The sequence below is a fragment of the Halorussus vallis genome (assembly GCF_024138165.1).
Taxonomy (GTDB): Archaea; Halobacteriota; Halobacteria; order Halobacteriales; family Haladaptataceae; genus Halorussus; species Halorussus vallis.
Window position 1 is genome coordinate 3,552,689 of sequence record NZ_CP100000.1, and the last position, 54,375, is coordinate 3,607,063.

General features: G+C 69.2%; 55 protein-coding genes (2 of these 55 only partly in view). 26 read left to right on the top strand and 29 right to left on the bottom strand.

Annotated elements, in window-relative coordinates:
• On the top strand, positions 1 to 576 hold the final stretch of the coding sequence (locus NGM07_RS18005) for a PAS domain-containing protein (RefSeq protein WP_253514095.1). Its footprint begins 1,788 nt before the window's first position; 576 of the gene's 2,364 nt are visible here — the last part of the coding sequence; its start codon lies beyond the left edge, outside the window; its stop codon occupies positions 574 to 576.
• Between the two features lie 103 nt (positions 577 to 679).
• Here NGM07_RS18005 and NGM07_RS18010 read toward each other — a convergent pair whose 3' ends face one another.
• Entirely contained in the window at positions 680 to 1,234 is a 555-nt protein-coding gene (locus tag NGM07_RS18010; protein ID WP_253514097.1) for a GNAT family N-acetyltransferase, read from the bottom strand.
• Positions 1,235 to 1,460: 226 nt separating this feature from the next.
• On the opposite strand from NGM07_RS18010, the gene gltB reads away from it, so the two are divergent.
• On the top strand, positions 1,461 to 6,044 hold the full coding sequence (gene gltB / locus NGM07_RS18015) for a glutamate synthase large subunit (RefSeq protein WP_253514100.1): 4,584 nt from the start codon (positions 1,461 to 1,463) through the stop codon (positions 6,042 to 6,044).
• A gap of 33 nt (positions 6,045 to 6,077) precedes the next feature.
• Entirely contained in the window at positions 6,078 to 6,659 is a 582-nt protein-coding gene (locus tag NGM07_RS18020; RefSeq protein WP_253514102.1) for a hypothetical protein, read from the top strand.
• 3 nt (positions 6,660 to 6,662) lie between these two features.
• Here NGM07_RS18020 and NGM07_RS18025 read toward each other — a convergent pair whose 3' ends face one another.
• On the bottom strand, positions 6,663 to 7,427 hold the full coding sequence (locus tag NGM07_RS18025; RefSeq protein WP_253514104.1) for a GNAT family N-acetyltransferase: 765 nt from the start codon (positions 7,425 to 7,427) through the stop codon (positions 6,663 to 6,665).
• Positions 7,428 to 7,813: 386 nt separating this feature from the next.
• Between NGM07_RS18025 and NGM07_RS18030 the strand changes: the two genes are divergently transcribed.
• The 3 genes from NGM07_RS18030 (at position 7,814) to NGM07_RS18040 (ending at position 11,469) form a co-directional block, all read left to right on the top strand.
• Complete coding sequence (locus NGM07_RS18030) at positions 7,814 to 8,803, top strand: NAD-dependent epimerase/dehydratase family protein (protein WP_253514107.1); 990 nt, start codon at positions 7,814 to 7,816, stop codon at positions 8,801 to 8,803.
• Positions 8,804 to 9,111: 308 nt separating this feature from the next.
• Positions 9,112 to 9,792, top strand: coding sequence for a hypothetical protein (locus NGM07_RS18035; RefSeq protein WP_253514109.1), 681 nt, complete (start codon positions 9,112 to 9,114; stop codon positions 9,790 to 9,792).
• A 627-nt stretch (positions 9,793 to 10,419) separates the two neighbouring features.
• Entirely contained in the window at positions 10,420 to 11,469 is a 1,050-nt protein-coding gene (locus NGM07_RS18040) for an NAD(P)-dependent glycerol-1-phosphate dehydrogenase (RefSeq protein ID WP_253514112.1), read from the top strand.
• Positions 11,470 to 11,563: 94 nt separating this feature from the next.
• Here the strand turns inward: NGM07_RS18040 and NGM07_RS18045 are convergent, their stop codons facing one another.
• The gene (locus NGM07_RS18045; protein WP_368410219.1) at positions 11,564 to 12,082 is read right to left on the bottom strand and encodes a DoxX family protein; all 519 of its coding nucleotides are present in this window, start codon (positions 12,080 to 12,082) and stop codon (positions 11,564 to 11,566) included.
• Positions 12,083 to 12,220: 138 nt separating this feature from the next.
• Between NGM07_RS18045 and NGM07_RS18050 the strand changes: the two genes are divergently transcribed.
• On the top strand, positions 12,221 to 12,586 hold the full coding sequence (locus NGM07_RS18050) for a DUF5658 family protein (RefSeq protein WP_253514114.1): 366 nt from the start codon (positions 12,221 to 12,223) through the stop codon (positions 12,584 to 12,586).
• 124 nt (positions 12,587 to 12,710) lie between these two features.
• Here NGM07_RS18050 and NGM07_RS18055 read toward each other — a convergent pair whose 3' ends face one another.
• The 3 genes from NGM07_RS18055 to NGM07_RS18065 all read right to left on the bottom strand — a co-directional run bounded on the left by NGM07_RS18055 (position 12,711) and on the right by NGM07_RS18065 (position 15,148).
• On the bottom strand, positions 12,711 to 13,250 hold the full coding sequence (locus NGM07_RS18055; protein ID WP_253514116.1) for a hypothetical protein: 540 nt from the start codon (positions 13,248 to 13,250) through the stop codon (positions 12,711 to 12,713).
• A gap of 42 nt (positions 13,251 to 13,292) precedes the next feature.
• On the bottom strand, positions 13,293 to 14,033 hold the full coding sequence (locus tag NGM07_RS18060; protein ID WP_253514118.1) for a hypothetical protein: 741 nt from the start codon (positions 14,031 to 14,033) through the stop codon (positions 13,293 to 13,295).
• A gap of 71 nt (positions 14,034 to 14,104) precedes the next feature.
• The gene (locus tag NGM07_RS18065; protein ID WP_253514120.1) at positions 14,105 to 15,148 is read right to left on the bottom strand and encodes a hypothetical protein; all 1,044 of its coding nucleotides are present in this window, start codon (positions 15,146 to 15,148) and stop codon (positions 14,105 to 14,107) included.
• 332 nt (positions 15,149 to 15,480) lie between these two features.
• On the opposite strand from NGM07_RS18065, the gene NGM07_RS18070 reads away from it, so the two are divergent.
• The gene (locus NGM07_RS18070; protein WP_253514122.1) at positions 15,481 to 16,176 is read left to right on the top strand and encodes a DUF7344 domain-containing protein; all 696 of its coding nucleotides are present in this window, start codon (positions 15,481 to 15,483) and stop codon (positions 16,174 to 16,176) included.
• A 195-nt stretch (positions 16,177 to 16,371) separates the two neighbouring features.
• On the opposite strand, the gene NGM07_RS18075 is transcribed toward NGM07_RS18070, so the two are convergent.
• Positions 16,372 to 18,177, bottom strand: coding sequence for a S9 family peptidase (locus NGM07_RS18075; protein WP_253514124.1), 1,806 nt, complete (start codon positions 18,175 to 18,177; stop codon positions 16,372 to 16,374).
• A gap of 244 nt (positions 18,178 to 18,421) precedes the next feature.
• Between NGM07_RS18075 and NGM07_RS18080 the strand changes: the two genes are divergently transcribed.
• From NGM07_RS18080 to NGM07_RS18090, 3 genes are all read left to right on the top strand, one after another.
• Positions 18,422 to 20,110 (top strand): beta strand repeat-containing protein, encoded by a 1,689-nt coding sequence (locus NGM07_RS18080; protein WP_253514125.1) that lies wholly within the window; start codon positions 18,422 to 18,424, stop codon positions 20,108 to 20,110.
• Positions 20,111 to 20,586: 476 nt separating this feature from the next.
• On the top strand, positions 20,587 to 21,171 hold the full coding sequence (locus NGM07_RS18085) for a DUF7344 domain-containing protein (protein ID WP_253514127.1): 585 nt from the start codon (positions 20,587 to 20,589) through the stop codon (positions 21,169 to 21,171).
• A gap of 256 nt (positions 21,172 to 21,427) precedes the next feature.
• The gene (locus tag NGM07_RS18090; protein ID WP_253514129.1) at positions 21,428 to 22,564 is read left to right on the top strand and encodes a glycosyltransferase family 4 protein; all 1,137 of its coding nucleotides are present in this window, start codon (positions 21,428 to 21,430) and stop codon (positions 22,562 to 22,564) included.
• Positions 22,565 to 22,577: 13 nt separating this feature from the next.
• Here the strand turns inward: NGM07_RS18090 and NGM07_RS18095 are convergent, their stop codons facing one another.
• Both NGM07_RS18095 and folP read right to left on the bottom strand, forming a co-directional pair.
• Positions 22,578 to 23,300, bottom strand: a complete 723-nt coding sequence (locus NGM07_RS18095; protein WP_253514131.1) for a DUF8127 domain-containing protein — start codon at positions 23,298 to 23,300, stop codon at positions 22,578 to 22,580.
• Between the two features lie 48 nt (positions 23,301 to 23,348).
• Entirely contained in the window at positions 23,349 to 25,850 is a 2,502-nt protein-coding gene (folP, locus tag NGM07_RS18100) for a dihydropteroate synthase (protein ID WP_253514133.1), read from the bottom strand.
• Positions 25,851 to 25,983: 133 nt separating this feature from the next.
• Between folP and NGM07_RS18105 the strand changes: the two genes are divergently transcribed.
• Together NGM07_RS18105 and NGM07_RS18110 are read left to right on the top strand one after the other, a co-directional pair.
• Positions 25,984 to 26,826, top strand: a complete 843-nt coding sequence (locus tag NGM07_RS18105) for a hypothetical protein (protein ID WP_253514135.1) — start codon at positions 25,984 to 25,986, stop codon at positions 26,824 to 26,826.
• Positions 26,827 to 26,929: 103 nt separating this feature from the next.
• The gene (locus NGM07_RS18110) at positions 26,930 to 27,358 is read left to right on the top strand and encodes a DUF7979 domain-containing protein (RefSeq protein WP_253514137.1); all 429 of its coding nucleotides are present in this window, start codon (positions 26,930 to 26,932) and stop codon (positions 27,356 to 27,358) included.
• Between the two features lie 12 nt (positions 27,359 to 27,370).
• Here NGM07_RS18110 and NGM07_RS18115 read toward each other — a convergent pair whose 3' ends face one another.
• The gene (locus NGM07_RS18115) at positions 27,371 to 27,895 is read right to left on the bottom strand and encodes an SHOCT domain-containing protein (protein ID WP_253514139.1); all 525 of its coding nucleotides are present in this window, start codon (positions 27,893 to 27,895) and stop codon (positions 27,371 to 27,373) included.
• A gap of 74 nt (positions 27,896 to 27,969) precedes the next feature.
• Positions 27,970 to 29,562, bottom strand: coding sequence for a bifunctional phosphoribosylaminoimidazolecarboxamide formyltransferase/IMP cyclohydrolase (purH, locus tag NGM07_RS18120; protein ID WP_253514141.1), 1,593 nt, complete (start codon positions 29,560 to 29,562; stop codon positions 27,970 to 27,972).
• A 167-nt stretch (positions 29,563 to 29,729) separates the two neighbouring features.
• On the opposite strand from purH, the gene purB reads away from it, so the two are divergent.
• Positions 29,730 to 31,106: an adenylosuccinate lyase gene (purB, locus tag NGM07_RS18125; protein ID WP_253514143.1), complete on the top strand. Its 1,377-nt coding sequence runs from the start codon at positions 29,730 to 29,732 to the stop codon at positions 31,104 to 31,106.
• A 113-nt stretch (positions 31,107 to 31,219) separates the two neighbouring features.
• On the opposite strand, the gene NGM07_RS18130 is transcribed toward purB, so the two are convergent.
• Positions 31,220 to 31,432 (bottom strand): hypothetical protein, encoded by a 213-nt coding sequence (locus tag NGM07_RS18130; protein WP_253514145.1) that lies wholly within the window; start codon positions 31,430 to 31,432, stop codon positions 31,220 to 31,222.
• A gap of 117 nt (positions 31,433 to 31,549) precedes the next feature.
• Positions 31,550 to 32,647 carry a M48 family metallopeptidase gene (locus tag NGM07_RS18135; protein WP_253514147.1) on the bottom strand — a complete coding sequence of 366 codons (1,098 nt, stop codon included), beginning with the start codon at positions 32,645 to 32,647 and terminating at the stop codon, positions 31,550 to 31,552.
• 120 nt (positions 32,648 to 32,767) lie between these two features.
• On the opposite strand from NGM07_RS18135, the gene NGM07_RS18140 reads away from it, so the two are divergent.
• Together NGM07_RS18140 and NGM07_RS18145 are read left to right on the top strand one after the other, a co-directional pair.
• Positions 32,768 to 33,178 carry a DUF7979 domain-containing protein gene (locus NGM07_RS18140; protein ID WP_253514149.1) on the top strand — a complete coding sequence of 137 codons (411 nt, stop codon included), beginning with the start codon at positions 32,768 to 32,770 and terminating at the stop codon, positions 33,176 to 33,178.
• Between the two features lie 96 nt (positions 33,179 to 33,274).
• Entirely contained in the window at positions 33,275 to 33,730 is a 456-nt protein-coding gene (locus tag NGM07_RS18145; protein ID WP_253514151.1) for a DUF7979 domain-containing protein, read from the top strand.
• A gap of 26 nt (positions 33,731 to 33,756) precedes the next feature.
• Here NGM07_RS18145 and NGM07_RS18150 read toward each other — a convergent pair whose 3' ends face one another.
• From NGM07_RS18150 to dapA, 8 genes are all read right to left on the bottom strand, one after another.
• Positions 33,757 to 34,806 (bottom strand): hypothetical protein, encoded by a 1,050-nt coding sequence (locus tag NGM07_RS18150; RefSeq protein WP_253514153.1) that lies wholly within the window; start codon positions 34,804 to 34,806, stop codon positions 33,757 to 33,759.
• A gap of 158 nt (positions 34,807 to 34,964) precedes the next feature.
• Positions 34,965 to 35,156: a hypothetical protein gene (locus NGM07_RS18155; RefSeq protein ID WP_253514155.1), complete on the bottom strand. Its 192-nt coding sequence runs from the start codon at positions 35,154 to 35,156 to the stop codon at positions 34,965 to 34,967.
• A gap of 68 nt (positions 35,157 to 35,224) precedes the next feature.
• Positions 35,225 to 36,361: a M20 family metallopeptidase gene (locus NGM07_RS18160; RefSeq protein WP_253514157.1), complete on the bottom strand. Its 1,137-nt coding sequence runs from the start codon at positions 36,359 to 36,361 to the stop codon at positions 35,225 to 35,227.
• A complete protein-coding gene (gene dapF / locus NGM07_RS18165) occupies positions 36,358 to 37,215 on the bottom strand; it encodes a diaminopimelate epimerase (protein ID WP_253514159.1) in 858 nt (285 codons plus the stop codon). Before dapF ends, NGM07_RS18160 begins: the two co-directional genes overlap by 4 nt.
• Positions 37,212 to 38,462 (bottom strand): diaminopimelate decarboxylase, encoded by a 1,251-nt coding sequence (gene lysA / locus NGM07_RS18170; protein WP_253514161.1) that lies wholly within the window; start codon positions 38,460 to 38,462, stop codon positions 37,212 to 37,214. Before lysA ends, dapF begins: the two co-directional genes overlap by 4 nt.
• A complete protein-coding gene (locus NGM07_RS18175; protein ID WP_253514163.1) occupies positions 38,459 to 39,301 on the bottom strand; it encodes a 2,3,4,5-tetrahydropyridine-2,6-dicarboxylate N-succinyltransferase in 843 nt (280 codons plus the stop codon). Before NGM07_RS18175 ends, lysA begins: the two co-directional genes overlap by 4 nt.
• Positions 39,298 to 40,125 (bottom strand): 4-hydroxy-tetrahydrodipicolinate reductase, encoded by an 828-nt coding sequence (gene dapB, locus NGM07_RS18180; protein ID WP_253514165.1) that lies wholly within the window; start codon positions 40,123 to 40,125, stop codon positions 39,298 to 39,300. The genes NGM07_RS18175 and dapB overlap by 4 nt, the downstream gene beginning before the upstream one ends.
• Positions 40,126 to 40,189: 64 nt before the next feature.
• Positions 40,190 to 41,101, bottom strand: coding sequence for a 4-hydroxy-tetrahydrodipicolinate synthase (gene dapA, locus NGM07_RS18185; RefSeq protein WP_253514167.1), 912 nt, complete (start codon positions 41,099 to 41,101; stop codon positions 40,190 to 40,192).
• A gap of 400 nt (positions 41,102 to 41,501) precedes the next feature.
• Between dapA and NGM07_RS18190 the strand changes: the two genes are divergently transcribed.
• From NGM07_RS18190 to NGM07_RS18200, 3 genes are all read left to right on the top strand, one after another.
• Positions 41,502 to 42,143, top strand: a complete 642-nt coding sequence (locus NGM07_RS18190; RefSeq protein WP_253514169.1) for a metallophosphoesterase family protein — start codon at positions 41,502 to 41,504, stop codon at positions 42,141 to 42,143.
• A gap of 144 nt (positions 42,144 to 42,287) precedes the next feature.
• Complete coding sequence (locus tag NGM07_RS18195) at positions 42,288 to 42,920, top strand: metallophosphoesterase family protein (RefSeq protein ID WP_253514171.1); 633 nt, start codon at positions 42,288 to 42,290, stop codon at positions 42,918 to 42,920.
• Between the two features lie 359 nt (positions 42,921 to 43,279).
• Positions 43,280 to 43,777: a LabA-like NYN domain-containing protein gene (locus NGM07_RS18200; RefSeq protein ID WP_253514173.1), complete on the top strand. Its 498-nt coding sequence runs from the start codon at positions 43,280 to 43,282 to the stop codon at positions 43,775 to 43,777.
• A 38-nt stretch (positions 43,778 to 43,815) separates the two neighbouring features.
• Here the strand turns inward: NGM07_RS18200 and NGM07_RS18205 are convergent, their stop codons facing one another.
• Positions 43,816 to 43,986 (bottom strand): hypothetical protein, encoded by a 171-nt coding sequence (locus NGM07_RS18205; RefSeq protein ID WP_253514175.1) that lies wholly within the window; start codon positions 43,984 to 43,986, stop codon positions 43,816 to 43,818.
• 169 nt (positions 43,987 to 44,155) lie between these two features.
• Between NGM07_RS18205 and NGM07_RS18210 the strand changes: the two genes are divergently transcribed.
• Positions 44,156 to 44,641 (top strand): PUA domain-containing protein, encoded by a 486-nt coding sequence (locus NGM07_RS18210; RefSeq protein WP_253514177.1) that lies wholly within the window; start codon positions 44,156 to 44,158, stop codon positions 44,639 to 44,641.
• Between the two features lie 65 nt (positions 44,642 to 44,706).
• Here NGM07_RS18210 and NGM07_RS18215 read toward each other — a convergent pair whose 3' ends face one another.
• On the bottom strand, positions 44,707 to 45,309 hold the full coding sequence (locus NGM07_RS18215) for a COG1361 family protein (protein ID WP_253514179.1): 603 nt from the start codon (positions 45,307 to 45,309) through the stop codon (positions 44,707 to 44,709).
• A 137-nt stretch (positions 45,310 to 45,446) separates the two neighbouring features.
• Here NGM07_RS18215 and NGM07_RS18220 point away from each other — a divergent pair, with 137 nt between their 5' ends.
• From NGM07_RS18220 to NGM07_RS18230, 3 genes are all read left to right on the top strand, one after another.
• Positions 45,447 to 45,863 carry a nascent polypeptide-associated complex protein gene (locus NGM07_RS18220; RefSeq protein WP_253514181.1) on the top strand — a complete coding sequence of 139 codons (417 nt, stop codon included), beginning with the start codon at positions 45,447 to 45,449 and terminating at the stop codon, positions 45,861 to 45,863.
• The gene (locus NGM07_RS18225; RefSeq protein WP_253514183.1) at positions 45,860 to 46,600 is read left to right on the top strand and encodes a methyltransferase domain-containing protein; all 741 of its coding nucleotides are present in this window, start codon (positions 45,860 to 45,862) and stop codon (positions 46,598 to 46,600) included. The genes NGM07_RS18220 and NGM07_RS18225 overlap by 4 nt, the downstream gene beginning before the upstream one ends.
• A 156-nt stretch (positions 46,601 to 46,756) precedes the next feature.
• Positions 46,757 to 47,590 carry a formyltransferase family protein gene (locus NGM07_RS18230; RefSeq protein ID WP_253514185.1) on the top strand — a complete coding sequence of 278 codons (834 nt, stop codon included), beginning with the start codon at positions 46,757 to 46,759 and terminating at the stop codon, positions 47,588 to 47,590.
• A gap of 345 nt (positions 47,591 to 47,935) precedes the next feature.
• Here the strand turns inward: NGM07_RS18230 and NGM07_RS18235 are convergent, their stop codons facing one another.
• Both NGM07_RS18235 and NGM07_RS18240 read right to left on the bottom strand, forming a co-directional pair.
• Positions 47,936 to 48,250 (bottom strand): transcription factor S, encoded by a 315-nt coding sequence (locus tag NGM07_RS18235; RefSeq protein ID WP_253514187.1) that lies wholly within the window; start codon positions 48,248 to 48,250, stop codon positions 47,936 to 47,938.
• A gap of 64 nt (positions 48,251 to 48,314) precedes the next feature.
• Positions 48,315 to 48,572 carry a DUF5789 family protein gene (locus NGM07_RS18240; protein ID WP_253514189.1) on the bottom strand — a complete coding sequence of 86 codons (258 nt, stop codon included), beginning with the start codon at positions 48,570 to 48,572 and terminating at the stop codon, positions 48,315 to 48,317.
• Positions 48,573 to 48,706: 134 nt separating this feature from the next.
• Here NGM07_RS18240 and NGM07_RS18245 point away from each other — a divergent pair, with 134 nt between their 5' ends.
• Entirely contained in the window at positions 48,707 to 49,999 is a 1,293-nt protein-coding gene (locus NGM07_RS18245; protein WP_253514191.1) for an NAD(P)/FAD-dependent oxidoreductase, read from the top strand.
• A gap of 13 nt (positions 50,000 to 50,012) precedes the next feature.
• Here the strand turns inward: NGM07_RS18245 and NGM07_RS18250 are convergent, their stop codons facing one another.
• The 3 genes from NGM07_RS18250 to NGM07_RS18260 all read right to left on the bottom strand — a co-directional run bounded on the left by NGM07_RS18250 (position 50,013) and on the right by NGM07_RS18260 (position 52,019).
• Positions 50,013 to 50,708 carry a metallophosphoesterase gene (locus NGM07_RS18250; RefSeq protein ID WP_253514193.1) on the bottom strand — a complete coding sequence of 232 codons (696 nt, stop codon included), beginning with the start codon at positions 50,706 to 50,708 and terminating at the stop codon, positions 50,013 to 50,015.
• Entirely contained in the window at positions 50,705 to 51,232 is a 528-nt protein-coding gene (locus NGM07_RS18255; protein WP_253514195.1) for a putative toxin-antitoxin system toxin component, PIN family, read from the bottom strand. Before NGM07_RS18255 ends, NGM07_RS18250 begins: the two co-directional genes overlap by 4 nt.
• 82 nt (positions 51,233 to 51,314) lie before the next feature.
• Positions 51,315 to 52,019 carry a universal stress protein gene (locus NGM07_RS18260; protein ID WP_253514197.1) on the bottom strand — a complete coding sequence of 235 codons (705 nt, stop codon included), beginning with the start codon at positions 52,017 to 52,019 and terminating at the stop codon, positions 51,315 to 51,317.
• 140 nt (positions 52,020 to 52,159) lie between these two features.
• On the opposite strand from NGM07_RS18260, the gene NGM07_RS18265 reads away from it, so the two are divergent.
• Positions 52,160 to 52,942 (top strand): DUF7839 domain-containing protein, encoded by a 783-nt coding sequence (locus NGM07_RS18265; RefSeq protein ID WP_253520246.1) that lies wholly within the window; start codon positions 52,160 to 52,162, stop codon positions 52,940 to 52,942.
• A gap of 108 nt (positions 52,943 to 53,050) precedes the next feature.
• On the opposite strand, the gene NGM07_RS18270 is transcribed toward NGM07_RS18265, so the two are convergent.
• Positions 53,051 to 53,638, bottom strand: coding sequence for a J domain-containing protein (locus tag NGM07_RS18270; protein WP_253514199.1), 588 nt, complete (start codon positions 53,636 to 53,638; stop codon positions 53,051 to 53,053).
• A 217-nt stretch (positions 53,639 to 53,855) separates the two neighbouring features.
• Here NGM07_RS18270 and NGM07_RS18275 point away from each other — a divergent pair, with 217 nt between their 5' ends.
• A protein-coding gene (locus NGM07_RS18275; RefSeq protein ID WP_253514201.1) for a DUF7344 domain-containing protein crosses the window boundary here: on the top strand, positions 53,856 to 54,375 show its 5' portion. Its footprint extends 20 nt past the window's final position; 520 of the gene's 540 nt are visible here — the first part of the coding sequence; it begins with the start codon at positions 53,856 to 53,858; the stop codon falls past the right edge of the window.

Below are 54,375 nucleotides of genomic sequence, written 5' to 3' on the forward strand. Positions count from 1 at the left end.
ATCGAGGACATGATCGACGTCCTGCTGGTGTTGGCCAGGGGTCGCAAGGCCCTCGGCGAGCGGACTCCCGTGGACCTCGCGGCGGCGGCGCGCGAGGCGTGGGAGGACCTGGACACCGACGACGCGACGCTCGACGTCACCGTCGACGGCAAGATACAGGCCGACGAGACGTACATCCGCCACCTGTTCAAGAACCTGTTCGAGAACGCAGTGAAACACGGCGGCCCCGGGGTCGGCGTCACGGTCGGCGACCTGCCGGACGACTCCGCGGGCGAAGACTCGACGGACGAGTCCGTCGGCGTCTCGGCCGAGTCGAGCGAGGACGAGGCTCGGCAGGGAGCGAGGCGGACTGCCGGCGGCTTCTACGTCGAAGACGACGGCGACGGCATCTCGGCCGACTATCTGGAGTCGGTCTTCGAGGTGGGCTACACGACCGCCGCCGGCGAAGGAGGCACGGGCCTCGGCCTGGCGTTCGTCCGGGAGTTGGCCGAGACCTACGAGTGGGACTGTCGAGTGACCGAGGGCGAGGCGGGCGGCGCGCGCTTCGAGTTCACGGGAATTCGGAACGCGGAGTGACGCAACCGGAAATCGCGGTCGGGTTTCGACGCGTGGCGTCGAAACCCGACCGCGACTCCTCTCCGACCGCACTCCTTCTCCGCCGACGCCCCGCCGTTTTCTGCTACGACTCCGCCGCCCACTCGTCACGTAGCAGGCCGTACATGTACGCGTCGTGGTAGTCGCCGCGGAACCACGTCGCCTCCCGCATGGTCCCTTCGCGCTCGAAGCCCAGCGACTCCAGCAGACCGACCGAGGCGTCGTTGAAACTCCCGACGTGGGCGGTGAGTCGCCGGAGGTTCCGGTCCTCGAAGGCGTAGCGCACCAACCGGCCGGCGGCGTCCGAGCCGTACCCCCGTCCGTGGTGGTCGGGGGCGAACCAGTAGGCGAGTTCGGCGTCGCGCGACCGGTCCGTCTCGCTGGGACCGTACTTCGACATCGTCAGCGAAACCACGCCCAGCGGTTGGTCGCCGTCGCAGGCGAGACAGTGGACGCTCCCCTCGTCGCAGACGACGCTCTCGAAGAACTCCTCGGCCTGCGTGCGGTTCGTCGGATTCACGTCGAGCGCGGGCCGCCACACGCGGGGGTCGTTCATGCACCGCCGGACGAACTCGACGTCCGATTCCTCAACCGGGTGGAGGGTGACTTCCTCGCCTTCCAAAAAGACCGGACCTGGCATACGCCTCGTTCAGAACCGAGCGGCAAAACGCTGTGGTGGGTGTGACGGTCAGTAGCACGCGACCGGGATTCGTCGCGAAAACGGACACCGTTTTCCACCGAAATCCGTATCGCGCCGGCGGGAGAATCCGTATCTCTGTATGTTATATAAGGGCCCTAGTTTGGCATTAACACCTCCTTATTGATTCAGGGGTAGGCTCTTAAGACGGCATGCGCACGTTGCGCACATGACCGAGCACCCACGCCCGTCCGATTCGGGAGACCGACCTCTTCTCGCCGACCCCGCCGACGACCGCTCGAACTGCGGCGTCGGCGTCGTCATGGACCTCGAAGGCGACGGAAGCCACGACGTACTGGCCGACGGCCTCGAACTGCTGGCCAACCTCGAACACCGCGGGACGACCGGCGCCGAGGAGAACACCGGCGACGGCGGCGGCGTCCTGCTCCAGACTCCCCACGAGTTCTTCGCCGCGGAGGTTCCGGACCTGCCCGCACCCGACGAGTACGCCGTCGGCGTCTTCTTTCTCCCGCAGGACCCCGGTGTGGCCGAGGAACTCCGGGGGCTCACCGAGGACGCGCTGGCCGACGACGGCCTCGACGTCTTCCACTGGCGGGCGGTCCCGACCGACAACTCGGACCTCGGCGAAACCGCCCTCGACTCCGAACCCGCGATGTGGCAGGCGTTCGTCCGGCCCGAGGCCGACCTCGATACCGAAACCTTCGACAGCAGGCTCTACGTCTCCCGGCGCTCGCTGGAGAAGGCGGTCGACGCCGCGGCGGCCGACGGGAGCCTCGACCCGGCCGCGGCCGACCGGTTCTACGTCTGCTCGCTCGACCGCCAGACGGTCGTCTACAAGGGACTGCTGAAGGGCGACCAACTCGGCGGCTACTTCCCGGACCTGCGCGACGAGCGCGTGACGACCCGGTTCGCGATGGTCCACGCCCGCTTCTCGACCAACACGCTCGGCGCGTGGCACCTCGCCCACCCCTACCGGCGCATCGTCCACAACGGCGAGTTCAACACCTTCCGGGGGAACGTCAACTGGATGCGCGCCCGCGAGACGACCATCGAAACCGACCGCTTCGACGCCGACCGGGTCACTCCGGTCGTCGCCGACCCCGAGGGTAGCGACACCGCCGCGGTGGACAACGCCGTGGAACTCCTCCTGCAGGGCGGCCGGGAACTGCCCCACGCGCTCCGGATGCTCGTCCCCGAGGCGTGGCGCGACGACGACCGGATGAGCGAGGCGCGCAGGGAGTTCTACGACTTCCACGCCTCGCTGGTCGAACCGTGGGACGGCCCCGCGCTGGTCGCCGCGACCGACGGCGAGCGCGTCGGCGCGGTGCTCGACCGCAACGGCCTGCGGCCCTGCCGGTACGACGTGACCACCGACGGCCGCCTGATTCTCGCCAGCGAAATCGGCGCGCTCGACACGCCCGAGTCCGAAATCGAGGAACGCGGCCGCCTCGAACCCGGTCAGTTGTTCCTCGCCGACCCCGAACAAGGCCGGGTGGTGCCCGACGCCGAGGTGTTCGACGACCTCACCGACGAGAAGTACGGCGAGTGGGTCGAGCGCGAACAGGTCGAACTCGACTCGTCCGGGACCGGCGCTGAGTCGCCCGAGACCGACGCGGAATCGACGGAAACTGGCGACGCCGACGCACCCGAGGTCGGCCTCCGCAACCTCCAGGCCGCCTTCGGCTACACCCACGACGAACTCGACGGCCTGCTCGAACCGATGGCGACCGCGGGCAAGGACCCCGTCGGGTCGATGGGCGACGACACGCCCCTCTCCGTGCTGTCGGAGTTCAACCGCCCGCTGTTCTCGTACTTCAAGCAACTGTTCGCGCAGGTGTCGAACCCGCCCATCGACTACATCCGCGAGGAGTGTGTCACCAGCCTGGAGAGTCGACTCGGCCGCCAGCGCAACCTGCTCGACGAGTCACCCGAACACGCCCGCCAACTGGTGCTCGATTCGCCGGTGCTGACCGACGCTGAAACCGCGGCGGTGAAGGACAGCGACCTGCCGACCGGGACGGTCGACGTCACGTACCCCGAAGACGGCGACCTCGAAGCCGCCGTCGAGCGCGTCCGCCGCGACGCCCGCGAAGCGGTCGAGTCGGGCGCCGAAATCGTCGTCCTCTCGGACCGCGCGGTCGGCGAGGACCGACTGGCGATTCCGAGCCTGCTTGCTACCGGCGCGGTCCACCACCACCTCGTCCGCGAGGGCCTGCGGACCCGCGCCGGCCTCGTCGTCGAGTCGGGCGACCCCCGGACGGTCCATCACCTCGCGACGCTGGTCGGCTACGGCGCGGGCGCTGTCAACCCCTACCTCGCCCTCCGGTCGGTCGAGGACCTCGTGGCCGGTCCCGACGGGGCCGACGAGGCCGAGGCGGTCGACGCCTACGTGGGCGCGCTCGAAGACGGCCTGCTCAAGATCATGGCCAAGATGGGCATCTCGACGGTCGAGAGCTACCGCGGCGCCCAGATATTCGAGGCCGTGGGGCTGGACTCGGACTTCGTCGCCGAGTACTTCGAGGGCACCGAGAACCGCACCGAGGGCATCGGCGTCGACGAGATCGAGGCCGACCTCCGCGAGCGCCACGCGACCGCCTTCTCGGAGGACCCCGAAATCGAGCGCCAAGGCGAGTTCGAGAACCGCTCGGACGGCATCCACCACCAGTGGAACCCCCAGACGGTCGGGACGCTCCAGCAGGCGGTCAGGCAGGGCGACTACGAGAAGTACGGCGAGTTCGCCGAGGCCATCAACGACCAGAACGAACAGCTACAGACCCTGCGGGGCCTACTCGAATTCGCCGACGAGGACCGCGAGTCGATTCTGATAGACGAGGTCGAACCGGTCGAGGACATCGTGAAGCGGTTCTCGACCGCCGCGATGAGCCTCGGGTCGCTGAGTCCTGAGGCCCACGAGAACAACTCGGTCGCGATGAACCGCCTCGGCGCGAAGTCCAACACCGGCGAGGGCGGCGAACCGCCCGAGCGGTTCGGCACCGAGCGCGAGTGCAACATCAAGCAGGTCGCCTCGGGTCGGTTCGGCGTCACCAGCGAGTACCTCTCGTCGGCCGATGAACTCCAGATAAAGATGGCCCAGGGTTCCAAGCCCGGCGAGGGCGGCCACCTCCCGGGGAGCAAGGTCAACGAGATGATCGCCCACGTCCGCCACGCCACGCCGGGCGTCGGCCTCATCTCGCCGCCGCCCCAGCACGACATCTACTCCATCGAGGATCTCAAGCAACTGGTCCACGACCTCAAATCCGCCAACCCCGACGCCGACGTCAACGTCAAACTGGTTTCGGAGGCCGGCATCGGCACCATCGCGGCGGGCGTCGCGAAGGCCAACGCCGACGTGGTCCACGTCTCGGGCCACTCCGGCGGCACCGGCGCGAGCCCGCGGACCTCCATCAAGCACGCGGGCCTGCCCTGGGAACTCGGCCTCGCGGAGGCCAACCAGATGCTCCGGGCGACCGGCCTGCGCTCGCGCATCAAGGTCACCGCCGACGGCGGGATGAAAACCGGCCGCGACGTCGCCGTCGCAGCCCTGCTGGGCGCCGAGGAGTACAGCTTCGGCACCGCCAGCCTGGTCACCAGCGGCTGCGTGATGGCCCGCCAGTGCCACGAGAACACCTGCCCGGTCGGCGTGGCGACCCAGCGCGAGGACCTGCGCAAGCGGTTCCCCGGCCAGCCCGACCACGTCGTCAACTACATGACGTTCATCGCGCAGGAACTCCGTGAAATCATGGCCGAACTCGGCTTCCGGACGGTCGAGGAGATGGTCGGGCGAGTCGAGTGTCTCCGACAGCGCGACACCGACCATCCTCAGGCCCGGAACCTCGACCTCTCGTCGCTGCTGGCCGAACCGGTCGACCACGACCCCGAGGCGCCCCAGCGCACCAAGACCCGCGAGCAGACCCACGAGATAGACGACCACCTCGACCGCTGGCTGCTCGAATCGGCCGGCGAGGCCATCGAGGACGGCTCGCCGGTGACCCTCGAAACCGGCGTGAGCAACGCGGACCGTGCGGTCGGCGCGATGCTCTCGAACCGCGTCTCGACCGAACGCGGCGGCGAGGGCCTGCCCGACGGCACCGTCAGTTGCCGGTTCACCGGCACCGCGGGCCAGAGTTTCGGCGCGTTCCTCGCGCCCGGCATCGACTTCCACCTCGCGGGCGCGGCAAACGACTACCTCGGCAAGGGGCTGTCGGGCGGCCGCATCGCGGTGGCGACGCCCCCCGAGGCGGCCTACGACCCCGCCGAGAACGTTGTCGTCGGCAACGTCGCGCTCTACGGCGCGACCGGGGGCGAACTCTACGTCAACGGCCGGGCGGGCGAGCGCTTCGGCGTGCGCAACTCCGGCGCGAAGGCGGTCGTCGAGGGCGTCGGCGACCACGGCTGCGAGTACATGACCGGCGGCGTCGTCGCGGTGCTGGGCGACACAGGCAAGAACTTCGCGGCCGGGATGAGCGGCGGCGTGGCGTACGTCCTCGACGAGTCCGGCGACTTCGGCGAGAAGGCCAACGCCGAGATGGTCACCCTCGACTCCTCGCTCTCGGAGCGCGACGAGCGCGTCCTGCGCCGCCTCGTCGAGAACCACGCGGCCTACACCGGCAGCGAGACGGCCGAGGCTCTGCTGGCCGACTGGGAGGCCGCGCTCTCGCGGTTCGTGAAAGTGATGCCGGAGGCCTACGAGCGGGCCGTCACCGAGGAGGGCCGCGAGGACGTGCGCAACTCGCCGCCGCCGCGGGCGCGCGTCGAGGAACCCGTCGGCGTCGTCCAGAGCGGCGCGGACTAAGGTTCAAGTAGGAAGCCGGGACCAAGCCCCGGCATGAATCGCCGCACGCTACTCTCGCTCGCCGGAAGCGTCGCCGTCGGCGGCTGTCTCTCGGACGTTCCGGGGGCCGGCCCGCCCGTCGACGTCGGCTGTCCGTCGTTCGCCGACGGCGTCGACTCGCTGTGTTCTCACACCGCCGACCCGAAGTTGGAACTGCGGCCCGAATCGTGGCGACTGCCGCGCGGGAAGAACGTCAGCCTCACCTTCGAACTGACGAACCGGGCCGACCGGTCGGCCCGGTTCGCGGTCGTCCCGGCGCTGAAGCGTCGCGACGGCGAGGAGTGGACTCACGTCTGGCCGGTTTTCGACTACAAGCCCGAGCGCGAACTCGAACCGGGCGAGTCGTACTCGTGGGAGTTCCTGTTCGGCGGGGACGCGACGACCACCGAAGCCGACGAACAGGTAGTCGTGTACGGGAAGGCGCCGGGGACGTACGCCGTGGTGTTGAACGCCGCGCTCGGCGGCCGAACGGTCCAGTGCGTCGCGCCGTTCGTCGTCGAGGGTTCGGGGTCGGGGTCGAGGACGGAGGCGATGTCGACGGTGCAGTCTGCGGAAAAAACGCCGCGGTCGGGGTGAGTCCTACAGGTACGACGCGTCCCAGCGCACCGGCTTCTTCTGGTTGCCGCAGTCGTTGCACTTCAGGCGCTCCATCGAGTCCATCGCGGTGTCAAAGCTCTCGCAGTTCGCGCAGAACCAGCCGTAGAGGTCGTCGCCCGCGTCGTCGGTGTAGGACGCGAAGAACGGCGCCTTCGACCCGCGCTCGCTCTCGGCCCAGTTGACGTAGAGAGTCTCGCCCTCGTACTCGCGGGACTCGAACTGGCGTTCGCCCGCCAGCGCGTAGACGTTCTCGGTGTATCTCTCGCCGCCGATCTCGGCCTCGCGGTCGGAGACCTTCTCAAAGCCGTTGTCCTGGTAGAACCGGTTGCCGTGCTTGTTGCCGGCGAGGACGTTGGCCGAGATGCGCTCGACGCCGGCCTCGGAGAGCGCCGACTGGGTCCGTTTCAGCAGCGTCGACCCGAGGCCCTGGTCGCGGTTGTTCGGGTCGACGTGGAGCCAGAGAATCGTCCCGGCGGGGTCGTCGGGGAGCACGAGGCTCTGGGAGAAGCCCACGACCTCGTCGCCAGCCTCGGCGACGAGGTAGAGCACGTCCTCCTCCGCGAGTTCGTCGTCCATCTGGTCGTCGGCGTACCAGTTCTCGACCGCCTGCTCGATGACGTCGTCGTTCAGGACGTCGTCGTAGGAGGCGTGGAGCGACCGCCGCGCGACCTCGCGGAGACCGTCCACGTCATCCGGTTCGGCTTCTCGGATCTGAACGCCGTCTAACTCGGCCTCTCTCGTTCCCATGGCCTTACGTTCGACGTTGTCAGTGATAAACGTTGTACCCGGTTACGGGAAGGGGTCGAAAAACTGGCCGAACGGTGACTTCTGAGCCCTATAGGGGGTATTTGATTCGAATTAAGTGAATCGGATCGGCGTATGCACAGTTCCGGTGCTTGGCGGTGCCTCTCGGGGGCCTCCGTCGGCCGCACCGAATCCGCCGACCCGCGGCCCTGCGACCCTGCCCCTCTCGTCGACTGACTGCGTGCAGTCGGTCGACGACCGCCTCGGACTTCTGCTACTCCCCGGGACTTCTGCCATCGTCCCGGACCTCCGCTATCGCCCCGGACCTCCGCCACCGTCTGGACTTCCGCCTCCGGTAGCGTTTTCCGGCGAGGCGGCCATCGCCGAGTATGGATACGGCACTCGTCGTCGGCGGGACGCGGTTCATCGGCCGCCACCTCGTCTCCGAACTGCTCGACCACGGCTACGACGTGACCTGCTTCAACCGCGGGAACCACGACGACCCCTTCGCGGACGTCGAGGAGGTTTCGCACTTCGAGGGCGACCGGACGAACGACTCGGCGCTGGAGGCCGCGAAGGCCGAGGTCGACCCGGACGCCGTCTTCGACTGCGTGGCCTACGCGCCCCGGGAGGTCCGGGCCGCGACCGAGATATTCTCGGACGTCGACGCATACGTCTACGTCTCCAGCGGCGCGGCCTACGGCGTCGAGGAGATTCCCAAGCGCGAGGGCGAAACCGAACTCGAACCCTGCACGCCCGAGCAGGCCCAAGACGACTCCGGGGCGTCCTACGGCGCGCGGAAGGCCGAGGGCGACCGGGCTATCTTCGAGGCGGCCGAACGGGGCGTGAACGCCTTCAGCGTCCGGCCGTGCATCGTCTACGGCCCCCACGACTACACCGAGCGGATGGACTACTGGATCGACCGCGTGGTGAACTACGACCGGGTGGTCGTGCCCGGCGACGGCGACAACCTCTGGCACCGCGCGTACGTCGAGGACGTCGCCAGCGCCCTCAGAGTCGTCGCCGAGGAGGGGACGCCCGGCGAGGCGTACAACGTCGGCGACCGCCGACTGGTCGTGCTGGAGGAGATGGTCGAACTCGTCGCCGACGCCGCGGAGACGGACGTCGAAGTAGTCTGCGCCGGCGAGCGCGAACTTGCGGCCGCCGACCTAGAACCCGACGACTACGTCTTCTACCGGGACTACCCCCACGTCCTCGCCACCGACAAACTCGCCGCGCTCGGCTGGGAGTCGACGCCGCTCGACGACGCGATGGCGGCCACCGTCGAGGAACACCTGGAGAGCGACCGCGACGGGAGCGAGTACGACCCCGGCCGCGACGCCGAGGAGCGCGTCATCGGCGTGCTGGACACGCTCTGAGTCGACCGCTTCCGGGCAGTGTCGCGACTTCTCCGCCGCTCCGCCGACCGGGTCGCGGAACGGTAAGCGAGGACGCACTTAACGATTCTCGGTCGGCGGGAGCGCTCGATTCGGCCGTTAGACGCCTCTTTCGACCGTTCGAAGGGACTCGCTAGCCGCTTCAGGCGGATGATAACAAACACCCCCTGAAACGAACGGTGTGCCATGGGCTCTCACCGTCTCCGCCGAACGCGCGCCGCGTCCCCCGGCGCTCTCCTCTCGCGACCGTCCCGAACCGTCCACTCCCGCGCCATCGACCGTCCGGAACCATGATTCGAAACGCCGTCAGTACCCTGGTGCGGAGTCTCGGCGTCGTCGGGGTCACGGCCGTCGAAGTCGCGGCGCTGTCGGTCTGGCTCGGCCTCGTGAGCGACGTCTCGCTCCTCTCGGCCGCCAGCGCGGTCGCGGCGACCGCGCTGGCGGCCGGCCTGTTCGTGGAGGGGCTGTTGACCCACCTCACCGTCAACGGGCGACTGCGGCCGATTCCGCCCGCGACGCTCGCTGGCCTCGCGCTCGCGGAGACCCTGCTGTGGGTCGGGTGGCTCGCGGTCGTCCGCTGGGTCGGCGTGGGGGACCTGCTGGGCGTCGCGGTCGCGGGGCTGGCGCTCGCCGCGGCGCTCGTCCCGCAACACACCGTCCTCGACAACGTGTTGCGGGGCCGGGACCCGCGCTCGTCGCTGGTCGAACGGGCGACCATCGGCTACAGCGTCCTGGAGGCCGCCGGCGCGACCGGGTGGCTGCTGGTTGTCGCCGGGACGGTGGCGGTCCCGTCGTGGCTGTTCTCGGTCCCGGTCGCGGGCTTCTCGCCACGGGCGGTCGTCGGCGCGGCGCTGCTCGCCGGCGCGCTGCTCGTCGAGCACCTCCTCGAGATTCGGCTGGCGATGCGGGCGGTCCGGCGGTCCTCGCGCGTGACCTGGCGGTCGGCGTCCTCCATCGACGTCGAACGGTAAAACAGGGTCTTTTCTCGAACGGAGTGTCCTGCTCGCAATCCGCGGTTGGTGATGTTCTTGAGGTGAAGCGTTCTGCTCGCACGAATCAAATGAAACCGCACCGCCACCGCCACACGCCTTCCCAGCCGATTCCTTCGCACCCCTTCGGGGTGCTCAGTCATCCACCGTCAGAGCTTCGCTTGCGCAGACCTCGCGCGAAGATGGCGCGGCATGAAGCCGCGCCAGCGCGCGCCGTACCTCCGGTTAGTAGCGCGCATCTTGACCGCCGCGCTGCCCACGCTCGGTGGACTGACGAACCGGAAGCGCTCGGCGAACCAACCGTAGGGCGGGACTGAAAGGGGCCGCCCGCTCGCGTCCGCAGGACGTGGTCGCCTCCGACGGGCCACTATTCGGCGAGCGTCAGCGAGCCGAATATCCCGCGGAGCGACCGCGAGCGGGCGGGGGCTTTCGAGGCGGTCACCTTTGCTGTCGTTGTAGTTCCTCTCAGCGAGATTCTGGGGCTTTCGAGCCGTTCTCGGTTGCCCGGCCGCTGTCGTCGTTCGCAGCGGGCGACCTAACGAACTGAAGTCAGCCCGAACCACATTCCAGAGAGAAAACTGTTTCACCCGCGAAGAGCGAATGGGTCGTATGTTCGAGAAATCCACGTGGATTCGCCTGCCCCGGAGCGTGGTGGTGGGCCACGGCGTCCTCGACCGGACCGTCGAGGCAGTCTCGGAACTCCACCTCCACGGCCGGCCGCTGGTTGTCACCAGTCCGACGCCCCGGAAGGTGGCGGCGTCGCGGGTGGTCGCCGACTTCGAGGACGCGGGCGAGGACCCCGCGGTGGTCGAGATCGACGAGGCGACGTTCGGCGCGGTCGAGCGCGTGCTCGAAGTCGCCGAGGATGTGGAACCGGGCTTCCTCGTCGGCGTCGGCGGCGGCAAGGCCATCGACATCGCCAAGATGGCCAGCGACGAACTCGGCCGGGGGTTCGTCTCGGTGCCGACCGCCGCGAGCCACGACGGCATCGTCTCGGGCCGGGGGTCGGTCCCGGAGGGCGACACCCGCCACAGCGTCGCGGCCGAACCGCCGCTGGCGGTCGTCGCCGACACCGAGATACTGGCCGACGCGCCCTGGCGGCTCACCACCGCGGGCTGTGCCGACATCATCTCCAACTACACCGCGGTCAAGGACTGGCGGCTGGCCAACCGGCTCCAGAACGTCGAGTACTCCCACTACTCGGCGGCGCTCGCGGAGATGACCGCCGAACTGCTGGTCGAGAACTCCGACTCCATCAAGCAGGGCCTGGAGGAGTCGGCCTGGGTGGTCGTGAAGGCGCTGGTCTCCTCGGGGGTGGCGATGTCCATCGCCGACTCCTCGCGGCCCGCCAGCGGCGCAGAACACCTCTTCTCCCACCAACTCGACCGGATGGTGCCCGGCGCGGCGCTCCACGGCCACCAGGTCGGCGTCGGTACCGTCCTCGCGGAGTACCTCCACGGCGGCGACTGGGAGGGCGTGCGCGACGCGCTGGCGACCATCGGCGCGCCCACGACCGCCGCGGAACTCGGCATCGACGACGAGACGGTGGTCGAGGCGCTCACCTCGGCCCACGAGATTCGCGACCGCTACACCATCCTGGGCAACGGGATGAATCTCGCCGCGGCCGTTGAGGCGGCAGAGACGACCGGCGTCATCTGAGACGGCTCTCGTTTCCGGGAGCCGACGCATCGCGTTCGAAAATCGAAAGGTGAAACCGCGAAGTCGCGAACCCGCGAATCCGCGGAGAAGAACCTCAGCGCCGCGACTTCTGTCGGCGGTCGTCCTGGGCGATCCGGAGGAACGCGAGCGCCGCGCCGAGCATCGAGGCGTTCTTCAGGAAGTGGTACGTCTCGTTCTGCTTCTCCATCTCCTCGTCGGCCTCCCAGAAGTCGTGCATCCGGGGGGTCACGCCGAGGAAGAACGTCGCCACCGCGCCCGCGGCGAGCCGCGGCAGTTTCCACGTCGCGATGCCCAGTCCGCCGAACAGGAGCGCGCCGCTGGCTAGCGGAACCGAGAGTTCGGCGTTCGACACGCCCTTGCTCTCGGCGTAGCCGATCTGGGCGTCGAGGTTCCGGAAGTTGTCTATCGCCATGAACGCCAGCAGTCCGCCGAACAGCAGTCGGGCGAGTTTGAACGACTTCGACTGGGTCCTCGGGGGCCGCTCCCGCGGGTCCGCGGTCACGGGCGAGACGCCCTGCTCCGTCTCGACGTTCGAATGCTCCGAGTTCTGCCCCGAATCCCGATCGTTCGCATCGCTACCTAGTAGCGCCATGTCAGTCGATACAGCGAGGAGCGACTTACCTTTGTCCGCTGCGTTCGGATTTGCCGCTTTCGGGTGCGGACGCGCGACCGTCCCCGACGAATCAGCCAACCGATACTATTTACCCCGCCGCTCCGTATCGCCGCCCGAATGGTCGACCGGGACCGACTCCGACTCGACGGGACGGCGTTCGAGGGCCGGCGCGAGGAGTTCTACTGGCTGTGGATTCTGGCGACGACGACCTACGGCGTCGGCGACGTGGTGACGACCGTCGCGCTCCTGCGCTTCGACGCCCGGGTTGGCGAGGCGAACGCACTCCTGCGGGCCGCGGTCGAGGCGTTCGGACTCGCGGGGCTGGTGGGGCTGAAACTCGGTGTCTTCCTCGCGTGTCTCGGCGTGCAGGTGTACGCCGTCGCCGATTCGGAGGACCCGGTCGTCGTCTACGCCCCGCCCGCGCTACTCGCCGTCGTCGGCGGGTTCACGACCGCGTTCAACCTCCGTCTCCTCGTCGGATGAACTTCCGTCTCCTCGCAGGGTGACCCTCCACCTCCTCGCCGGGTAGCTCCGACTCCTCACGGTTACACTCGCGAATCTCGGCCGCCAGTCGTCGCAGACGAGGAGCAACCGCGCCTCGCCCGGCCTACCCGGAGAACGCCGCGTCCCACCGGACGACCGCCGAAACCGCCGGCCCGACGGCCGGCCGCGAAGCGACGGTCGCGTTGGATTCGGCGGTGACGACCACCGAGGCGTCGTCCGACGACGCCTCGGTGGTCGATTCGTCGCCGCCGTCGCCGTCACTTCCGTCGTTTGCGCCGTCACCTTCGTTTCCGTCGTTTCTTCCTTGGTCGTCCCGACCGCCCCGGTCGGACGACGGCAGCACGCCGTCGTCCGACGTCTCCGGCCGGAGCGTCTGGGTATCGTCGGCCGTTCCGGCGTCGTCGTTTCCGTCGGATCGGTCTGCTCCGTCGGCGGTCGGCGGTCCCGCGTCGGTCGTCGCCGTCGTCGCGGTCGAGGTGACGTCCTGCGTCGTCTCCTCCGCGAGGTCGGTCGCGGCGTTCGGTCCGTCGAGGGCGGGAAGGACGAACCCGAACCCGGCCCCGACGACGGCCGCCGCGGTCACCAGTCCGACGACGACCGCTCGCTTCGTCAGCGCGACTCCGAGGAAGGCGAACTTGCTCACGGCGTTTCCCCCCGACCGACCGGCAGCGCCCGTTCGAGGGGGTCACGCGCCGTCATCGGTCGTCTCCTCGGTCGTCGTTCCGCTCGTGGTCGCGGTCGTCCGTTCGGCAGTGGTCGTCGAGGTCGTGGAGGCGGTCGAGTCGGTGGCCGTGGACGTCTCCGTCTCGGTGGCCGTCTCCGTCGCGGTCGACGCGGCGGTTTCGGTGGCGGTCGTCTCAGTCGTCTGCGTCTCGACCGCCACCGCGGCGTCGCCGTCGACGTCGCCGCTTCCGGCGAGATTCTCGACCGTCACGTCGAAGACGGCGTCGGCGTAGCCCCTCGCGAGAGCGGTTTCGCCGGCGGCGGCGTAGACCTCGAAGGCCAGTCTGAGGCGCAGCCGGCGCGTCCTGGTTTCGCCGTCGGCCGCCGAGAAGTCGGCGGCCGCGAACCCCTCGCGGTCGAGGAGGTCCAGCGCGCCGAAGTCGTACGCCGTCTCGCCGTGGAGGCCCCTCGCGGACAGCGAGTCGGTCGCGAGCTTTCGGTACCGGTAGTCGGCGTCGAGTTTGGCGTACAGCGAGAGCGCGACACGTCCGGCGGGTTCGTCGAGTCCCCGCCACGCGACCGTGCCGGCGGGCGCGACGGTGACGCCGCGAACGTTCCCGTCGTCGCTGGCGACGGTCACGTCCTCGGCGGCGAAGTCGGCGTCGGCGCTGGCGTGCGCGGCGGGCAGGAGCGACGCCAGCCCCGCACCGCCCGCGGCCACGCCCGCGAGCGCGCCGAGCAGTCGTCGTCGGTCGGTGTTCATGGAGGACCCACCGGGGGAGTCGAACCCCCGCGCGTCCGGAGTGGGTCGGAGAGCCTAGCGGTTCGCGGCCGCTACGGGCTCACGGTGAGGTAGTACTCGTCGCTCGCGTCGAAGCCACCGTCGGCGTTGAAGCCCTTGCCTTCGGTGTTGGAGACGTGCGTCGCGGGGTACTCGCCGCCGGCGGTCGCCTGACCCATGACGCTGTAGGTGTCGCCGAACTCGCTCGCGGCGATCTCGACGGTGAGGGTGCCGTCGTCGGTCGCGCTCGCGTCGATGCTGGACGGGGCGCTCCCCGTGTTCCAGCCGTTATCGGTCGCGGGCGTCACTTGGACCGACCCGTCGGGCTTCCGGGACACCTGAAAGTCGGCGTAGTCGTTCCCGTCGTCGTCCAGATTGATGGCGAGGTTCCAGTTGTCCACGTCGTCGTTGAACCCGCTCGCCGACGGGTCCTTCCAGTCGCTCACGTCGAGGAAGAACGTGTACGCGTTCGCGCCGTGGGTGATGAGGAGTTCGTTCTCCCCGTCGTGGGAGAGGAACTTCTGGTCGTAACTGGAGACGTTCGCGTCGGACTCCGCCTCGACGGCCGCGCTGCTGGGCTGGTTCTTCACGCGGACCGACATGTCGTTGGCGGCGGTGTCGCCGACGCTCTTACCGTTTCCGTACGCGATGGTGACCTCGACCCACAACTGGACCGTCGTCACCTTCTTCTCGTCGTCGTCGGTGCCGTCCTCGAACACCTCGTCGCTGAACGTCTCGGTCAGGTCGAGGTCCTCGAAGGAGAAACTCCCCTTTCCGTGGGTCCCGTTCGCGTTCCGCTGTTCGCTGGTGACCTCCTTCTGGTAGGTGTCGCCCGGCACCTTCGCCTTGACCGCGACGGTCGCAGACGTCGCGGGACTGTCGAGGCCGTCCCACGCGTAGTCACCGCTCGCGTCGAGGAGGACCTTCCGTACGCTCCCGTCGTCGTTCGTCAGGAGGTTCGTGTTGCTCGTGTTCAGTCCGGTCTTGACGGTCGCGGTCGCGCTTCCCGACAACGCCGCGAGTCCGCTCCCCGCGATCGCGAGTCCGCCAACCGTACCCAGTACCTTCCGCCGGTCGAGTTCCGTGTTCGGTTTCATGGTGGAGTCGTGCTCTTACGTGCCCGCCGACACTTCCTCGCCGCCCGGTGCGTCGCCGCAGAGTCGTGGGCACTCGTCTCTCACGATGGCCGGTTCCTCCTTATTCATAAACTCCGACAAGATTCTCTGGCGATACGTGAAGGTCGTGCTTAACGACCGAGAAGACCGGTAAGGAGCGATTACGACTCGGCAGGCGACTCCTACACCCCCGGATTCGAGTTCGTCGACCCGGGCCGGCGCAATAAACTGTCGGGGAGTATTTACTTCGGCGGTAACATCACGAGAGTGAGAGTTCGGCCGCACGGGGAGGCGTAGGCCGAGCCTAGACAAAGATGTCAGCAGGGAACGTACCCGGGAGCGAGAACGCGAACGACGCACCGACCGAGACGAACGACGCCGAAGCGACCCCGACCGCGAGCGGGCGGCCCGACGGACCGGACGAGGAGCGGAGCGGTCCGGACCGTACGCCGGGCGACTCGGGCGAGGGTGGCGCCGACCTCACGCGCGAAATTGTCTTCGAGATGCTCAGCAACGGCCGCCGCAGACACGTCGTCCACTACCTGTTGGCCCACGACGAGGAGTCGGAACTGCGCGACCTCTCGCGGGAACTCGCGGCCTGGGAGAACGACAAGTCGGCCGGCGCGGTGACCGCCGAGGAACGGCGCCGGGTGTACAACGCGCTCCAGCAGTCCCACCTGCCGAAACTCGACGACGCCGGACTCGTCCGCTACGACGCCGCGCGTGGCACCGTCGCGGCCACCGACGACCTGACCGACCTCCAGGTGTACCTCGAGATCGTCCCGGGCGACGAGATTCCGTGGAGCCAGTACTACGCGCTGCTCGGTGCGTTCTGCGCGTCGATGACGCTGGCGGCCTGGGTCGGCGTCAGTCCCTTCGCCGGCGTCCCCGCCCTCGCGCTGGCGGGCGTCACCGCGGCGCTGTTCGCCTGCTCGGCGGCCGTCCACGCCTACTACGCCCGGACGATGCGACTCGGGTCGGGCGGCCCACCGCCGTCGGTCCGGAAATAGGCGGCGGCCGGGAGCGGACGACGGTGGCGAGCGGCGACGGTAGAGCGCGTGGGGCGGCGGAGAGGGAGCGACGGCACGTCGACTCGGCTCTGGTTCTGTTCTCCAAGAGACGTGTGACCGGTGGCAGGAGAATCCGAGCCCGGGTCACCGGGCGGAACGAGCCGAAGCCACCAGACGAAGCGCCGAACCCTCGGCTCAGACGTGGCGGTCGAGGAAGTCGGCCACCGTGGTGTAGGCCTCGATGCGGTTCTCCAGTTTCGAGAAGCCGTGGCCCTCGTCCTCGAAGACGAGTTTCTCGACCGGGACGCCCCGGTCCTCGACCGTCTCGACGATCTGTTCGGCCTCGCCGACCGGCACGCGGGGGTCGTTCGCGCCGTGGAGGACCAACAGCGGCGCGGTTATCCGGTCGGCCTTGTGGATGGGGCTGATGGATTCGAGGAACTCCCGGTCGTCGTCCAGCGACCCGTACTCCGACTCGCGGTGGGCGCGGCGCCACTCGCCGGTGTTCTCCAGGAAGGTGACGAAGTTGGCGATGCCGACGATGTCGACCCCGGCGGCCCACAGGTCGGGGTACTCGGTCAGGCACGCCAACACCATGAACCCGCCGTACGAACCGCCCATGGCGACGATGCGGTCGGGGTCGACCGCCGACTGCCCGCGCAACCACTCGACGCCCGCCTCGATGTCGGCGACCGAGTCCATCCGCTTCTCGACGTCGTCGAGGTGGGCGTACTCCTTGCCGTAGCCCGACGACCCCCGGACGTTCGGCTCGAAGTAGGCGTACCCCCGGTTGAGGAAGTACTGTTTGACCGCGTGGAACGTCGGCCGGCGTTGGGATTCGGGGCCGCCGTGGATGTCGACGATGACCGGCGTCTCGCCGTCCTCGGCGTTCGCGGGGACCGAGTAGAACGCCGGAATCTCCCTCCCGTCGAAGCTCTCGAACCGGACGAGCTTCGGCCGGACGAACGACTCCTTGGGCAGGCCCGCGGTGGCGGCGTCGGTCCAGCGCTCGGCCTCGCCCGACTCGACGTCCACCACGTAGACGTTGGCGTTCTCGGCGCTCCCGGTGACCGTCAGCGCGAACCGCTCGGCGTCGGGGTCGAACGTCGCGCCGCCGCAGGCGCCCCGCGGGAGGTTCGGCGTCGGGAACTCCCGGAAGCCCGTCTCGCCCGCGAGTTCGCCGACGGTGAGTTCGGTGTAGCCGTCGACGTTCCGGCCGTAGACGAGTCGGCCGGTTTCGTCGTCGACGGTCAGGCTCTCGACGTTCCAGTCGCCGCCCTCCTCGACCGTCTCGATTTCGAGGGTGTCGAGGTCGAGTCGGCCGAAGTACCGGGTGTCGGCGCCCTCGTTGGTGACGAGGTAGAGCGCCTCGCCGTCCGGACTCCAGTTGACGCTCCCGTAGAACACGTCGCCCTCGTGGGGCGTCACGTGGTCGAAGTCGCCGGTTTCGAGGTCGAGGACGTAGAGGTCGTAGTCGGAACTCGCCGCGAGTTCGAGCACCGCGATGCGGTCGTCGTCCGGACTCCAGCCGACCGGGTAGTACCAGCCGTCGCCCTCGTGGACGAGTTCGGCGTCGTCGCCGGTTTCCTCGCGACCCTGGACGTAGAGGTCGAACACCGACTCGTCGCGGCGGTTCGACGCGAACGCGAACTTCGAGCCGTCGGAGTTCCACCCGCCCCAGTTGTGCTTGGCGTCCGGCCGGTCGGTCAGCGGCGTCACCGTCTCGCCGTCGGCGTCGAGTCGGAACAACTGGGCGCGCTCGTTGCCGCCCTCGTCCATGCTGAAGACGAGTTCGTCGCGCTCGGGCGACCAGTCGGCCAGCATCACGCGCTCGTCTTCGAAGGTCAACTGTCGCGGCCACGCACCCGGGTCGTCGAGTCGCCACACCTGCGAGACGCCCGTGGTGTCGAGCAGGAAGGAGAGTCGCTCGCCGCCCGGCCCGAACGACGGCGCGCCGGCGCTCCGGACGTTGAGATACCGCTCGAAGTCGTACGTCGTCATGGACCCAGTTACGATTCGAACGTCAAAGCGCTTTGGACCGCGGAAACTCGGTCGCGACGGCGCCGGCGGTCCAGAGTTGTCCGTTTGGCTAAACTTATCGGCGTCGACCGGAATCCGGACGTACGACCCGGAGGAATCCGGAATCGACGGATTCGACGCCGGAGGGTCGGGGAACGTGCCGTTACGTCGGATAGTCCCCGGATAACAATAAGCCGGTCGGCGGTACTCGCCACGAGGTCAGAGAATGCTGAAGACACGACAGAGAGCGGTAACGATAGCGGTGCTCGTCGTCGCGGCGAGCGTCGTCGGTTTTGGCGGTATCGGTTTGGCGAAACTCGACTCCGGCGGCCCGGCCGCTCAGGCCGGGCAGTCGACGAACACGGTCGGAGCTGAATCCGCCAACGCGACGATTCGCGGCGCGAGCGCGGGCGACCACGCCGGGGCGGCCGTCGTGGACGTCGGCGACGTGAACGGCGACGGCACGCCCGACGTGGCCGTCGGCGCGCCGACGAGCGACGCGGGCGGCAACAACTCCGGCGCGGTCTATCTCTTCTACGGCCCGGTCGAGGGGACGAACCTCTCGGCCTCGAACGCCGACGCGGTCCTCGCCGGCGCACAGCGCTGGGAGCGCGCGGGCTTCTCGGTGGCCGGCGGCGACGTGAACGGCGACGGGACCGCCGACCTGGTCGTCGGCGCGCCGGCCCACGTCCGGCCGGCCGACGCCCCGAACGCGACGCGGAACGGCACGGGCAACGCGACCGGGACCAACGCGACGCAGAACGCGTCCACGTCCGGCAGCGCGAACGACAGCCTCGCGACCGGGGCGGCGTACGTCGTCTACGGCGGCCAGTCGCTGAGCGGCAACGTCTCGCTGTCGAACGCCGACGCGACGCTCCTCGGCGCGGGGACCAACGACTCCGCCGGACACGACGTCGCGACCGTCCCGAACGCCGGCGGCGGTGCGGCCGTGGCGGTCGGCGCGCCCACGGCCGACTCGAGCGGTAATGACTCCGGCGCGGTCTACGTCGTCTCCGGGAACGTCTCCGGCAAGTCGCGGCTACCGGCGGCGGGCACGGTGCTCGCCGGAGCCTCCTCGGGCGACCACGCCGGCGAATCGGTCGCGGGAATCGGCGACGTGACCGGCGACGGCGTCCCCGAAGTGGTCGTCGGCGCACCCCGGACCGACGCGAGCGGCAACAGCTCGGGTGCGGTCTTCATCGCGACGGGCGCACTCGGCGGCAACGCCAGCGATAGCTCGCTCTCGCGGGCGATCCGGTTCGGCGGCGCCGCCGCGGGCGACAACGCGGGCGAAGCGGTCGCGGCCGGCGACGTGACCGGCGACGGCACGCCCGACGTGGTCGTCGGCGCGCCGCGCAACGACGCCGGCGGCTTCGACGCCGGGACGACGTACGTAATCTCCGGGTCGAGGAACCTCAGCGACGGCAATCTCGCGTCGGCTGACGCCACGCTCGTCGGTAGGACTTCCAGCGACCTCTCGGGGTGGTCGCTTGAGGTCGCCAACGCGAGCGCATCCTGCGGGAACTCGGCCGACCTGGTCATCGGCGCGCCCAACGCCGACCCACGCGGGAACACCACGGGCGCGGCGTACGCCGTCCGGAGCGGCGTGTCGAACGCGACCGACCTCTCGAACGCGACGACCTACGTCGGCGCGGCCGAGGGTGACCTCGCCGGCGACGAAGTCGGAATCGTCGGCGGTGCGAACGGGAGCGGCGCGGGCGACGTGCTGGTCGGCGCGCCGCGCAACGACGCCGCCGGGCCGAACGCCGGCGCGGCGTACCTGTTCGCCGGTAGTTGTGACGTCGGCACGAGCGGGTCGGCGACCGGCACGACGAACGCGACGGGCACGACGACCGGCGGGAACGTCACGACGACCGACGCAGTGACGAACGCGACGACCACCGGGTCGTCGTAACCGACCTGCGGTCCCGCTTTCGGTCGGACTCCGTTCTCGCGGCACGTTTCTCACGCCGAGCATCGGCCAAAGCCGACGCTCGGCGTGACGGACGCTCTGCTTACTCAGTGCGACGGACGCCCCGCTCGCTCGGCGCGCACGCGCCTCGCTGTGCGCGACGATTTCTTCCGCAGTAGCAGTCGACTATAGAACTTGCACGACGGAAACGGTGACTGGAAGGGGAGTAACGCGGTGTTCCGTGCGACCGCCGCTGGACGCGGCCCGTCCCGAGATACGGTCGCTCGTGCCCGTACGCGCACCGAGAACCGCGCTCGTCGGCTCGCATCTCGACGCGCGGTCGACGTCCGTTTCGCCGACCGAGACAAAGCCGGGTTTCCGCGGGGCTTCGCCGACACAATTATCGGTTAAAATTGCGAACAATCGTTCGCACCCGTAAACGTTCGAATCCGTTTATGCGGGCCTCTACTGTCCGTTCTGTGGGAACCAATATGGCCGCCGAGAGCAAGAGCACCACTCCACCTTCTAGAGACGAGGTCTTCGACGCCGTGAAGAACCTGCGGCGTCGATACGTCCTCTACTATTTGCAACGACACTCCGGCCCGGTCGAACTGGGCGAACTCGCCGAACAGGTCGCGGCGTGGGAGAACGACACCACCGTCGCCGGCGTTTCCTCGAACGAGCGCAAGTCGGTGTACAGCGCGCTCCACCAGACCCACCTGCCGAAACTCCAGTCGGCGGGCGTCCTCCGGTACGACCCCGAGCGGAGTCTGGTGGCGACCACCGACGACGCCGCGGAGATGGACCTCAGACTCGCCAGCGACCCTCAGACGTCGCTGCCGTGGCACCAGATATACCTCGTCCTCGCGGCGGTGAGCCTCGGACTGTTGACGTCGGTCTGGCAGGGAATCGCTCCGTTCACCGTGCTCACGGGCATCCAGTACGCGTTCATCATCATCGCGTCGTTCGGACTGACGGCGCTGGCCCACACCTACGACCTGCGCCAGTGGCGCCGGCGGGCCGACGGCGCGGCGCCGGACTTCATCCTGGAACTCAACGAGTAGCGACGCGGCGGACGACGCGGAGACGGTGCGAGGGCGGCGGGATTGCGCGGCGGTGCGGCGGTGCGGGATGGGACGGCGGCGGGGTGGTGCGGTGGTGCGTTGGCGGGGTGACGCGGAACATCGGGTGGTGGCAGTGCGGTGCGATGGGCGGTGCGATTCGGTCGAATTTCTGCGGGCGGTTCCGACGGTTCTCTGCGAGCGACTCGGCCGAACTCAAAAGGTGGGGTTTTTAGGGGCCGGATTCGTGGCGGTTCGTATGCGCGTCGCGTTCGTCTCGGAGGCCGTCGCTCAACACCGAGACGTGGGTGCGACTCGGCGGACCCGACGGGTCGCCGAGTCGCTGGCCGCGCGCGGCCACGAGGCGGTCGTCTGTTGTGCGCAGTGGTGGGACGGCGACCACGACGAGTTCGAACAGGGCGGGGTGACCTACCGACGAGTCACGCGCGAAGCGCCCGGCGACGCCGGGCGCTTCGCCGTGGAACTCCCCGGCGTGCTCCGAGCGGTCGACCCCGACGTGATCCAGGCCGTGCCGGTCCCCTCCCACGTACTAGCGGCGAAGGCCGTCAGTGTCTTCCTCCGGGTGCCGCTGGTCGTCGACTGGTACGACGCCCCGGGACCGGGCGACGCCGACGACCCGCGGTGGCGACTCGCGGCGACCCTGCCGGACCTGATTCTGGTCCCCTCCGAGACGGTGCGGACCCGCGTCCGGGAACTCGGCGCCGACGCCGACGCGGTCCGGGTGGTTCCGAACGCCATCGACATGGACGCGATTCGGGCGGCCGAACCCCGCCACGCCGCCGACATCGTCTACTCCCGGCGACTCGACGAGGACGCCAACCTCGAGAGCCTGTTGCTCGCGCTGGCGGAACTCCGCGACCACGACTGGTCGGCGGTCGTCATCGGTGACGGCCCCGAGCGCGACGTCTACGAGCGCCAGGTCCGGGACCTCCGCATCGACGACCGGGTGCGCTTCGCGGGCAGTCAGTCGCTCGAAAATCGGTTGGCGGCGTTCAAGGACGCCCACGTGTACGTCCAGACCGCCCGACGGGAGTCGTTCCCGACCGACCTCCTCCGGGCGCTCGCCTGCGGTTGTGCCGGCGTGGTCGAGTACCACGTCGAGTCGAGCGCCCACGAACTGGTCGAACAGGAGGACCGGGCGTTCCGGACGACCAGCGAGCAGGAACTCACCGAGGCGCTGGTGAAGGCCTCCGAGATGGAGGAGCTGACCGTCAACGAGAACTTCGCGACGTTCGACGAGAGCCAGGTCGGCGACGAGTACTTGGCCGCCTACGACGAGGCGAAGTCCCGGATGAGTTGGCTCGAAGTCGCGGCGGTGGCCGGCGGTGCCGTCCTGGTGGTCGCGGTCGTGGTGCTGCTGGTTCTGTTGCTGTAAACCGGTTCTCGGTTCAGTATCCGAGACGGCTCCACCCTTCGAGCAGGAGCACCAGCCCCGCCAGCCGAGACCCCGCGGTCAGGGCGGTGTCGATGCGTCGCTTCCAGTCGGCGGCGTCGCAGAAGCCGTCACCGTTGCTGTGACAACTGGCGTGCGAGCCGCCGTAGCGACTGAATCCCGACCGATAGACGACGTAGTACTCGCCGTCGACTTTCAGGAGTTGATTCCGCCGCGTGAGGTTGCGGTAGGAGACGACTCGCCCGGAGTCGACGGCGTTCCGTTCGAGCGACGTGAGTTCGGTCGCGGCGACGGCATCCAGCGGATTCGAGTCGTTCACGGGGTCGAGGGCGAAGTGCGCCCAGCCGTCGCGGTCGACGGTCACCTGTCGATAGAACCGGCCGTCGAGGAGGACGTATTCGTAGCGACTGGGGTACCCGACTCCGTACTCGGCGCGCGCGGGGACGGTTCCGTTCTGTCGCACGTAGGACTCCAGCCGACAGGCTCGACGGTCCAGGCGGTCTTCGCAGAGGATTTCGTCGTCGACCGGAAGGCGTTCCAGTCGCTCGCCCGTCCGGACGTGCCGAAGCTCCAACCCCTCACCGGCGGCGTAGTCGACCGCGGCGGCGTCGTACCGGTAGACGCTCCCGTCGCCGACGTGGACGCCGGGGACGAACGGATTGAGGACGAGCGCGACGCCGGCGAGGAAGAGGGCGTAGGACTTCACCTCGTCGTGCATCCTTCCCGTCGGCGTACGACGTATCGCTCTAAGAAAGTGTCGGGCGGGTTACTCCTCGAACCGCTCAGGGTCGTCTGCGGCCTCGACCGCCCGCACCGCGGCGACGTTCTCCGCGACGTCGTGGACCCGGACGATGTCGGCGCCGCGCTCGGCGGCGACGGTCGTGCCCGCGACCGTCGCCGCCGTCCGGTCGTCGTCGGCGCCGACGAGGCCGAACATCGACTTGTGGGAGTGGCCGACGAGTACCGGACAGTCCAGCGCGTGGAACTCGTCGGTCCGGCCGAGCAACTCGAAGTTCTCGGCGCGGGACTTCCCGAAGCCCAGGCCGGGGTCGACGATGATTCGGTCGCGGTCGAGGCCGGCCTTCTCGGCCAGCAGCACCTTCTCTTCGAGTTCGTCGATGACGTCCTCGACCACGTCGTCGTATTGGACCTCCCGGTCGGGCACCACGGGCGCGTCGATGCTGTGCATGACGACCAGCGGCGCGTCGTACTCGGCGGCGACGAAGCGCATCTCGGGGTCCTCGAGTCCCGACACGTCGTTGAGGATGTCGGCGCCGGCTTCGAGGGCGGCGCGGCCGACCTCGGCCCGTCGAGTGTCGACCGAGATCAGCGCGTCGAGGTCGGCGATGCGCTCGACGACCGGCACGACGCGGTCGATCTCCTCCTCGACCGGGACCTCGTCGGCGCCCGGTCGGGTGCTCTCGCCGCCGACGTCGATGACGTCGACGCCGGCCTCGACCATCTCCTCGGCCCGCGCGACCGCGTCCTCGCGGGCCTCGTACCGGCCGCCGTCGTGGAAGCTGTCGGGCGTGACGTTCAGGATGCCCATGACCGCGGTCCGGTCCTCCCACGGGTAGCCCCGGCGCTCGCGGTCGGTCCGGATGTCCAGGGCGTCCCGGAGTTCGCCGGCGAACACCGACAGGCCGTAGGGCTGGCCGTCGAGTTTGCCGGCGAGGCGCTTGAACTGCGCCAGCGTCCCCATCAGCACCACGTCGATGTTCGTCTCGTCCTGCTCGTTGAGTCCCGAGAGGGCGCACTCCCCGCCGAGGCTCAGCATCTCCTCCTTGAGGTAGCGGGCCTGCCGGGTCTGGACCCGAGTCTTGAGCACGCGGTGGACCGCCTTGCCGCGCATCCGCCAGACGCCGGGGTCGGTGACGTGGGTCCCCTCCAGCGCCTCGCGGGCGTCGTCGATGTTGCGGATGCGCTTGGGTATCTCGGCGCGGGTCCACCGCGAGCGGGCCTCCGCCACCGCGAACAGCGACCCCGCGACCAGCACGAGGTCGTCGGCCTCGGCCGCCGAGAGCGCGTTCTCCAGTGCACCCTCGACCGAGTTGCGGGTCAGCACCTCGCCCGCGCCGGCCTCCTCGAACACCCGGGCGACGACCTCCTCGTCCTCCGCCCGGTCGAGGTTGGGGTGGCAGGCGACCGCGCGGTCGGGCGTCGGCAGCGCGTCGGCCATCCCCCGGAGGTCCTTGTCGTGCATCGCGCCGAAGACGAGGTGGAGGTCGTCGTACTCGCCGTCGAACTCCGCGAGCGTCTCGGCCAGCGCCTCGCAGGCGCCGGGGTTGTGCGCGCCGTCGAGCACCACCAGCGGGTCGGTGCCCATCACCTCGAAGCGGCCGGGCCAGTCGGCTTTCCGGAGTCCGCGGGCGACGGTTTCGGCGTCCAGCGGACCGCCCGACTCATCGTCTCCCTCGTCTCCTGCGCCGCCCGCCAGGTCGCCGCGCGCGGCGACCTGGCGGGCGAGCGTCGCGGCGACGCCGGCGTTCTGAGCCTGGTACTCCCCCAGTAGCGGAATCGCGGTTTCGACGCGCCAGTCGTCGGCCGCGATGGACACCGCGGCCTCGGTGTGGTTGGTCCGGCCGTCGTAGCTCACACGGACGTCGGCGTCGTCGTCGGTTCCGACCCGGACCGCGTCCCGGGCCTGCATCCGCACCGCGTCGAACGCCTCGCCCGTGGTCGCGGTGACCAGCGGCGCGTCGTCGGGCGCGACGTGGGCCTTGTCGTGGGCGATCTCCTCGATGGTGTCGCCGATGATGCCGGTGTGTTCGAGCGTGACGCTCGTGACCGCCGCGGCGACCGGGTCGACGACGCTCGTCGCGTCGAACTTGCCGCCGATGCCGACTTCTAGGACCGCCACGTCGACGCCCTCGCGGCCGAAGTACCAGAGCGCGAGGGCGGTCATCACCTCGAAGAACGTCGGCGACTCGCCGTCGGCCGCCTTGTCGTTGACGTAGGGTTTGACCGCCTCGACGTACTCGACGAGCGCGGCCTTCGGTATCTTGCGGCCGCCGACCCGGACGCGCTCGCGGACGTCGTCGAAGTGCGGCGAGGTGTACAGTCCCACGTCGAGGCCCGCCTCCCGGAGGACGCGCTCGGTCATCCGGGCGGTCGACCCCTTCCCGTTCGACCCGGCGACCTGGACGTACGCGACCCCCTCGTGGGGGTCGCCGAGGTGGGCGAGCAGGTCGGCGGTCGCCTCCGTCCCGGGCTTAGGTCGGAAGCGGCGCAGGTCGAACAGGAAGTTCGCCGCCTCGTGAAAGTTCATATCTGCCAGAACAGACGCGGCGCGCTTTAGAGTGTCGGAGTCACGTGCCGACCGGGGCGAGAGCCTCCCGGTCGCGGGAACCGGTGTTTCAGTCACCTGAAAGCATTTACTCGTCGGACGAACAGTTCGGGGTATGCGTCGTCGCCGCCTGCTCGCCGCGCTCGGGATGACCGCGCTCCCTGCTACCCTCGCGGGGTGCGTCGGCTCGGACGCGCTCGAAACCACGACCGACCCACCCGCGACGCGAGCGGAGCGCCGGACGCGGACCGCCTCGCGGGACGACCGAACCGGGACCGACGACCGGACGCCGACCGCCGGGGACGTCACGGTCCACTCGCTCGCCGTTAGGCCGTCGGTCGTCGTCCGGGGAGTGCACTTCGACCCTCACTACCGACCGGGTTCGCAGTTCGTCGTCGCCGACGTTTCGGTGGGCGGTCGGGCCGACCTCTCGGGCATCGCGGTCGGAAAGGCGTTCGCCGTCACCGCCGATGGGCGGCGCGTGGACAGGGAGGTCTACTACCCCGTCGAACTGCAGTCGGGCGACCCCCAGGGAGTTCGACTCGGCTTCGCCGTTCCCGCTCCGCTCGACGCCGACGGCGCGTCCGTCGTCTGGAGGGGCGACGGGAATCCGTCCGAGACCGAGTGGCCGCTCGGCGACGAACTGTTGGACGCGCTCGCGAACCCGCCGGCGTTCGAGGTTCGGCGCTTCGAAGTCCCCGCCGAGGCGAACCGCGGCGCGACCTTCGAGGCCACGCTGACCATCGAGAACGTCGGGCGGAGCGACGGCACGTTCCTCGCGGAACTCGGCGCGACGACCGTCTCGGACACGCCCGAAATCGCGGTCGACGTACCGAGCGGGGAAACGGTCACCGCGACCCGGACCGTCGAACCGCACTATCCGGAAGGGGTTTCGGAACTCGAGATACGGCTGAATTGGGGCGCGTCGGCGCTGACGCGAACGGTTTCGGTGGAGTGACCCGGCATCGCCGCCGGTCGGCGACACCCTCGGCCCACGGATAACTAAAATCGGGACCGTCCCTTCCACGAGACATTTACCCTCCCTCTCCGACCACGCTCGCATGAACGTGACTCGACGCCGACTCCTCGCGGCCGGCGTGACGACCGGCGCCGCATCGCTCGCAGGTTGTTCCGGCGGATGCGTCCAGGGACTGCCAATCGTCGGAACGAACATGCCGAACGACGGGGAGGTCGCGGTCGACCCCGTCGAATCGATACCTACGGACGCGACGGTCATTGAGTTCTCGTCGTTACCGAAGGCCGAGCGGTCGCTCCTTCGGACTGCTATCGAGGACGGAGTCGCCCGGGCGTGCATGTCCGACGAGAGCGAGTCGGCGGAGGCGCTTCGCTCGTTCTCGAGCCGGACGAGCGTCGAGTCGTCGTATCTCTCCCACGAGGGCGACTACTACGGACTCTGGGTCCGAATCACGGATGTCGTTTCCGCGTCGACCGCGGACCCGCCGGAGGGCGGCGAAAATCCCTGCTGTTGAACGGGGCGACGTCTATCGGTCGGTTTCGAACTGCCTGTCGAACTGCCGCTGCTCCCGCCGGACGCGCTCGTCGTTCACGTCCTCGTCGGCCATCAGTTCCTGCAACCGGCGCTCGTACTCGGCCTCGCTGATCTCGCCCTCGACGTACCGCTCTTTCAGTCGGTCGATGCGGTCCTCGGTGGTCGGTTCGACGCGCTCGGATAAGCCCGCCTTCCTGGCCCCTGGGTAGTGACGCTCGACTTTCCGGGCGACCCGCGCGAGGCGGTCGTTCCGGGGCATCGACGCCTGCCGGACGGCCGCCACCGCCAGCGCGACGAACGTCAGCCCCGAGAACAGGCCGACGAGGAGGTCGGCGACGATGTACGGAGCCGCCGCGCTCAGCATGGCCCACAGGAGCGGCACCCCGGCGTACGCGGGGCTGGTGAGTGCCGACAGCGCGGCCAGCAGGCCGAGTGCGCTCACGCCGACCAGGACGAACAGCGAGAGGACGAACGCGGTGAGGAGGACCTTCACCTTCGTGTCGCTCAGGAGTCCCATCGAGTGGGTGTAGGGAGCGAGTCTACTTCAATCCGTTCTCACTGGGGCGACAGGACGAGAAGTTGGGGCGCAGTTCAATCGTGCTTGAAACACCTGCTCCCGGTGAACGCCATCGCCATGCCGTGTTCGTTCGCGGCTTCGACGACGTCCTCGTCGTTGACCGACCCGCCGGGCTGAATCACGGCCTCGATGCCCGCCTCGGCGGCGGCCTCGATGCCGTCCGGGAACGGGAAGAAGGCGTCGGAGGCCATCACCGCGCCCTCGGCGGTCTTGCCCTCGGCGTCCTTCTCGGCCTTCATCTTCGCGATCTCGACCGCGTCGACCCGCGAAACCTGGCCCGCGCCGACGCCGACCGTCTCGGTGCCCTTCGCGAACAGGATGGCGTTGGACTTGACGTGCTTGACGGTCCGCCAGGCGAACAGCATCGTCTCGAACTGCTCGTCGGTGGGTTCGCGGTCGGTGACCACGTTGAGGTCCTCGCGGGTCGGCGCCTGCAGGTCCCGTTCCTGGACGAGGTGGCCGCCGACGAGGTCCTTCTCGGTGGTCGTCTCCGTAACCTCGCCGAAGTCGACCTCGCTCCCTACGTCGAGCACTCGCAGGTTCTGCTTCTCTCGGAGCGTCTCCAGCGCGTCGTCGGTGTACCCCGGCGCGACAACGACCTCCTTGAATGAGTCGACGACCTGGCTCGCGGTCGCCTCGTCGCACTCCCGATTGAGGGCGACGATGCCGCCGAAGGCGCTCTTGGGGTCGGTCGCCAGCGCGCGCTCGTAGGCCTCGGCGAGGGTGTCGGCCGTGGCGCAACCGGCGGGGTTGGTGTGCTTGATGACCGCCGCCGCGGGGCGGTCGAACTCCTTGACGAGGTTGAGCGCGCCGTCGGCGTCGTTGTAGTTGTTGTACCCCATGCCCTTCGCGCCCTCGTTCAGTTGCGGGGCGGAGACGACGTTGGCCTCCTCGGAGGTCGTGTCGGCGTAGAGCGCCGCGTCCTGGTGGGGGTTCTCGCCGTAGCGCAGGTCGGCGGCGCGGTCGGCCGTCCGGACCTCGCGGGCCGGGAACCGGCCGTCCTCGTCGCCCTCGACGCTGACCGCGCTCAGGTCGTCCGCGACGTCGAGGCGTCCCTCGGCGAACCACTTCACGGCGCGGGGGTAGGCCTTGAACTCGCCCTCGTAGAGCACGCGCTCTTTCAGGTCGCTCTCGTCGTCACCCTCGTAGACCGGAATCGGTTCCTGGGTCACGATGGGGCCGGCGTCGACCTCCTCGGTGACGACGTGGACCGTACATCCGGTGGTCTTCACGCCCGCTTCGAGCACCTGCTCGTGGGCGTCCATCCCGGGGAACGCCGGGAGCAGGGAGGGGTGGACGTTCAGCGTCAGCGGCGCGTTCTCGACGAACTCTCCGGTCAGTACCCGCATGTAACCGTCGAGACAGACCAACTCGAAGTCGTAGCTCTCCAAGGCGTCGAGGATGCGGCGCTCGTGGCTCTCGCGGCTCTCGTCGGCCTCGCGCTCGACGACCTCCGTGGGGATTCCGCGCTCGGCGGCGGCGTCCAGCACGGGCGCGTCAGCGTCGTTCGTCAGCACGACGCCAAGTTCGGCCCCGCCGGGCGCTCGGTCGGCGACGTTCAGCAAGTTCCGTCCGCGATTGCTGGCGAGTCCGGCGATTCGTGTCATGGTCGATTCCGCGTCGTCCCCGCGGAAAGGTATTGCGGTTGCGAGCGAGCGAGTATGCACGTTCGAGCATAAATAGTGGCGGATATCGCGTGGTGTCGCTTCGAGTATGCACGACCGTGCCGCTTTCGACCGACACGCTTTTTGCCCGCGCCCCGGCACTCTCGGGCATGAACCCCCTCTACGCCGTGTCGCCGCTGGACGGTCGCTACGCCGGCCGGACCGAACCGCTCCGGGAGTACGCGAGCGAGGCCGCGCTCGTGCGCGCCCGCGTGCAAGTCGAAGTTGAGTATCTGCTCGCGCTCGCCGACCTCGACGTCACACCGCTGGAAATCGACGCCGACGACCGGGCCGAACTCCGCGCCCTCTACGAGGAGTTCGACGAGGACGACGCCGCGCTGGTCAAGCAGATCGAAACCGAGGGCTACGGCGACTACTCGGCGACGAACCACGACGTGAAGGCCGTCGAGTACTTCGTCCGCGAGGGGCTGCCCGAGGGCCTCGACGCGGCGTCGTGGATTCACTTCGCGCTCACGAGCGAGGACGTCAACAACCTCGCGTACCGCCTGCTCGTGAAGGGTGCGGTCGAGGAGGTCATGCTGCCGGAACTCAGCGAGATTCGCGAATCGCTCGCGGACCTCGCCCACGAGTACGCCGACGTGCCGATGCTCGCGCGCACTCACGGCCAGCCCGCGACCCCCACGACGTTCGGCAAGGAGATGGCGGTCTTCGCCGCTCGCCTAGGGAGAGCCAAGGGTCGGGTGAAGGACGCCCGCGACGGCCTCCAGGGCAAACTCGCCGGCGCGTCGGGCACCTACGCCGCCCACGTCGCGGCCTACCCCGACGTCGACTGGCGGGCGTTCGCCCGCGAGTTCGTCGAGGGACTGGGCTTCGAGCAGGCGCCCGTCACGACCCAGGTCAACCCCTGCGACGACCTCGCGGAACTGTTCGACGCGCTCCGGGGCGCGAACAACGTCCTGTTCGACCTCGACCGCGACGCCTGGCGCTACGTCAGCGACCGCTACCTCGGCCAGGAGGCCGCAGCGGGCGAAACCGGCTCCTCGACGATGCCCCACAAGGTCAACCCCATCGACTTCGAGAACAGCGAGGGGAACCTCTCGAAAGCCAACTCCGACCTCGTCTTCCTCGGCGACTACGTCACCTCCTCGCGGCTCCAGCGGGACCTCTCGGACTCGACGGTCAAGCGCAACATCGGCGCGGCGTTCGCCTACTGCCTGCTGGGCTACGTCAAACTTCAGGACGGCCTCTCGAAGGTCGTCCCGAACGAGCAGGTCATGCGCGAGGAACTGGACGCGACCCCCGAAATCATCGGCGAGGCGGTCCAGACGATTCTGCGCCGGGAAGGTCACGACGACGCCTACGAACGCGTGAAGGACCTGACTCGGGGTCAGCGCGTCACGCTCGAAGACTTCCGGGACCTCTTCGCGGATCTGGACGTGGACGACGAAACCCGCAAGGAACTGCTGGCGCTCACGCCCGCGGGCTACACGGGCGTCGCGAGCGAGATGGTCGAGGACGTCGACTGAAGCTAGCTCGAGGACGTCGACTGAAGCTAGCTTCACGGTCGTTCTGCCGCTGGCGAGATGTCGCTTCGTCGTCGGCACGAGAATCTTCCCGACTTCCGCCCACCACGCGCCAACTAGGGCGCCCAGTACCGCTCGTACAGGTACATCGAGGGCCAACACAGGCCGTATCCCACGTACCCGACGGCGACGCCGAGCGCGTGCAGTTTCGAGCCACCGACGCCCCTGAGGACTTGCGAGACGCCGACTACCGCCATCCCGACGAGATACGCCGGCAGTAACAGCACCCAGAGCCACTGCGCAGCGTCCTTCCGCCTGTCGGTGGTCATGCGACGCTGTTCGGTCGCGACCGACGTAGTCATTTTCCAACACTTCTACGAAAACGCTCGCGGCGGCGAGCGACCGTCGCACGTGACGCCGACACGCCGTTCGGCACCTCCCCGCGGTCACTCCGACAGCCTGGTCGTCCGGCGCTCGACGGACGGGTACTTCGACAACAGGCGGCCGACGCGGCCGTACTCCCTCGGAATGAGATTGCGTTCCGCGAGGATGTCGAGCGCCCAGGCCATCGCGTCGGGGCTTGCGGCCTCGGCGGCGACGCGGTCGGCGTCGTACTCGGTCCAGCGGGCGACGGCGGCGATGACCAGCCAGAGCGGGATACCGAATAGGGCGAGTAACAGCAGTCCATCGGCGGAGAGGTCGGCGATCACCAGCGCCACCCCGACGACGAGCAGACAGTACAGGCCCTTTCGGAGCAGGAGGTGGCCGCGACGGAGGTGCGCGAACTCGTGTTCCGCGACCGCTCGTATCTCGGCATCCGGAAGTTCGTCGAGGAGGAAGTCGGTGAGGTAGACGCATCTCCATCCGGGAACGACGCCGGCGGCGTACCCCTGGGCTTGCTTGGCGTCGCTCGCGTCGATGACGCGAACCGGTATCTCGCGGTCGGCAATCTCCCCCAGGACGTCGCGCTCGTCCGGGTCGAGTGCCCGGGTGTCGTTCAGTCGTTCGACCAGCACGGGTGCCACGGCCCCGTAGGCGACGTACGCCGCGGCGGTCACCGCGACCAGGGTGAGCCCCGGTTCGAACGCCCCGGCCAGCAGGAACAGGCCGAGTTTCGGGCCGACGAACGCGGCGTACCGGACCGTCGCGTTTCGCACCGCCGACCGCGCGGAGACGTCGATGTCCTTCAACTCGCGCCAGAGGGGAAGCGTGGCGAGGGTGACGACGACGTGGCCCGCCAGCACGGGGCCGAACACTACGCTCGTCGAGAAGAGCGCATTCTGTATCGGCGTCGACCCGACCACCGGAATCCGCTGGGTCAGAACGTCGAGCACGGCCAGCAACCCCGTCGGGATACCCACGAGGACGATGGCGATGCCGGCGCAGAGGCTCATGCTGAGTTCCAGCGACCGCAGTTCGGCCGCCGCCTTCGACGGCCGTTTTCGAAGCGCTAGTCTGCCCGCGAGTCGGGTGAGTGCGAAGAAGCCGAACAGCATCGCTCCGTAGACGAGCACGATGGCGCGGACCGTCGCGACGACGTTCATGAATCGGCGAACAGTCTCGACCGTCGCATGATAAAATTTCCGTCACTAACGCTGCAGACGAGAACTGCGGTCGCTCGCCCGCACGAACGTTTAAATACCGAGACGCGGCCAACTCGCCGGGTGAACGTCGAGAACTTCCTGCTGGTCTACCTCGCCCTGTTCCTATTCGTGGGAGCGATGGCCGCCGGTATCGGCGCGCTCGAATACCGCGTGGTTTCGGAGGGGCAGGTCGAACGACTCCCCCGCGAGGCCGGATGGCCGATTCCGTACGGCAATCTTTCGGGCCGCGAACGTCGCATGGTCGACCGCGCCATCGACGGCGACAGGGTGGTGGTTCGCGCCTCCGGCGACCTGCCCGGCCGAATCCACAGGCGGGGGCGGTTCGGCGTCCAACGTGCCGGCGAGACGTACCTGCTGGACAGGCAACTGTTCTTCAACCTCCGGACGAAGTTCGCCCGCGCGGCGGGCGGACTCGGACTCGCCGGTCTGCTCGCGACGGTCTGGGCGTTCCGCAGGGAACACGGCGGGTGAGCGTTTCCGGGTCCGGCGACGAGCCTCGACGCGACAGGCGACGCCCGAGGCGTCACCGTCGAAACAGATATGTGAACGGATGTACACTTTCGACGCGTGCGCGTCGAGAACTTCCTCCTGTTCTTCGCCGGCGTCCTCCTGCTCGTCGGGGCGCTCGCGGTCGGTATCGGCGCCCTCGAGTACGAGGTCGTCTCGGAGGGGACTGTCACCACGGTCCCCCAACAGCGAGGGTTCGGGAGCGAACCGGTCCCGGTCGTGCGCTACGAGGAACTCTCGGCGCACGACCGGCGCGTCGTCGACCGCGCTATCGCGGGCGACCGCGTCGTCATCCGGGACGCCGCCGACCTGCCGGGACTCCGCCCGCGCAAGGGCAGACTCGGCGTTCGACGCGACGGCCGACTCTACCTCCTCAACCGCCACCTCTTTTTCAACTGGCGGACGCCGTTCGCCGCCGGAGCGGCGTCGCTCGCGCTCGTCGGCCTCGGCGCGGTCGCCGAGTCGATTCGCCGCGAGCACTTCCCCGACCGGCGGTTCCTGATTCCGCGGCGATAGCGACCCCGGGCGTACCGCGTCTCGGCTCAGTAGTACACGTCGACGTGGAAGGTGTGTTTGAGGGAGTAGGTGTCGGACGACCACCCGCCGTCGTAGAACTCGCCGTCGGCGACGAGGTCCATCAGGTCGTGGTAGCCGCTCCCGGCGGCCTGCTGGTCGAGCCACGTCGAACTCCCGGGTTTCATCCCGTTGGTGTTCTCGCGGGCGGCATCGGTGTTGAACTCCTCGGACCACTTGGCGTAGTTGCTCGACGGACTCGATTCGTCGACGGTCGTCACGGCGGGTAGGGTGTACTGCCACCCGAGGCTCGCACCGCCGGTGCCGACGGAGACGCTGATGGTCTGCTTACCGTCGTGGGTGCCCAGCGGGTCCCACTCGTGGAGGTCCGCCCCGCCCATGCTGTTCTGCCGCCAATCGTGCATCGGCCGCCCGACGTTGTTCACCCAGTCGGAGCCGTACTTCTGGACGCCGGGTTCCATCGCGAAGATGTGCTTGACGGCGTAGGCGTCCTGGGCGGCGTCGCCGTCGCTCGCCAACTGCTGGAGGTCGAAGTTGTTGGTGACACAGCCGTAGGGGTCCTTGCAGAAGTCCGCCTCGTCGTGGAGGATTCGGTTCCACGAACCCGCCTGCGTGCGCACGCCGTCGGTGCGCGCGCCGGTACCGAGTCCGCGCTCGAACGCGCCGGCGCGGGCGGTCGCTCTCCCGTGGAGTGTCGACACCGAGTCTGCGTCGCCCGCGATGCCGGCGTACTGTTGGGGGACGCCGTTCTCGTCGATTCGGTACGCGAAGGAGACGACGGTGCCGTCTTCAGGGTCGGGCGTCGAGCGCGCCGGCGGGGCGTCGAGGTCCCCACCGCAGGCGTTGAACTCCCGGAGGGCCGTCTGCCGGACCTCGTGGCGGTGTTTCCCGGAGACGCCGCGGTCGAAGTCGGCCGTCGCCACGTGGACGTCGCTCGCGGCGGGACCGCGGGCGCTGACCGCTGATGTGGCCAGCGCCGCTCCGGCGACCGCCGCGCCGGTCGCGCGCAAGAACGTTCGTCGGTCGGCACCGTTCGGTGAGGGGGATTCGTCTGTCATGACGCGAGCTTACTTCTTACTATTTAAACTTATAATTGTATTATAGAAAGTGAAAAATAACTAACGGTCGTAGGGCTACGAAGTGGCGGCAACCGAATACCGAGAGCGTTCCGCGATGCAGACACAGCGCGCGATTCGGCGGATACGGTCGAGCGCGCCTACCCGGTCCAGAAACTGAGGACGCCCAGCACCACGATGAGCGACGAGACGCCCAGAAGGTAGGGACCGACGACGCCGAGCGTCCCGGAACCGGCCGCCGCCAGCGCCGCGACGCCCACGAGGAGCACCGCGGCGGCGAAGCCGACGCGGCCGGTGCGGCCGACGGCCCGTCCGGTGGTAGTCTCTCGCATGCGCTAGACACTCGATTCCGACACGATAAATCCGGCGAGTTTCCGCGGGTCGAACGGACCCGGTGCCGTCAGCGAACCAGCGAGGAGAGGGTCGCTTCCACCGCTTCGGCCGCGCGTTCGACGTCCGACGCCCGGACGTACTCGCGCGGAGCGTGGGCGACCGCGCCTTTGTCGTCGGCCAGCACGCCCGGCCCGAACACGACCGTCGGGGCGAGTTCCGCGAAGTAGGAGGCCTCCGTCGCCGCCCGGAACGGTCGAACGTCGCCGCCGCTGGCATCCCGGAGCGTCTCGACGAGCGGGGAGTTGGCGGGCGTTTCGAACGCCGCGAGGAACGGCGTCTCGCGGTCGGTCAGGTCGACGTCGACTCCGACGTCCTCGGGCGCGGCGGCGCGCAGGTGGGTCTCCAGGCCCGACCGGAACTCCTCGGCCGTCTCGGGCGGGACCGACCGGCGGTCGACCACGAACGAACACTCGGCGGGCACCTGGTTCGTGGCGGTTCCACCCTCGACGGTCGTGGGCGTCAGCGTCGGCGGACCGAGCGCGTCGCTCTCGGAAAGTGCGTCCTCGCGCTCGGAGAAGGAGTCGAGCGCCGCCAGCAGGTCGCCGGCCGCCCGGACGGCGTTGGTCCCCTCCTGGGGTTCGGCGGCGTGGGCGTTGGCCCCGCGCGCGGTCACGGTCGCCTGGAAGCGCCCCTTCGCGGCGTTGCAGACGTCGAGGTCGGTCGGCTCACCCACGACGACGGCGTCGGGTTCGCGGTCGAACGAGAGCGCCGCCGCCCCTTTCGAGAGGGTCTCCTCGTCGGGCGTCACCGCGAGGGTGACCCTGCCGCGTTCGGGTTCCACGGCCAGAAACGCCGCGAGCAGCGCCGCCAGCGGTCCCTTCGCGTCGCAGGACCCCCGGCCGCGAATCACGTCGCCGTCGCGTTCGTAGAGGACGTGGGGCGGGACGGTGTCGATGTGGGTGTTCAGGACGACGTGCGGGCCGGCGGACTCGGCGCTGTCGTCGGACGTCGAACCGCGAGCGCGGTTCGCGCCGGCGGCGCGAACCGCGAGCGTGTTCCCGGCGTCGTCGACGCGGACCTCGACGCCGGCGTCTTCGAGCGTCTCGACCAGCAGCGACCGCATCTCGGACACGTCCTCGTCGGAGGGCGTCCGGACAGCGGTTTCGAGGAACGCCACAGGGTCGAACTCCGGGGCGGCGCTCATGCTCGCGTGATCTGTCGGGTTTCCGGGATCGAGGAGAGTTCGTCGCCGAACTCGCGTTCGACCGGACCGGACAGCATCGCGTCGCCCGTCTCGGGCAGAGTCACGTCGAGGCGGCCGCCCGGCGGGTGGACCGCGACCTGCTCGCCGGGTTCCGGCCCGTCGTCGAGGCGGCCGAGTCGGCGCGCGGCCGCGACGACGGCGACCGCGCCGGTGCCGCAGGACTGGGTTTCGCCCTCGACGCCGCGCTCGAAGGTCCGCTGGTCGAACCCGCCGTCGTCCCGGCGCGAGGCGAACGTGACGTTCGCGCCCTCCGGGAAGACGTCGGCGCTGCGCACGGCGGGCGCGACCTCCTCGACGTTCACGGCCTCCACGTCGTCGACGAACGCGACGGCGTGGGGGACGCTGGTGTTGACCGCGGTCACCTCGACGCCCTCGACCGACTCGGCGACCAACGGGTCGCCGCCGGCCAGCGGGACGTCGGCGGGCGCGAACGACGGGGTGCCCATCTCGACGGTGACGCTCGTGCCGTCGACCTCCGCCCGGCGGGTGCCGGCCTGGGTGTCGAGCATCACGACCGACGCGCCCGTGCGCTCGGCGGCCCACTTCGCGGCGCAGCGCGCGCCGTTGCCGCACATCGCCGCGGTCGAGCCGTCGGGCTGGACCAGCGTCATCACGACGCGGGGCGGCGAGAACCGCGATTCGAGCGCGAGGAAGAGGACGCCGTCGGCGCCCACCCCGTCGCGTCGGTCGCATATCTCCCGGGCGAACGCGCCCCGGTCGGGGACGTACTCGTCCGCGTCTACTATTACGAAATCGTTGCTCGTGCCGTGGTACTTCTCGTACGCGATGCTCATGGTTGCTCCTCTGGTTCCGTTACGTCCGCAATCGTTTCGCGCCGCCGCGCCAGCGTCGCCTCGTCGCCAGCCAAGACGACGGACGCCGGACGGGGGCGGGAGTTGTACTGACTGGCCATCTCGTAGCCGTAGGCCCCGGCGTTGCCGATCGCCAGCAGGTCGCCGCGCCGGGGGTCAGCGAGCCAGTGCTCGCCGAAGGTGTCCGCGCTCTCGCAGACCGGGCCGGCGACCGTCACCGTCCGGTCGGGACGCTGCTCGCCGACCGCCGAGAGGTTCCGTATCTCGTGGTGAGCGTCGTAGATGGCCGGGCGCGCGAGGGTGGTCATCCCCGCGCCGACGCCGACCACCGTGGTCTCGCGGCCCTGCTTGACGGTGTTGACCCGGGTGAGCAGGACGCCGGCGTCCGCGACGAGGTAACGGCCGGGTTCGACCGCCAGGGTCGCGTCGACCTCGCCGAGCGCCTCGCGAGTGGCTTCGGCGACCGCGTCCAGATCGAGGGGCTCCTCGTCGGGCGCGTAGGGGACGCCGAAGCCGCCGCCGACGTCGACGAACTCCAGGTCGATTCCGGCGTCGGCGACCTCGCGCGCGAGGTCGCCCATCCGCGAGACGAGTTCGCGGTGGGCGCTCAGGTCCTCGCCCGAGATGCCGCTGCCGGCGTGGGCGTGGAGACCGACCACGTCGAAGTTCTCGGCGGCCTCGACCAGGAGGTCGACCGCGCGCTCGGCGGGCACGCCGAACTTGGCGTCGGCGCCGGTCCGGACCTTCTCGTGGTGGCCCGCGCCGACGCCGGGGTTCACGCGCAGGCAGAGCCGGCCGTCGTAGCCCCGGTCGGCGAGGCGGTCGACGGTGTCGGCCGCGCCGGCCGTGACGGTGAGTTCCGGCTCGCCGGCCGCGAGTTCGACCGTGCGGTCGAGGTCGGTCGCCGGCGGGTTCACCGCGGTGTAGTGGACCCGGTCGCCGGGGACGCCCGCCCGAATCGCGCGGACCAGTTCGCCGGCCGACGCGCATTCGATGCCCGCACCCTCGTCGGCGAGCGCCTGGAGGACCGGCCGAGCCGTGTTGGCCTTCGCCGCGTAGAGCACTTCGGCGTCCGGGAACGCGTCGGCGAGTCGCCGGTAGTTCTCCCGAACCCGGTCGAGGTCGAGGACGTACAGCGGCGTGCCGTGTTCGTCGGCGAGGGTTTCGAGTCGCTCGGGGTCCCAGTCGGCGAGTCGTCGCACCGGCGGGTTCCGGACGGTCGCGTTCATGACTCTCTCAGAGCCTCCTCTCGTTCGACGCCTTCGAGGGTGGTTTCCTCGACGTCCATCGCCACGACCGCGGGCTTGTAGGCCCCGCCGTCGAACAGGTCGTGGTCGCCGACCGACGACTCGACCATCCGGGCGAACGCCCGCCGCTCCGGCGGGAGGTGGCCGTAGACGATCTCCTCCTCGACCAGGTCGTAGACGGGAATCCGCGGGGTCAGCAGGGTGTTCTCGGCGACCACCGAGTTCTCGCCGACGACGAAGCCCGAGGTGACCCGACAGCCAGCGCCGAGCGACGCGCCGTCCTCGACGACGACCGGGGCGTCCTCGACCGGTTCGAGCACGCCGCCGACGAGCGTGTTCGCGCCGAGTTTGACGTTCTCACCGATCTGGGCGCACGAGCCGACGGTGTCGCAGGAGTCGACCAGCGTGCCGTCGCCGACGTACGCGCCGACGTTGACGAAACTCGGGCTCATCAAGATGCAGTTCGCGCCGACGTGCGCGCCCCGGCGGAGCACGGTCCCGTCGGGCGTGTTGCGGGTGCCTCGCCCCGGCAGGTCGTCGGTCCGACGGAGCGGGAGCACGTCGTGGTAGGTCACGTCGCCGTACTCGCGGGCCTCGATGTCGCGCAGGCCGAAGTTGAGCAGGATGCCCTCCTTGACCCACTCGTTGGACTCCCACTCGCCGCCGCGCTTCTCGGCCGCCCGGACCTTGCCGGCTTCGAGCGCGTCGAGGAACGCCCCGAGCGTTTCGAGATCTCCGGTGTCGGCGGAGTCGGCCGACAGGTCGCCGTCGTCGTAGCGCCGCCAGAGGTCCTCGATTTCGGACTGGAGGCCCGTGCTCATCTGTCGGCACCTCCCAGCACGTCCGAGAAGTCGTAGTAGCCGGGTTCTTGGCCCGCCAGCCAGACCGCGGCGTCGAGCGCGCCCTCGGCGAAGACGCCGCGGTCCTCCGCGCGGTGGGTCAGTCGAACCTCCTCGTGGTTGCCCGCGACCAGCACCTCGTGTTCGCCGGTGATGTTGCCCGCGCGGCGGGCGTGGACGCCGATTTCGCCCGATTCGCGGGGCTGGTCGCCGTGCCGGCCGTGGACGCGCTCCCCGCTCGCTTCCCCGCCGTTCTCCGCCCGCGAGTCGTCGCCCGCGGGCGACGACTCGCGGGCGCTCTCGATGGTGTCTAAAATCGTGTTCGCGGTGCCGCTGGGCGCGTCGCGCTTGCGGTTGTGGTGGGTTTCGGTCACCTCGACGTCGTAGCCCGGCAGGTCGGCGACGGCCGACTCGACCGCCCCGAGCAGGGCCTGGACGCCGCGGGCGAAGTTCGAGGCCTTCAGCACCGGGGCGTACTCGGCGAGTTCGACGAGCGCGGCCTCCCCGCGTTCGTCGAAGCCCGTCGTGCCGACGACGCTGGCGACGCCCGCCTCGGTTGCGACCGCGACGTAGTTCTGGGCACTCTCGGGACCCGTGAAGTCGACCAGCACGTCGGGGTCGCGCTCGGCCACGAGGCGGTCGAACTCCCGGGTCGGGGCGACGGACACGCCCGCGACCGACTCCTCGGCGTCGGGGTCGCGGTTGACAGCGAACGCGACGGAGACGTCGTCGCGCTCGTGCGCGGCGTCGATGACCGCCCGCCCCATCTGCCCGGTCGCGCCCGTGACCGCCACGTCGACGCTCATACCGCTATCACGCTCCCGTCTGCTACTCCCGCGTCCTCGCTTGCGCTACGATCGCACGGCGCGTTCATACTTCTACCTCAGTCGGTTCATCGGATAACTCCGCGAGGATACCCGCAAGTTCTGCCCGGTGTTCCTCGGAGAGTCGCGTCAGCGGCGAGCGCAGGTGGGCCGGGCCGTAGTCGCGGAGTTCCATCGCCTCCTTCACCGGGATGGGGTTCGTCTCGGAGAACAGCGCGCGGAACAGCGGCGCGAGTTCCTCGTGGACCTCGCGGGCCGTCTCGAAGTCGCCCGACCGGGCGGCCCCGACCAGCGCGGTGGTGCGCTCGGGTTCGACGTTCGCGGCGACGCTGATGGTGCCGCTCGCGCCGAGGCTCAGCATCGGGAGCGTGAGGAAGTCGTCGCCCGACAGCACCGAGAAGTCCCGGTCGCGGGTGCGCTCTATCACCTCGCCGATTCGACCCAGATCGCCGCTGGCGGCCTTGTAGCCCACGACGTTGTCGTGTTCGGCCAGCGAGGCCGCGGTTTCGACCGCGATGTTGCGGCCGGTTCGGCTCGGGACGTTGTAGATTATCTGGGGGACGTCGACCTCGTCGGCGACGGTCCGGTAGTGGCGCTCCATCCCCTCGGGTTCGGGCTTGTTGTAGTACGGCGAGATGAGGAGCAAGGCGTCGGCGCCCGCCTCCGCCGAACGTCGCGAGAGTTCGACCGCCTCGCGCGTGGAGTTACTCCCGGAGCCGGCGATGACGGGCACGTCGACCACGTCGGTGACCGCCTCGACCACCTCGACGTGTTCGTCGTGGCTCAGGGTCGCGCTCTCGCCGGTCGAACCGACCGGGACGAGGCCGTCGACGCCCGCGGCTTCGAGTCGTCGGGCGTCTGTGCGAAGCTGTTCGAAGTCGATGCTGTCGTCCGTCCGGAACGGCGTCGTCATCGCGGGGAAGACGCCGCTGAAGGGTTCGCTCGTCTGTCGTGTCATGTGCGTTGTCTGGTGCTCGGGGTTCGCAGTTCGGTGTGTCGCGCGGTGCAGAATCGGAGAGTGGTCGGCGACGGGGTGCCAGTCCGCCGAAGACCTGTCAGTACGCGCGTTTTGTGGCTTTGAACCCGGCGAAGAAGACCGACGCACCGCTGGCGGGTCGCGCCCGCGAGTCAGCGTCGGCGTCGGTTACCATGTCCGACCAACGGATTCCCTCCGACTTAGCTCTTGCGCCGCCCGCGATACCTGCCAAAACCCACCGTTCGTGTCACGGCGTCGCCGCGTTCGCCGCGATTCGGTCGGCGTCCGGCCGACGTGGTTCGCGACCGACCGCGACCGACGCCCGTCCGAACCCGCGGCGCGCTCCGCGGAATTTATCACCAATTCCGACGAAATAGTAACGATGCTCGTCCTCGGAGACGCCCACGCCGACTCGCCCGACAGGCGGCGCGCGCTGTTCGCCGCCTACAGGGCCGCCGAAGCGGACGTGGCGCTGCAACTCGGCGATCTGCTCTACTACGACCTCCCGGTCCCGACCTACTTCATCGCAGGCAACAACGAGGACTTCGACGTCATCGACGCGATGCGCAACGGCCGGGTCGAGAGTTCGGAGGTCCAAAACGGCTACCTGCTGGCGAGCACGGTCGCCGAGGTCGAGGGCCTGCGGGTCGCGGGCCTCTCGGGCAACTACGCGCCGAGTCAGTTCGACCGGCCGCGGCCGAACCTCCACGGCGAGCGCCGCCGCCACTTCGTCCACGACGACGTCGAGAAGGCGAAGAAACTGACCGACGTGGACGTGCTGTTGACCCACGAGGCGCCCCACGGACTTCCCGTCTCCGAGGACTACGAGGTGGGTTGTCCGCACGTGGACGAACTCATCGAGGCGCTCGACCCGGACCTCTGTCTGGTGGGCCACCACCACCAGCACGCCGAGACGACATACGGCGACACCCGGGTCGTCAGCGTGGGTCCCGTCTGGAAGGAGTACTACCTGCTCGACCCCGAGACGCTCGAACTCACCGCGTTTCCGACCCCGTCGGCCTGAATCGCCCGGGCCGTTTCGTCTTCTTCGTCTCCGTCTCTCTGACCGTCTCCGTCCCCTTCGTCTCCCGGTCGGCGGCCCGCTCGTGCGCGAGTCGCGCACGAGCGGGCCGCCGACCTTACCTTCCCGCCCGCCGAGGCTTCGACCATGCTCGTTCTCGGGGACGCGCACGCCGACGACCCGGACAAGCGCCGGTCGCTCGCGGCCGCCTACCGCGCCGCCGACGCCGAGGTCGCCCTCCAGACCGGCGACCTCCTCGACTACGACCCGCCGGTGCCGACGTACTTCGTCGCGGGCAACAACGAGGACTTCGACACCATCGACGCGCTCCGGCGCGGCGAGACGGCGGGGACGGCCAACGTCCACCTGCTGGCGAGCACGGTCGCCGAGGTCGAGGGCCTGCGGGTCGCGGGCCTCTCGGGCAACTACGCGCCCACCCAGTACGAGAAGTCCCGGGAGGAACTGTCGGGCGACAGGCGCCGCCATTTCGTGAAAGACGACGTCGAGCGCCTGAAGGAGCAGGAGGACGTGGACGTGCTGTTGACCCACGAGGCCCCCACCGGCCTGATATACTACGGCTACGACGCCGGATGCGAGCGGATCGACGAACTGCTCGAAGCCCTGCAACCGGCGCTCTGTCTGGTGGGCCACCACGAGCGTCACGCCAAGTCGACGTTCGGCGAGACGCGGGTCGTGAGCCTCGCGCCCGCGTGGGAATCGTACTATACTCTGGACCCCGAGACGCTCGAACTGACCCGCCACGAGACGCCCGCGGAGTAGGCTCGGACGATTGGAGTTGGCGGTTTCGCAGATGCGGGTTCGCCCTTTGGCGCGCGCTGGCGCGACTCCGCGGTTTGGAGTCGCGCCTTCATGCGCGAGGGATGACCGAGCGCCCCGGAGGGGCGCGAAAGAATCGGCTGGAGAGGCGTGTGGCAGTGGCGGTGGCGGTTGCGGAAATCGTACTAGCAGTCGAAGATGCAAATACGCCGAGACGCGACGCGTCTCGGCGTATTTGCGTGTCCTTTTTTGGTCCAGCTTTTTTCGAGGAGCGGTAGCCGGAGCGCCGAAGGCGCTCACGGCTACCCGACGAAGAAAAAAGGTGGGGGACCTTTTTACGGGAGGCCGACCGACACTTCTCCATGACGGAGATACATCCATATCAGCGCGTGGCGGTGCTCGCCGACGCGCAAAATCTCTACCACACCGCCCAGAGCGTCTACAGCCGCAACATCGACTACTCCGCCCTCCTGGAGAAGTCGGTCCAGGACCGCGAGGTGACCCGGGCCATCGCGTACGTCATCCAGGCCGACAGCCCCGACGAGGAGCGGTTCTTCGAGGCGCTGGCCGACATCGGCTTCGAGACGAAGATAAAGGAACTCAAGACGTTCGGCGACGGGTCGAAGAAGGCCGACTGGGACGTCGGCATGAGCCTCGACGCGGTGACGCTGGCCAACCACGTCGACACCGTCGTCCTCTGTACGGGCGACGGGGATTTCTCACGGCTCTGCTCGCACCTCCGCCACGAGGGCGTCCGGACCGAGGTCGTCAGCTTTGAGGAGTCAACCTCCGAGGAACTCATCGAGGCGGCCGACGCTTTCGTCGATATGTCCGAGCGCCCGGAGACGTTTCTGCTGTAGCGCGAACGACCGCGACGGGACGAAAACGAGAGCCGGTTTCAGACCGGACGGCCTTCTTCGCCGTCGATGCCGATGAGCAGTGCGCCGGCCGCGAGGCCGAGCACCGCGACGGCCGAGATGATGTTGGTGGTGAACGACTGCGTGCTGGCGACCGCGAAGATGAGCGCACCCGCGACGAGCAGCAGGGCGATGCCGAGCTTGGTTTTCATGGTATACCGGTACGTAGCGCCTCGACGAACATAAATCGCACTCAAACCGCCGCCGGAACTTTACGATAAATCGTTATACAATTACGGGTCAGGGGGACGATTGTTACCTAATAGCACGCGGTGGGGCGAGGACGAAGGCTTTTCGCCGGGCGGCCCCAATCGCCGGAAAATGAGCGACAGCGACACGCGAGACGGGGATCTCCCGGCGCTCCGGACGACCGCCGACTACCAGTTCGGCGCGGGCGTCGGGGCGGCGCTGTTCCCCGAGGGTGAACCGGTCGAAATCAAGCGGTCGTCTTCGGGACGACCCCAGCAGGTCGTCGCCGAGGAGGGTCGGCTGGTCACCTACGCCACCGATGGCCGGTTCACCCTCGGACTGGCCGGCGGCCGGCGCATCGTTGCCGCACTCGACGCGCCGGCGGGCCGGGTCGTCGTCGGCGACGAGAGCGAACCGTTCGTCCGCGACGGCAAGAACGTCTTCGCGAAGTTCGTCGCCGCGGCCGGTCCCGAGATTCGACCGGGCGACGAGGTGGCGGTCGTCCACGAGGACGGCCGACTGCTGGGGGTCGGCCGGGCGGAACTCTCCGCCGACGCGATGGCCGACTTCGACACCGGCATGGCCGTGATGGTCCGGGAAGGCGCGGGCGAGGCGTAGCGCTGACGAGGCGTAGTGTCGCAAGTTAGCGCGGGTAGGTCGTGGGACGGGTGGCCCAGCGACGGTCACCCCGTGGCGGTCGTTGTTCCGACCGAGAAGTTCGCCTCCTCGACCGTGACGCCGGCGGCCAGCCAGCCGCTCCGCCGGACGGCTCCGAGTTGGTCGCGGTAGGTGGCGTTCCCGGCGACGAGGTAGGTGCCGGGCAGCGTTGCGGCCTCGACGCCGACGCGGAGTTCGAACACCCGGCGTTCGCCCGGTCGAAGCCGGGGCACGAAGACCCCGACGCGACCGTCCCGGTTCACCCCCGACCCGAAGAACAGCGTCGCGTTGTCGACCGTGAGCCACAGTCCGACGTCGAAGGCGGTTCCGCTCCCGACGTTCGTCAGCGCGAACCGGTAGACGACCGTCTCGCCGGGCAGCAAGGTCCGGTTCGAAACCGCGGTGAACGCGAGGACGGGAACTCCCTGCGCGCCGGCGGTTCGTTCGCCCACGGTCGAGAACCCGTCGTCGACAATCGCCGTCGGGCCGAGCGGCGTCGCGGGACCGCCGCTCGGCCCACCGGGACGGATTCCAGTTCCTGTGTCCGCGTTGGCCGCCGCAGCGACGAACCCGCCGAATGACGCGACCAGCACGACGGCGACGACGCCGACGGTAGCGAGCGGGCGCATACCACCCTTCCTAGCGGGCGAGGAATAGAAAACTACCGCCGAACCGCGTCGTCGCGTCGGTCGCGGCGACGTACCGCCGCGACCGCTCGTGACGGTCGTTCGCCACGCTTATTTTGACTGACTCCGACGCTTCGAGTATGTTCGGAGGAGGCGGCGGGGGTCTGAATCCCCGTAAGATGAAGCAGATGATGAAGCAGATGGGCATCGACGTCGACGAACTCGACGCCGAGCGGGTCGTCATCACCAAGAGCGACGGCGAGGAACTCGTCTTCGATGACCCCGAGATCACCGTCATGGACGCCCGCGGCCAGCAGACCTACCAGGTCGTCGGCGACCCCACGTCCCGCAAGTCGACCGCGGACGAGGACGGCACCTTGGCCGTCGAAGACGGCGAGTCCGGCGACGCCGAGGAGTCGGCCGGCGGCGCGGGCGACATCCCCGACTCGGACGTCGAGATCGTCGCGCAGCGAACCGGCGCGAGCGAGGACGATGCCCGCGAGGCCCTCGAAGCCGCGGACGGCGACCTCGCCGCGGCGGTCGAGCGCCTAGAGTGACGGTCCTGCTGGTCCACGGCGACCGGGAGTATCTGCGCGAACCGGGCGAGGAACTCCAGACCGACCTCGGCGTGCTGGAGGTCCCCGAGGACGTCTCGCACGGCGACACCCTGGAGACGCATCTGGGCGAACGGTTCGAGGTCCGACGCCTCCGCGGCCCGGACCTGTTCAACCACTTCGAGCGCACCGGCGCGCCGATGATGCCTCGCGACGTGGGCCTGGTCGTCGGCCACACCGGCGTCGGCGCGGGCGACCGAGTGCTCGACACCGGCACCGGGACCGGCGTGCTCGCGGCCTACCTCGGTCGGGTGGGCGCGAGCGTGACGACGTTCGAGCGCGACCCCGAGTTCGCCGACATCGCCCGCGAAAACATGGAACTGGCCGACGTGGCGGACCGCGTGGACGTGCGCACCGGCGACCTGACCGAGGAACTGGACGAGTCCGAGGGGACCGACGAACTCGGCCGGTTCGACGTCCTGACCCTCGACACCGGCGACGCCGCCGAGGTTGTCGCGCGAGCGCCCGACCTGCTCGTGCCGGGCGGGTTCGTAGCCGTCTACTCGCCGTTCGTGGAGTCCTCGCGCGACGTCGTCGAGGCGGCCCGCGAGGCAGACCTTCAGAGCATCGAGACGCTCGAAACCATCCAGCGCCGGATGGACTTCGACGACCGCGGCTCTCGCCCGTCGACGGCGGGCGTGGGCCACACCGGCTACCTCACGTTCGCGCGCCGGCCCTGACTCGCGACTCACTCGACTCGCCCGGTTCGTTCGCCGGACGAATCGGGCGAGTCGCGTACGTCACGCGCCGCCTGTTCTCTGCGCTACGGCCCGTAGGAGCCCCATAACAAAGCCCGGAAGCGCCGTCTCCCCGCGTAGGACGCACTGAGAGAACGCATGACCGATACGAACCTCCGAGTCGGACTCATCGTGCGCGGGTCGGACGTCCCGGCGTGGCAGGCCCGCACTATCGAACGGATGCTGGCTCGAACGGACGCCGAAGTAACGCACGTCGTCGCCAACGCCGCGACGAACGAGCAGGGCCTCGACCACTACCTCGACCGGGCGCGGGAGAACCCCCTCTGGACGCCGGTCGGGGCGCTCTATCGCCTCCGGGGACCGCCGGCCCACCGACGCGGTCGGTCGCTCGACTCCATCGCGGGGCTTGGCGACCCGGAGGTCGTCCGGGTCGAACCCGAACCCGCGCCGGACTTCGGCAACGTCCTCCCCGAGGAGGGCGTCGAGGCACTGGCGGAGACCGACGTGGCGGTCCGGTTCGCGTTCGGCATCCTCAAAGGAGACGCGCTCGACGCGCCCGAACACGGCGTACTGAGCTTCCACCACGGCGACCTCCGGGAGTACCGCGGCCAGCCCTCCGGGTTCTGGGAGTACCTCCACGGCGACCCGACGGCGGGCGTGACCCTCCAGCGAATCAACGAGACGCTCGACGGCGGGGAGATCGTCGCCTTCGAGTCGGTGGACATCGCCGACGCCGCGACGTGGACCGAGGTGCGCGACCGCCTGTTCGTGGCCTCCGACGACCTGCTCGTGAAGGGCATCGAGAACGTCGCCCACGGAATCGACCCGCTGTCGCCCGACGAACTCGGCGACCTCTACAGCCTCCCCGAGGGTACGGACGTGCTGAAGTACGTGTTCAAGGAGTGCGTCGGCCGGATGCGCAAGTACGCCTCCGAGATTCAGGTCGGGAAGGCGCCCAAAGCGGTCGAGTGAGCCACGAATAGTTCGAACTTTCCTCGCGGCATCTCGTCCGGACGATTCGCAGAGACTTCGCCGGGGGTCTGCGGTCGGCGCGCGCTGGCGCGACCTCGTGTCGCGCCTTCATGTGCGAGGGATGACTGAGTGCCCCGGAGGGGCGCGAAGGAATCGGCTGGGGAGGCGTGTGGCCGTGGCGGTGGCGGTTGCGGAAATCGCACTAGCAGTCGAAGATGCAAATACGCCGAGACGCGTCGCGTCTCGGCGTATTTGCGTGTCCTTTTTTGGTCCAGCTTTTTTCGAGGAGCGGTGGCTGATTCGCCGAAGGCGAATCAGCGACCCGACGAAGAAAAAAGGTGGGTTCTAGTTATCGTCCTCGCGCCACTTGTGGTGGCACTCGGTGCAGATGAAGAATCGCGTCTCGCTCTCGTCGGCCGAGCGAATCTGTTGCATGTACCACCGGGCGCGGTCGTTGCCGCACTCCGGGCAGTGGGCGTCGGTGGTGGGGAGCGGGCTGTTGTCCTCGTCGCCGGTTTCGATGACCTCGCTGGCCTCCTGGTCCTCGGTGATGACGTACTCGGCGTCGGGGTCCTTGGGCGTCTTGTGGCCGCAACTGCCGCAAACCCAGAGTTCGTCCTCGGCCTTCATCATCGAACCGCACTCGTCACAGAACTCCATTCTTAACTCGGACGTAGCCGACGCGGCAAGTTAAGCGGTGTGTTTCCTGCCGCGACGCCGACCGTTACCCTTCGCCCTCCGACTGGTACGGTTCGCCGACCGCCTCCCGCGGGAGCGTGTTGTTGATTTCGTCGCGGAGTTCCTCGAACGACTCGTACTCCTCGGCCGGCGTCTCCGAAATTAGCTCTCCCAGATTCTCCTCCCCGTCCGAGAACGTCAGCGTCACGTCGTCGAACTCGCGGGCCGCCTCCGCCCGGGACACCGGGTAGGAGAGTTCGGTCAACACCGAGTCGATCCGGCTGAGTTTGACCTCTCGTGCCATGGCACCGGACTACGCCGTGGTCCCCCTTAGGCGTTCCCGCCTCCCGGGAGTCGCAGCGTCGCTTCGACCGCGCGGTTTCGACCGCACGACTTCGACCGACCCCATTTTTGTGCGCGGCGGCCGAATCCGGAGGTATGAGTAGCGTGGTCGTCGCGGGCGCGGGGCCGGCCGGACTGGTCGCGGCCCGCCGTCTCGCCGACGCGGGCGCGGACGTGACGGTGTACGAGCGCCACCGCGACGTGGGCGGCAGGGTGCGGTCGCTCCGGCGCGACGGGTTCGTCTTCGACCGGGGGTTCCAGGTGTTCTTCACGGCCTATCCGGCGGCCCGACGGGAACTCGACTACGGCGACCTCGACCTACGTGGGTTCGCGCCCGGCGCCGTCGTCGCCCGGCCGGGCCACCGCGCGGTGCTCGCGGACCCGCTCCGGGACTCCAGGGACGCGGTCGAGACGCTGTTCAACCGTGACGTGACGCTCCGCGACAAACTCCGGGTGCTCCGACTCCGGCGCGCGCTCGCCGACAGGCCCGCGAGCGGCATCTTCGACGGCCCGGACGCCGCGACCCGCGAGTACCTCCGCGAGTACGGCTTCTCGGAGCAGTTCCTCCGGAACTTCGCCGAACCGTTCTACGGCGGCATCTCCCTCGACCGGAGCCTCTCGACCTCCCGGAAGGCGTTCGAGTTCACCTTCAAGATGCTCGCAACCGGCGACGTCGCCGTCCCGGCCCGCGGGATGGGGGCGATAAGCGAACAGCTCGCAGACCGCGCCCGTGACGCCGGCGCGGAGATAGTCACCGGGGAGACCGTCACCGACATCGATTCGGAGGTCGGGTCGGGACGCGACTTCGGCAGCGGGGAACTCACCGTCGAACTCGGCCGCGAGTCGACCGACGCCGACGCGGCCGTCGTCGCCACCGACCCCAAAGAGGCCCGCGACCTGACCGGCGTCGAGACGATTCCGACCGAGGCCAACGGCTGTGTCACCCAGTACTACGCCTTCGAGGGTCCACAGTTGGACGCGGTCGACCGCCTCCTGCTGAACGCCGGGGACGGCGACGGGCCGAACCACGTGGCCCAACTGTCGTCGGTCGCGCCGGAGTACGCGCCCGACGACCGCAACCTGCTGAGCGCGACGTTCCTCGGAACGTCCGAGGACGCCGAGGAGGAACTCGCGGCCCGCACCGCCAGCGCACTCGGCGCGTGGTACCCCGAGCGCCGCCTCGGCCTCGAAGTCGTCCACACCGACCGAATCGAGTTCGCGCAGTTCGCCCAACCGCCGGGTGTCTACGACTGCCTACCGGGCGTGCGCGCGCCCGACGGTCCGGTCTACCTCGCGGGCGAATACACTCGGGCGTCGTCGCTCGACGCCGCGATGGAGAGCGGTCGGACGGCGGCCCGCGCCGTCGCGTCGGACCTCGACCTCCGGTAGCGTCGGTCCCGATTCACAGCAATCGCCGGAACTCCCCGAGCGGCGGGAACTCGAGCGTCTCGCCCGCGTCCTCGTCGCGGACCACCGGCTGGAGCGCGTCGGCGTCGGTCACCAGCGGCGACTGGAAGTCGCGGGTCCCCATCCCGTTGACGACCGTGCCCGGCGCGATGCGGTTGAACGCCGGAAGCATCAGCACGTCGGCCCCGCGGTAGGTCCGGGGGCCGTACAGCAGGCAGGGCCGGCGCACGCCTTCGATTTCGATGGTCGGGTGGTCGTGGCCGACGACGTACCGGTCCGCGGTCGCCTCGGGGTGGGCGTCGCCGTGGTGGACGACGGTGTCGCCGAACCGGTGTTCGTCGGCGGCGTCGACCCCGGCCGCGTCGAGCACCGAGTCGAGCATCGAGTCGTGGTTCCCCCGGACGACGACCAGTTCGGCCCCCGCGTCGGCGACCGTCTCGGCGAGCGCCGAGACGGTCGCCTCGGTCCCCTCGGGCACCCGGTCGAAGGCGTGGAGCACGTCGCCCGCGACGACGAGTTCGCGCGGGGAGAACTCCGAGAGCAGCGCCGCGAGGCGGTCGGTCAGGTCGGCGCGCTCGCCCAGCGGGAGTTCGACCGCCGAGGTGGCGTCCCGGCCGACGTGGACGTCGGCGACGACGAGGACGTCGTCGCCGGGCAGGTAGACGGCCCGGTCGCGCAACTGCGCGTTCATCGGGTGTCGTCTGGGTCCGGTCGGCCTTCCGGGTTGCGGTCCCGGTTCGACTCCCCTGGTTCGTCGGCACTCCCGCCCGCCCCACCGGGCGCGTCGGCGGCCCGGTGGGCCGCCGACCGCGCGAACCGCTCCAAGAACGCCTCACGCGGCGCGACCTCGATTCCGAGGACGCCGTCGACCTCGCGGAGGTGGGCGTCGTCGCTCACCGCGAGGTCGGCCGCGCCGGCCAGCGCGGCCTCCAGCACCGCGTCGTCATCGGGGTCGGCGGCGACGTCGAGGTCGACGACCGGTTCGACAATTCGGGCGAATCGGGCCACGCGCTCGACCGCCGCTTCTCGCCGGCCGGCGGGAAGCGGCAGGCGGTCGTAGTCGAGGACGGCCGCGAACTCCCGGAGGAGCGCGGGCGAGACGACGAGTTCGACCGCCCCGTCCTCGGCCAGCGCGAAACAGCGCTCGCGCTCGTCGGGGAACGCGAGTTCGGCGACGAGGACGTTCGTGTCGAAGACGACGATCGGTCGGGCCACGCCCGACGTTGGTCGCCGCCGGCCGAAAGCGTTTGCGACCGCCGACCGCGCCGGTTACGCGGCGGCGCGGTTCGGCCGTCTCTCAGTCCTCTCGCACCACGAGGATGGGTCGTTCGAGTCGGTCGGCGACGGTGTCGTAGGTCTTGCCGAACACCCGCTCGACGTTCGGCTGTTGCGTCTCGCCCATGATGACCAGGTCGTCGTCCCGCCCGGCCTGCGCGATGGCGAACGCGGGGTCGTCGGAGACGACCACCTCCGTGTCGATGCTCACCTGACTGAACCCTTCGTCGACGAGTCTCCGTTTCACCTGCGAGAGCAGGTCCTCGCCCGCCTCCACGTCCGCTTCGGTTTCGGCGACGTGGAGCAACGAGACGTGCAACAGCACCTCCTCGTCGAGCGAACTCAGGAGTTCGGCGGCGGGTTCGGCGAACTTCTCGTCGCGGATCGCGACCAGGACGTGTCCCAGCGTCGTTATCGGGTTCGGCACCAGCACCGCGTCGACGTCGCGCTCCTCGGCGACTCGCGTCGGCGCGGCGCTCGCGTCCTCGCCCATCACGAGTTCGACCTCGGCGGTTTCACCCCGGCGGACGAAACTCGACGCGAGCGTGTACAGCGACTGGTAGGCCTCTATCTCGCGCCGGTGGCGCTCGTCGTCGTCGACGTCGTCGGAGAGGTCGTAGACGCCGAGCAGGACGACTTTGCAGGAGGTCAGCCCCTCGACGAACGTCGACGGGAGCGGGTCCGGGTCGGGGAACTCTATCGGAATCAGAATCGTGGGTGAAGCCATCGCTGATACCCTCGTGGTGTCCTACGACCCGCGACAGAAAAGGCCCTGTGGCTTCTCGCGGTCGTCGCCGCTCCGAGCGGCCTCGCGGCGTCTCCTCGTGTCGCGGGGATTTATGCCGGTGGTGGCGAATGTACCAAGGGATGGCCGACGTACTGGAGAACAAACGCGCCTCGACGCGCTTTCGCATCCTCGCGGAGATCGCCGACCGCCAACCCGCGGTCAGTCAGGGCGAGATTGCCGACGCGGTGGGCGTGACCAGCCAGGCCGTCAGCGAGTACATCCGGGCGCTCGTCGAGGACGGACTGGTCGAGAAGGAGGGTCGGTCGCGCTACAGCGTCACGAAGGAGGGCGTCGATTGGCTCCTCCGGGAGGCCGCCGACGTGCGCCGGTACGCCGACCACGTCACCGAGGACATCCTCGGGAGCGTCCAGGAGGAGGCCGCCATCGCCACCGGGGACATCTCTGAGGGCGAGACGGTCACGCTGTCGCTGCGCGACGGCCTGCTCCACGCCGAACCCGGCGAGGGCGGTCCCGCGACCGGGGTGGCGACCACGGACGCGGCGGCCAGCGACGACGTCGGCGTCACCGACTTCGAGGGCATCATCGACTTCGATCCGGGGGGCGTCACCGTCTACCAGGTCCCGCCGATTCGGTCGGGTGGCAGTCGGGGCGCGGACGTCGACGCGCTGGCAGACGCCGCCGCGGCGGCCGACATCGTCGCCGCCACGGGCGTGGAGGCCGTGGTGGCGCTCCGCCGGGCGGGCCACGCTCCCGCGACGGCGTTCGGCGCGGGCGAGGTCGCCGCGGCCGCCGCCGACCGGGGACTCGACGTGGTGGTTGTCGCGACCGCAGACGCCGTCGGTCGGGTGACCGACGCGCTCCGTGACGGAAGCGTCTCGTACGAAGTGACGGACCTCGGCTGATTCGGTCGCTCGATTCGATTGACTCTATTCAATCGACTCGATTCGTCCGATGGATTCGATTCGGGTCGGGCGAGTCGGCACGACTCGCCCGACCCGAATCGGGAAAAGTTAGCTCGCGCGGTTCTTCGCGGCGGTGTAGGCCTCTCGGACCTGCTGGAACGCCTCGCGGTCGCCGCCGTGGTCGGGGTGGACCTCCTTGACCTTCTCGCGGTAGGCCTGCTTTATCTCGGCGAGCGTCGCGTTCGGCCCCACGCCGAGGACGGCGAACGCCGCCTCGGTCGGGTCGACGCCGCCGTCCTCGACGTCGAGTTCGGGCGTCTCGAACGGCAGTCGGTCGCCCAGGTGCATTCCGGGCATCTCGTGTTCGACCAGCACCGCGAACGTCGGCGACCGCTCGATGCGGAAGTACGCCCGTGCGTCGAAGGTGATGGCGACGTCGCGCTCGGGGAGGTAGAACGCCACGTGCTGGCCCTCGACGAAGTGGTCCTCGGCGAACTCCTCGCCGATGGCCGTGAGATACTGACGTATCTCGACGCGCCGCCGCCCCTCCCCCGACGTGCCGGGACCCGGCGACTCGGTGGGATAGAGGCGCGCGCCGACGAAGAACACCCCCGCGATGACGACGCCGACCGCGGCCGACAACCAGAGGCCGACGACGAGCCACTCCGGCAGACCGCCGGCCAACCATTCCGGCAACACGGTTCGACGTAGGGGCCGTGTGGTAAAGAATCTCCCGCCGGCCGGAAACCGCCCGACTCGCCACCGATTTCGGGGCGACGACCGCCGACCGAACTGCTCCTCCGTGCGCCGGTCGAACGTGTCTGACCGCCGACTTCCCCAAGGGTAACATTCATGATGGCAGGGTGGGATACCATGAACGACAAATGTCAGTTCGGTTCCTACACTCCGAACAATGACGACACGTGATACGAACCCAGACGGAACGGGAGAACTCGAACCGAGCCAGATACACAACGTCCTCCGGAACGACCGCCGGAGACACGTCCTGAAACACCTCCGAGACGTCGACGGGGTGCTCTCGGTGGACGCGCTCGCGGAGCACATCGCCACCATCGAAACCGACGAGTCGCCCCCACCTCGGGACGTCCGCAAGAGCGTGTACGTGTCGCTTCACCAGACACATCTTCCCAAGCTGGACGACCTCGGAATCGTCGACTACGACCAGCGCCAGCAGGAACTCGAACTCCGCGACCGCGCCGAGGAGGTGGAGGTGTACATGGAGGTCGTCCCCGAACACGACATCTCGTGGGCGACGTACTACCTCGGAATCAGCACCCTCGGCCTCGTGACGCTGACGTCGGTGAAGTTCGACCTGCTCTTCGTCTCGTCGTTCGGGGTGGAGTTCTGGTCGTGGTACTTCCTCGTGCTCTTCACGCTGTCGGCGCTGTATCACGCGTACAACGAACGGAAGT

Coding starts and splice junctions, on each gene's coding strand:
- folP (WP_253514133.1), bottom strand. CDS start 25,850: ATGAACTTTCACGAGGCGGCGAACTTCCTGTTCGACCTGCGCCGCTTC.
- NGM07_RS18045 (WP_368410219.1), bottom strand. CDS start 12,082: ATGGCGCTACTAGGTAGCGATGCGAACGATCGGGATTCGGGGCAGAAC.
- NGM07_RS18200 (WP_253514173.1), top strand. CDS start 43,280: ATGACGGAGATACATCCATATCAGCGCGTGGCGGTGCTCGCCGACGCG.
- NGM07_RS18175 (WP_253514163.1), bottom strand. CDS start 39,301: ATGAGCACGGGCCTCCAGTCCGAAATCGAGGACCTCTGGCGGCGCTAC.
- NGM07_RS18075 (WP_253514124.1), bottom strand. CDS start 18,177: ATGACGACGTACGACTTCGAGCGGTATCTCAACGTCCGGAGCGCCGGC.
- NGM07_RS18160 (WP_253514157.1), bottom strand. CDS start 36,361: ATGAGCGCCGCCCCGGAGTTCGACCCTGTGGCGTTCCTCGAAACCGCT.
- NGM07_RS18090 (WP_253514129.1), top strand. CDS start 21,428: ATGCGCGTCGCGTTCGTCTCGGAGGCCGTCGCTCAACACCGAGACGTG.
- NGM07_RS18110 (WP_253514137.1), top strand. CDS start 26,930: ATGAACGTGACTCGACGCCGACTCCTCGCGGCCGGCGTGACGACCGGC.
- purH (WP_253514141.1), bottom strand. CDS start 29,562: ATGACACGAATCGCCGGACTCGCCAGCAATCGCGGACGGAACTTGCTG.
- NGM07_RS18020 (WP_253514102.1), top strand. CDS start 6,078: ATGAATCGCCGCACGCTACTCTCGCTCGCCGGAAGCGTCGCCGTCGGC.
- NGM07_RS18040 (WP_253514112.1), top strand. CDS start 10,420: ATGTTCGAGAAATCCACGTGGATTCGCCTGCCCCGGAGCGTGGTGGTG.
- NGM07_RS18025 (WP_253514104.1), bottom strand. CDS start 7,427: ATGGGAACGAGAGAGGCCGAGTTAGACGGCGTTCAGATCCGAGAAGCC.
- NGM07_RS18235 (WP_253514187.1), bottom strand. CDS start 48,250: ATGGAGTTCTGTGACGAGTGCGGTTCGATGATGAAGGCCGAGGACGAA.
- NGM07_RS18150 (WP_253514153.1), bottom strand. CDS start 34,806: ATGACAGACGAATCCCCCTCACCGAACGGTGCCGACCGACGAACGTTC.
- dapB (WP_253514165.1), bottom strand. CDS start 40,125: ATGAGCGTCGACGTGGCGGTCACGGGCGCGACCGGGCAGATGGGGCGG.
- NGM07_RS18155 (WP_253514155.1), bottom strand. CDS start 35,156: ATGCGAGAGACTACCACCGGACGGGCCGTCGGCCGCACCGGCCGCGTC.
- NGM07_RS18115 (WP_253514139.1), bottom strand. CDS start 27,895: ATGGGACTCCTGAGCGACACGAAGGTGAAGGTCCTCCTCACCGCGTTC.
- NGM07_RS18250 (WP_253514193.1), bottom strand. CDS start 50,708: ATGAACGCGCAGTTGCGCGACCGGGCCGTCTACCTGCCCGGCGACGAC.
- NGM07_RS18210 (WP_253514177.1), top strand. CDS start 44,156: ATGAGCGACAGCGACACGCGAGACGGGGATCTCCCGGCGCTCCGGACG.
- NGM07_RS18190 (WP_253514169.1), top strand. CDS start 41,502: ATGCTCGTCCTCGGAGACGCCCACGCCGACTCGCCCGACAGGCGGCGC.
- dapF (WP_253514159.1), bottom strand. CDS start 37,215: ATGAGCATCGCGTACGAGAAGTACCACGGCACGAGCAACGATTTCGTA.
- NGM07_RS18135 (WP_253514147.1), bottom strand. CDS start 32,647: ATGAACGTCGTCGCGACGGTCCGCGCCATCGTGCTCGTCTACGGAGCG.
- NGM07_RS18010 (WP_253514097.1), bottom strand. CDS start 1,234: ATGCCAGGTCCGGTCTTTTTGGAAGGCGAGGAAGTCACCCTCCACCCG.
- NGM07_RS18030 (WP_253514107.1), top strand. CDS start 7,814: ATGGATACGGCACTCGTCGTCGGCGGGACGCGGTTCATCGGCCGCCAC.
- NGM07_RS18105 (WP_253514135.1), top strand. CDS start 25,984: ATGCGTCGTCGCCGCCTGCTCGCCGCGCTCGGGATGACCGCGCTCCCT.
- NGM07_RS18130 (WP_253514145.1), bottom strand. CDS start 31,432: ATGACCACCGACAGGCGGAAGGACGCTGCGCAGTGGCTCTGGGTGCTG.
- NGM07_RS18065 (WP_253514120.1), bottom strand. CDS start 15,148: ATGAAACCGAACACGGAACTCGACCGGCGGAAGGTACTGGGTACGGTT.
- gltB (WP_253514100.1), top strand. CDS start 1,461: ATGACCGAGCACCCACGCCCGTCCGATTCGGGAGACCGACCTCTTCTC.
- lysA (WP_253514161.1), bottom strand. CDS start 38,462: ATGAACGCGACCGTCCGGAACCCGCCGGTGCGACGACTCGCCGACTGG.
- NGM07_RS18220 (WP_253514181.1), top strand. CDS start 45,447: ATGTTCGGAGGAGGCGGCGGGGGTCTGAATCCCCGTAAGATGAAGCAG.
- dapA (WP_253514167.1), bottom strand. CDS start 41,101: ATGACACGACAGACGAGCGAACCCTTCAGCGGCGTCTTCCCCGCGATG.
- NGM07_RS18240 (WP_253514189.1), bottom strand. CDS start 48,572: ATGGCACGAGAGGTCAAACTCAGCCGGATCGACTCGGTGTTGACCGAA.
- NGM07_RS18070 (WP_253514122.1), top strand. CDS start 15,481: ATGTCAGCAGGGAACGTACCCGGGAGCGAGAACGCGAACGACGCACCG.
- NGM07_RS18095 (WP_253514131.1), bottom strand. CDS start 23,300: ATGCACGACGAGGTGAAGTCCTACGCCCTCTTCCTCGCCGGCGTCGCG.
- NGM07_RS18215 (WP_253514179.1), bottom strand. CDS start 45,309: ATGCGCCCGCTCGCTACCGTCGGCGTCGTCGCCGTCGTGCTGGTCGCG.
- NGM07_RS18265 (WP_253520246.1), top strand. CDS start 52,160: ATGGCCGACGTACTGGAGAACAAACGCGCCTCGACGCGCTTTCGCATC.
- NGM07_RS18050 (WP_253514114.1), top strand. CDS start 12,221: ATGGTCGACCGGGACCGACTCCGACTCGACGGGACGGCGTTCGAGGGC.
- NGM07_RS18245 (WP_253514191.1), top strand. CDS start 48,707: ATGAGTAGCGTGGTCGTCGCGGGCGCGGGGCCGGCCGGACTGGTCGCG.
- NGM07_RS18195 (WP_253514171.1), top strand. CDS start 42,288: ATGCTCGTTCTCGGGGACGCGCACGCCGACGACCCGGACAAGCGCCGG.
- NGM07_RS18230 (WP_253514185.1), top strand. CDS start 46,757: ATGACCGATACGAACCTCCGAGTCGGACTCATCGTGCGCGGGTCGGAC.
- NGM07_RS18060 (WP_253514118.1), bottom strand. CDS start 14,033: ATGAACACCGACCGACGACGACTGCTCGGCGCGCTCGCGGGCGTGGCC.
- NGM07_RS18080 (WP_253514125.1), top strand. CDS start 18,422: ATGCTGAAGACACGACAGAGAGCGGTAACGATAGCGGTGCTCGTCGTC.
- NGM07_RS18035 (WP_253514109.1), top strand. CDS start 9,112: ATGATTCGAAACGCCGTCAGTACCCTGGTGCGGAGTCTCGGCGTCGTC.
- NGM07_RS18260 (WP_253514197.1), bottom strand. CDS start 52,019: ATGGCTTCACCCACGATTCTGATTCCGATAGAGTTCCCCGACCCGGAC.
- NGM07_RS18205 (WP_253514175.1), bottom strand. CDS start 43,986: ATGAAAACCAAGCTCGGCATCGCCCTGCTGCTCGTCGCGGGTGCGCTC.
- purB (WP_253514143.1), top strand. CDS start 29,730: ATGAACCCCCTCTACGCCGTGTCGCCGCTGGACGGTCGCTACGCCGGC.